49 protein-coding genes, 1 tRNA gene, 2 rRNA genes and 2 pseudogenes are annotated in these 50,661 nt (G+C 61.1%); 23 read left to right on the top strand and 31 right to left on the bottom strand.

Going from position 1 to position 50,661, the window contains the following annotated elements; genetic code table 11:
* The first annotated feature begins 44 nt into the window (after positions 1-44).
* The 5 genes from AC01FP_RS05005 (at position 45) to AC01FP_RS05025 (ending at position 5,198) form a co-directional block, all read left to right on the top strand.
* Positions 45-117: transfer RNA gene (locus AC01FP_RS05005), tRNA-Ala, on the top strand.
* A gap of 498 nt (positions 118-615) precedes the next feature.
* Positions 616-3,499, top strand: a 23S ribosomal RNA gene (locus tag AC01FP_RS05010).
* Positions 3,500-3,611: 112 nt separating this feature from the next.
* A 5S ribosomal RNA gene (gene rrf / locus AC01FP_RS05015) occupies positions 3,612-3,728 on the top strand.
* 114 nt (positions 3,729-3,842) lie between these two features.
* Entirely contained in the window at positions 3,843-4,841 is a 999-nt protein-coding gene (locus AC01FP_RS05020) for a YihY/virulence factor BrkB family protein (RefSeq protein WP_474478570.1), read from the top strand.
* A 9-nt stretch (positions 4,842-4,850) separates the two neighbouring features.
* The gene (locus AC01FP_RS05025; RefSeq protein WP_474478571.1) at positions 4,851-5,198 is read left to right on the top strand and encodes a zinc ribbon domain-containing protein; all 348 of its coding nucleotides are present in this window, start codon (positions 4,851-4,853) and stop codon (positions 5,196-5,198) included.
* Between the two features lie 40 nt (positions 5,199-5,238).
* Here the strand turns inward: AC01FP_RS05025 and AC01FP_RS05030 are convergent, their stop codons facing one another.
* The 7 genes from AC01FP_RS05030 to AC01FP_RS05060 all read right to left on the bottom strand — a co-directional run bounded on the left by AC01FP_RS05030 (position 5,239) and on the right by AC01FP_RS05060 (position 10,707).
* On the bottom strand, positions 5,239-5,625 hold the full coding sequence (locus tag AC01FP_RS05030) for a DUF2834 domain-containing protein (RefSeq protein WP_474478572.1): 387 nt from the start codon (positions 5,623-5,625) through the stop codon (positions 5,239-5,241).
* 13 nt (positions 5,626-5,638) lie between these two features.
* Positions 5,639-5,914 carry an exodeoxyribonuclease VII small subunit gene (locus AC01FP_RS05035; protein WP_474478574.1) on the bottom strand — a complete coding sequence of 92 codons (276 nt, stop codon included), beginning with the start codon at positions 5,912-5,914 and terminating at the stop codon, positions 5,639-5,641.
* 3 nt (positions 5,915-5,917) lie between these two features.
* Positions 5,918-7,093 (bottom strand): exodeoxyribonuclease VII large subunit, encoded by a 1,176-nt coding sequence (gene xseA / locus AC01FP_RS05040; protein ID WP_474478576.1) that lies wholly within the window; start codon positions 7,091-7,093, stop codon positions 5,918-5,920.
* Entirely contained in the window at positions 7,090-7,308 is a 219-nt protein-coding gene (locus tag AC01FP_RS05045) for a hypothetical protein (RefSeq protein ID WP_474478579.1), read from the bottom strand. Before AC01FP_RS05045 ends, xseA begins: the two co-directional genes overlap by 4 nt.
* 18 nt (positions 7,309-7,326) lie before the next feature.
* Positions 7,327-9,915, bottom strand: a complete 2,589-nt coding sequence (hrpB, locus tag AC01FP_RS05050; protein ID WP_474478647.1) for an ATP-dependent helicase HrpB — start codon at positions 9,913-9,915, stop codon at positions 7,327-7,329.
* Between the two features lie 61 nt (positions 9,916-9,976).
* Entirely contained in the window at positions 9,977-10,360 is a 384-nt protein-coding gene (locus tag AC01FP_RS05055) for a hypothetical protein (protein ID WP_474478580.1), read from the bottom strand.
* 41 nt (positions 10,361-10,401) lie between these two features.
* A complete protein-coding gene (locus AC01FP_RS05060) occupies positions 10,402-10,707 on the bottom strand; it encodes a DUF2973 domain-containing protein (protein ID WP_474478581.1) in 306 nt (101 codons plus the stop codon).
* 310 nt (positions 10,708-11,017) lie between these two features.
* Here AC01FP_RS05060 and AC01FP_RS05065 point away from each other — a divergent pair, with 310 nt between their 5' ends.
* Positions 11,018-12,154: a trypsin-like peptidase domain-containing protein gene (locus AC01FP_RS05065; RefSeq protein WP_474478582.1), complete on the top strand. Its 1,137-nt coding sequence runs from the start codon at positions 11,018-11,020 to the stop codon at positions 12,152-12,154.
* Here AC01FP_RS05065 and AC01FP_RS05070 read toward each other — a convergent pair.
* On the bottom strand, positions 12,151-12,381 hold the full coding sequence (locus tag AC01FP_RS05070; RefSeq protein ID WP_474478583.1) for a hypothetical protein: 231 nt from the start codon (positions 12,379-12,381) through the stop codon (positions 12,151-12,153). The genes AC01FP_RS05065 and AC01FP_RS05070 overlap by 4 nt on opposite strands.
* Here AC01FP_RS05070 and AC01FP_RS05075 point away from each other — a divergent pair.
* A pseudogene (locus AC01FP_RS05075) lies at positions 12,369-12,503 on the top strand (hypothetical protein); the annotation flags it as partial. The gene AC01FP_RS05070 and the pseudogene AC01FP_RS05075 overlap by 13 nt on opposite strands.
* Before the next feature lie 12 nt (positions 12,504-12,515).
* On the opposite strand, the gene AC01FP_RS05080 reads toward AC01FP_RS05075, so the two are convergent.
* The 4 genes from AC01FP_RS05080 to AC01FP_RS05095 all read right to left on the bottom strand — a co-directional run bounded on the left by AC01FP_RS05080 (position 12,516) and on the right by AC01FP_RS05095 (position 15,389).
* A complete protein-coding gene (locus AC01FP_RS05080; RefSeq protein WP_474478584.1) occupies positions 12,516-12,695 on the bottom strand; it encodes a hypothetical protein in 180 nt (59 codons plus the stop codon).
* Positions 12,696-12,828: 133 nt separating this feature from the next.
* Positions 12,829-14,550: an ABC-F family ATP-binding cassette domain-containing protein gene (locus tag AC01FP_RS05085; RefSeq protein WP_474478650.1), complete on the bottom strand. Its 1,722-nt coding sequence runs from the start codon at positions 14,548-14,550 to the stop codon at positions 12,829-12,831.
* 234 nt (positions 14,551-14,784) lie between these two features.
* The gene (locus tag AC01FP_RS05090) at positions 14,785-15,018 is read right to left on the bottom strand and encodes a hypothetical protein (protein WP_474478586.1); all 234 of its coding nucleotides are present in this window, start codon (positions 15,016-15,018) and stop codon (positions 14,785-14,787) included.
* A gap of 38 nt (positions 15,019-15,056) precedes the next feature.
* A complete protein-coding gene (locus tag AC01FP_RS05095) occupies positions 15,057-15,389 on the bottom strand; it encodes a hypothetical protein (RefSeq protein WP_474478588.1) in 333 nt (110 codons plus the stop codon).
* A 101-nt stretch (positions 15,390-15,490) separates the two neighbouring features.
* On the opposite strand from AC01FP_RS05095, the gene AC01FP_RS05100 reads away from it, so the two are divergent.
* Positions 15,491-15,778, top strand: coding sequence for a ribbon-helix-helix domain-containing protein (locus AC01FP_RS05100; RefSeq protein WP_474478591.1), 288 nt, complete (start codon positions 15,491-15,493; stop codon positions 15,776-15,778).
* Here AC01FP_RS05100 and AC01FP_RS05105 read toward each other — a convergent pair.
* The 4 genes from AC01FP_RS05105 to AC01FP_RS05120 form a co-directional block, all read right to left on the bottom strand.
* A complete protein-coding gene (locus AC01FP_RS05105) occupies positions 15,712-16,896 on the bottom strand; it encodes an anhydro-N-acetylmuramic acid kinase (RefSeq protein ID WP_474478593.1) in 1,185 nt (394 codons plus the stop codon). The two genes, AC01FP_RS05100 and AC01FP_RS05105, sit on opposite strands and share 67 nt — an antisense overlap.
* Before the next feature lie 10 nt (positions 16,897-16,906).
* Complete coding sequence (locus tag AC01FP_RS05110) at positions 16,907-17,542, bottom strand: peroxiredoxin (RefSeq protein ID WP_474478595.1); 636 nt, start codon at positions 17,540-17,542, stop codon at positions 16,907-16,909.
* Positions 17,543-17,589: 47 nt separating this feature from the next.
* Positions 17,590-19,248: a GTPase HflX gene (gene hflX, locus AC01FP_RS05115; RefSeq protein WP_474478598.1), complete on the bottom strand. Its 1,659-nt coding sequence runs from the start codon at positions 19,246-19,248 to the stop codon at positions 17,590-17,592.
* A gap of 72 nt (positions 19,249-19,320) precedes the next feature.
* Positions 19,321-20,454, bottom strand: coding sequence for an NAD(P)/FAD-dependent oxidoreductase (locus AC01FP_RS05120; protein WP_474478600.1), 1,134 nt, complete (start codon positions 20,452-20,454; stop codon positions 19,321-19,323).
* 132 nt (positions 20,455-20,586) lie between these two features.
* Here AC01FP_RS05120 and AC01FP_RS05125 point away from each other — a divergent pair, with 132 nt between their 5' ends.
* Together AC01FP_RS05125 and AC01FP_RS05130 are read left to right on the top strand one after the other, a co-directional pair.
* Positions 20,587-21,354: a phosphoadenylyl-sulfate reductase gene (locus AC01FP_RS05125; RefSeq protein WP_474478603.1), complete on the top strand. Its 768-nt coding sequence runs from the start codon at positions 20,587-20,589 to the stop codon at positions 21,352-21,354.
* Positions 21,355-21,446: 92 nt separating this feature from the next.
* Positions 21,447-22,043: a type III pantothenate kinase gene (locus AC01FP_RS05130; RefSeq protein WP_474478605.1), complete on the top strand. Its 597-nt coding sequence runs from the start codon at positions 21,447-21,449 to the stop codon at positions 22,041-22,043.
* Here AC01FP_RS05130 and bcp read toward each other — a convergent pair.
* A complete protein-coding gene (gene bcp / locus AC01FP_RS05135) occupies positions 22,021-22,488 on the bottom strand; it encodes a thioredoxin-dependent thiol peroxidase (RefSeq protein ID WP_474478607.1) in 468 nt (155 codons plus the stop codon). The genes AC01FP_RS05130 and bcp overlap by 23 nt on opposite strands.
* Positions 22,489-22,511: 23 nt before the next feature.
* Between bcp and AC01FP_RS05140 the strand changes: the two genes are divergently transcribed.
* Both AC01FP_RS05140 and AC01FP_RS05145 read left to right on the top strand, forming a co-directional pair.
* Positions 22,512-23,168 (top strand): 4'-phosphopantetheinyl transferase family protein, encoded by a 657-nt coding sequence (locus tag AC01FP_RS05140; protein WP_474478609.1) that lies wholly within the window; start codon positions 22,512-22,514, stop codon positions 23,166-23,168.
* A gap of 186 nt (positions 23,169-23,354) precedes the next feature.
* Positions 23,355-24,029, top strand: coding sequence for an alpha/beta hydrolase (locus AC01FP_RS05145; RefSeq protein WP_474478612.1), 675 nt, complete (start codon positions 23,355-23,357; stop codon positions 24,027-24,029).
* A 55-nt stretch (positions 24,030-24,084) separates the two neighbouring features.
* Here AC01FP_RS05145 and AC01FP_RS05150 read toward each other — a convergent pair whose 3' ends face one another.
* Complete coding sequence (locus AC01FP_RS05150; RefSeq protein WP_474478615.1) at positions 24,085-26,352, bottom strand: AAA family ATPase; 2,268 nt, start codon at positions 26,350-26,352, stop codon at positions 24,085-24,087.
* Between the two features lie 56 nt (positions 26,353-26,408).
* Here AC01FP_RS05150 and AC01FP_RS05155 point away from each other — a divergent pair, with 56 nt between their 5' ends.
* The 3 genes from AC01FP_RS05155 to AC01FP_RS05165 all read left to right on the top strand — a co-directional run bounded on the left by AC01FP_RS05155 (position 26,409) and on the right by AC01FP_RS05165 (position 31,959).
* Complete coding sequence (locus tag AC01FP_RS05155) at positions 26,409-27,530, top strand: efflux RND transporter periplasmic adaptor subunit (protein ID WP_474478617.1); 1,122 nt, start codon at positions 26,409-26,411, stop codon at positions 27,528-27,530.
* 108 nt (positions 27,531-27,638) lie between these two features.
* Positions 27,639-28,682, top strand: coding sequence for an efflux RND transporter periplasmic adaptor subunit (locus tag AC01FP_RS05160; protein WP_474478619.1), 1,044 nt, complete (start codon positions 27,639-27,641; stop codon positions 28,680-28,682).
* Between the two features lie 7 nt (positions 28,683-28,689).
* Positions 28,690-31,959, top strand: coding sequence for an efflux RND transporter permease subunit (locus tag AC01FP_RS05165; protein WP_474478621.1), 3,270 nt, complete (start codon positions 28,690-28,692; stop codon positions 31,957-31,959).
* Here AC01FP_RS05165 and AC01FP_RS05170 read toward each other — a convergent pair.
* Entirely contained in the window at positions 31,956-33,611 is a 1,656-nt protein-coding gene (locus tag AC01FP_RS05170) for an alpha-D-glucose phosphate-specific phosphoglucomutase (protein WP_474478622.1), read from the bottom strand. The genes AC01FP_RS05165 and AC01FP_RS05170 overlap by 4 nt on opposite strands.
* Before the next feature lie 162 nt (positions 33,612-33,773).
* On the opposite strand from AC01FP_RS05170, the gene AC01FP_RS05175 reads away from it, so the two are divergent.
* The gene (locus tag AC01FP_RS05175) at positions 33,774-34,124 is read left to right on the top strand and encodes a hypothetical protein (protein WP_474478624.1); all 351 of its coding nucleotides are present in this window, start codon (positions 33,774-33,776) and stop codon (positions 34,122-34,124) included.
* Here the strand turns inward: AC01FP_RS05175 and AC01FP_RS05180 are convergent.
* The 10 genes from AC01FP_RS05180 to sufR form a co-directional block, all read right to left on the bottom strand.
* Positions 34,107-34,532 carry a hypothetical protein gene (locus AC01FP_RS05180; protein WP_474478625.1) on the bottom strand — a complete coding sequence of 142 codons (426 nt, stop codon included), beginning with the start codon at positions 34,530-34,532 and terminating at the stop codon, positions 34,107-34,109. The genes AC01FP_RS05175 and AC01FP_RS05180 overlap by 18 nt on opposite strands.
* A 22-nt stretch (positions 34,533-34,554) precedes the next feature.
* A complete protein-coding gene (locus tag AC01FP_RS05185; RefSeq protein WP_474478626.1) occupies positions 34,555-35,769 on the bottom strand; it encodes an FAD-dependent monooxygenase in 1,215 nt (404 codons plus the stop codon).
* A gap of 8 nt (positions 35,770-35,777) precedes the next feature.
* Positions 35,778-36,020 carry a hypothetical protein gene (locus tag AC01FP_RS05190; protein WP_322764846.1) on the bottom strand — a complete coding sequence of 81 codons (243 nt, stop codon included), beginning with the start codon at positions 36,018-36,020 and terminating at the stop codon, positions 35,778-35,780.
* A 46-nt stretch (positions 36,021-36,066) separates the two neighbouring features.
* Positions 36,067-36,435 (bottom strand): hypothetical protein, encoded by a 369-nt coding sequence (locus AC01FP_RS05195; protein ID WP_474478628.1) that lies wholly within the window; start codon positions 36,433-36,435, stop codon positions 36,067-36,069.
* A 141-nt stretch (positions 36,436-36,576) separates the two neighbouring features.
* Positions 36,577-37,905: a phospholipase D-like domain-containing protein gene (locus AC01FP_RS05200; RefSeq protein ID WP_474478629.1), complete on the bottom strand. Its 1,329-nt coding sequence runs from the start codon at positions 37,903-37,905 to the stop codon at positions 36,577-36,579.
* Positions 37,906-38,007: 102 nt separating this feature from the next.
* Positions 38,008-38,184, bottom strand: coding sequence for a hypothetical protein (locus AC01FP_RS05205; protein ID WP_474478631.1), 177 nt, complete (start codon positions 38,182-38,184; stop codon positions 38,008-38,010).
* Between the two features lie 14 nt (positions 38,185-38,198).
* Positions 38,199-39,269, bottom strand: coding sequence for a DUF4912 domain-containing protein (locus tag AC01FP_RS05210; RefSeq protein ID WP_474478633.1), 1,071 nt, complete (start codon positions 39,267-39,269; stop codon positions 38,199-38,201).
* A gap of 154 nt (positions 39,270-39,423) precedes the next feature.
* On the bottom strand, positions 39,424-40,185 hold the full coding sequence (locus AC01FP_RS05215) for a phycobilisome rod-core linker polypeptide (RefSeq protein WP_474478634.1): 762 nt from the start codon (positions 40,183-40,185) through the stop codon (positions 39,424-39,426).
* A 91-nt stretch (positions 40,186-40,276) separates the two neighbouring features.
* Positions 40,277-40,894 carry a phycobiliprotein lyase gene (locus AC01FP_RS05220; RefSeq protein WP_474478652.1) on the bottom strand — a complete coding sequence of 206 codons (618 nt, stop codon included), beginning with the start codon at positions 40,892-40,894 and terminating at the stop codon, positions 40,277-40,279.
* A gap of 367 nt (positions 40,895-41,261) precedes the next feature.
* Positions 41,262-41,924: an iron-sulfur cluster biosynthesis transcriptional regulator SufR gene (sufR, locus tag AC01FP_RS05225; RefSeq protein ID WP_474478653.1), complete on the bottom strand. Its 663-nt coding sequence runs from the start codon at positions 41,922-41,924 to the stop codon at positions 41,262-41,264.
* Positions 41,925-42,141: 217 nt separating this feature from the next.
* Here sufR and AC01FP_RS05230 point away from each other — a divergent pair, with 217 nt between their 5' ends.
* Genes AC01FP_RS05230 through AC01FP_RS05250 form a run of 5 tightly spaced genes read left to right on the top strand, consistent with a single transcriptional unit; the run spans position 42,142 to position 47,304 of the window.
* Positions 42,142-42,531, top strand: coding sequence for a ferredoxin-thioredoxin reductase catalytic domain-containing protein (locus AC01FP_RS05230; RefSeq protein ID WP_474478635.1), 390 nt, complete (start codon positions 42,142-42,144; stop codon positions 42,529-42,531).
* A gap of 14 nt (positions 42,532-42,545) precedes the next feature.
* On the top strand, positions 42,546-43,985 hold the full coding sequence (gene sufB, locus AC01FP_RS05235; protein WP_474478654.1) for a Fe-S cluster assembly protein SufB: 1,440 nt from the start codon (positions 42,546-42,548) through the stop codon (positions 43,983-43,985).
* Between the two features lie 57 nt (positions 43,986-44,042).
* Positions 44,043-44,846, top strand: a complete 804-nt coding sequence (gene sufC / locus AC01FP_RS05240; protein ID WP_474478638.1) for a Fe-S cluster assembly ATPase SufC — start codon at positions 44,043-44,045, stop codon at positions 44,844-44,846.
* A 14-nt stretch (positions 44,847-44,860) separates the two neighbouring features.
* Entirely contained in the window at positions 44,861-45,958 is a 1,098-nt protein-coding gene (locus tag AC01FP_RS05245) for a SufD family Fe-S cluster assembly protein (protein WP_474478639.1), read from the top strand.
* Positions 45,955-47,304, top strand: a complete 1,350-nt coding sequence (locus tag AC01FP_RS05250; protein WP_474478641.1) for a SufS family cysteine desulfurase — start codon at positions 45,955-45,957, stop codon at positions 47,302-47,304. Before AC01FP_RS05245 ends, AC01FP_RS05250 begins: the two co-directional genes overlap by 4 nt.
* Here the strand turns inward: AC01FP_RS05250 and AC01FP_RS05255 are convergent.
* Positions 47,301-48,686, bottom strand: a complete 1,386-nt coding sequence (locus tag AC01FP_RS05255) for a flavin monoamine oxidase family protein (RefSeq protein WP_474478643.1) — start codon at positions 48,684-48,686, stop codon at positions 47,301-47,303. The two genes, AC01FP_RS05250 and AC01FP_RS05255, sit on opposite strands and share 4 nt — an antisense overlap.
* 114 nt (positions 48,687-48,800) lie before the next feature.
* Here AC01FP_RS05255 and AC01FP_RS05260 point away from each other — a divergent pair, with 114 nt between their 5' ends.
* Together AC01FP_RS05260 and mtnA are read left to right on the top strand one after the other, a co-directional pair.
* Positions 48,801-49,250, top strand: coding sequence for a DUF1543 domain-containing protein (locus tag AC01FP_RS05260; RefSeq protein ID WP_474478645.1), 450 nt, complete (start codon positions 48,801-48,803; stop codon positions 49,248-49,250).
* A gap of 50 nt (positions 49,251-49,300) precedes the next feature.
* Positions 49,301-50,398 carry an S-methyl-5-thioribose-1-phosphate isomerase gene (mtnA, locus tag AC01FP_RS05265; protein WP_474478646.1) on the top strand — a complete coding sequence of 366 codons (1,098 nt, stop codon included), beginning with the start codon at positions 49,301-49,303 and terminating at the stop codon, positions 50,396-50,398.
* Here mtnA and AC01FP_RS05270 read toward each other — a convergent pair.
* A pseudogene (locus AC01FP_RS05270) lies at positions 50,386-50,661 on the bottom strand (hypothetical protein); the annotation flags it as partial. The gene mtnA and the pseudogene AC01FP_RS05270 sit on opposite strands and share 13 nt — an antisense overlap.

Genomic DNA, 50,661 nt, shown 5'->3' on the forward strand with positions numbered 1-50,661 from the left:
GGGTGAGGTCCCTGGTTCAAGTCCAGGATGGCCCATTCGTGTTTGGGGGTTTAGCTCAGTTGGTAGAGCGCCTGCTTTGCAAGCAGGATGTCAGCGGTTCGAGTCCGCTAACCTCCATCCAATGATGTTGCTCTGCCCTCAACTTATACCTGCATATTATTGCGGTAAGGAGTTTTGCTGTGAATGTGATCTTGACTGTTGTTCGCTGAAGATTTCAGCTTCTTTTCATTCTTCATGAGTTAGCCAACATATTGGCAAACATATTTGTTTGAAAGGACGCTGGACTCAACGATGCCCTGGAGACAGGGCTGTTTGAATGTCAGCAGAACCTTGACAACTGCATAGGTAAAGTCTGGAAATAAAGCATCTCATGGATGCTTGATTCTAGCTTGAGTTTCATCCAGCAATGGATAGGCCTTAAAGCTGGCATCAAGAAAATTCTATTGAGTTTTTAGAGCCGAGAGCTTCCAGTTTTCTTCTAAACCCGCCGAGGGTTAGGGAGTTTGATCCTGGTATTCAAACCGCAGGAGGCACTCAAAGAGATTTGAGTATTAAGTGTAGGTGAATCTAGAGAGAATAGGCCTCAACAGCCTGAAGAACTGGGAGTTAAAAATTGGTCAAACTACAAAGGGCTCACGGTGGATACCTTGGCACACAGAGGCGATGAAGGACGTAGTTACCTGCGATAAGTCTCGGGGAGCTGGAAACACGCTTTGATCCGGGAATTTCCGAATGGGGCAACCCTTAGAACGGCCGCCTGAATCCATAGGGCGGCACGAGCCAACCCAGCGAACTGAAACATCTTAGTAGCTGGAGGAAAGGAAAGTAAAAACGACTCCCTGAGTAGCGGCGAGCGAACGGGGAAGAGCCTAAACCGATGGTTTCGACCATCGGGGTTGTGGGACAGCAATGTGGACCAACGGAGTTAGAAGAAGCGTTTGAATGGCGCGCCACAGAGGGTGAAAGCCCCGTATTCGAAAACAAAGTTGGCCTAGCTGTATCCCGAGTAGCACGGAGCACGTGAAATTCCGTGTGAATCTGCGAGGACCACCTCGTAAGGCTAAGTACTCCTGTGTGACCGATAGCGAAACAGTACCGCGAGGGAAAGGTGAAAAGAACCCCGGGAGGGGAGTGAAATAGAACATGAAACCGTGAGCTTACAAGCAATGGGAGCCCGACTAATCGGGTGACCGTGTGCCTGTTGAAGAATGAGCCGGCGACTTATAGGCACTGGCAGGTTAAACCGGGAATGGTGGAGCCATAGCGAAAGCGAGTCTGAATAGGGCGATCGTCAGTGTTTATAGACCCGAACCCGGGTGATCTAACCATGGCCAGGATGAAGCTTGGGTGATACCAAGTGGAGGTCCGAACCGACTGATGTTGAAAAATCAGCGGATGAGCTGTGGTTAGGGGTGAAATGCCAATCGAACCCGGAGCTAGCTGGTTCTCCCCGAAATACGTTGAGGCGTAGCGTCTAGTGCTCCAGCAGGGGGGTAAAGCCACCGTTTCGGTACGGGCTGCGAGAGCGGTACCAAATCGATACGAACTCTGAATACCCTGTGTGTAACTAGGCAGTCAGACTGTGGGGGATAAGCTCCATGGTCGAAAGGGAAACAGCCCAGACCGCCAGCTAAGGTCCCCAAATCAATGCTGAGTGATAAAGGAGGTGGGATTGCCCAGACAACCAGGAGGTTTGCCTAGAAGCAGCCATCCTCAAAGGAGTGCGTAATAGCTCACTGGTCGAGCGATCCTGCGCCGAAAATGAACGGGGCTAAGCATTGTACCGAAGCTGCGGATTTGAGTCTTAATTGATTCCGATGGTAGGGGAGCGTTCCATGCGGTGTGAAGCGTTAGCGTAAGCGGGCGTGGACTACATGGAAGTGAGAATGTCGGCTTGAGTAGCGAAAACATGGGTGAGAATCCCATGCCCCGAAACCCTAAGGGTTCCTCCGGCAGGCTCGTCCGCGGAGGGTTAGTCAGGACCTAAGGCGAGGCCGAAAGGCGTAGTCGATGGACAACAGGTCAACATTCCTGTACCTGTGATGTTTTGGGAAGGGGGACGGAGAAGGCTAGCCAAGCCAGATGTTGGTTACTGGTCCAAGCGTTCGAGGCGTTGAGAACCGGCGAAAACGGTTTGAGCTGAGGCGTGAGTGCGAGCTGCTACGGCAGCGAAGTTGGTGATGTCATGCTTCCAAGAAAAGCCCTATACCCGTTAAGGCATCATGGCCTGTACCCGAAACCGACACAGGTGGGGTGGTAGAGAATACCGAGGGGCGCGAGGTAACTCTCTCTAAGGAACTCGGCAAAATGACCCCGTAACTTCGGGAGAAGGGGTGCCACCGCAAGGTGGTCGCAGTGAAGAGGCCCAGGCGACTGTTTACCAAAAACACAGGTCTCCGCTAAGTCGCAAGACGATGTATGGGGGCTGACGCCTGCCCAGTGCCGGAAGGTTAAGGAAGCTGGTCAGCGTAAGCGAAGCTAGCGACTGAAGCCCCGGTGAACGGCGGCCGTAACTATAACGGTCCTAAGGTAGCGAAATTCCTTGTCGGGTAAGTTCCGACCCGCACGAAAGGCGTAACGATCTGGGCGCTGTCTCGGAGAGAGGCTCGGCGAAATAGAATTGTCTGTGAAGATGCGGACTACGTGCACCCGGACAGAAAGACCCTATGAAGCTTTACTGTAGCTTGGTATTGTGCCCGGGCTCTGAATGCGCAGGATAGGTGGGAGGCTTTGATCATCGGCTTGTGGGTCGTTGTGAGCCAACGGTGAGATACCACTCTTTCAGAGCTAGGGTTCTAACAGTCACCCGTTATCCGGGGACTGGACAGTATCTGGTGGGCAGTTTGACTGGGGCGGTCGCCTCCTAAAAGGTAACGGAGGCGCGCAAAGGTTTGCTCAGGCTGGTTGGAAATCAGCCGACGAGTGTAAAAGCAGAAGCAAGCTTGACTGTGAGACCTACAAGTCGAACAGGGAGGAAACTCGGCTTTAGTGATCCGACGGTTCTGCGTGGAAGGGCCGTCGCTCAACGGATAAAAGTTACTCTAGGGATAACAGGCTGATCTCCCCCAAGAGTTCACATCGACGGGGAGGTTTGGCACCTCGATGTCGGCTCATCGCAACCTGGGGCTGAAGTCGGTCCCAAGGGTTGGGCTGTTCGCCCATTAAAGCGGTACGCGAGCTGGGTTCAGAACGTCGTGAGACAGTTCGGTCCATATCCGGTGCATGCGCAGGAATATTGAGAGGATTTCTCCCTAGTACGAGAGGACCGGGAGGAACGCACCTCTGGTGTACCAGTTATCGTGCCAACGGTAAACGCTGGGTAGCCATGTGCGGAGTGGATAACCGCTGAAAGCATCTAAGTGGGAAGCCCACCTCAAGATGAGTATTCCCATGGCGTTAGCCAGTAAGGTCACGGGAAGAACACCCGTTGATAGGCTCTATGTGGAAGCGCAGTAATGCGTGAAGCAGAGGAGTACTAATAGACCGAGGGCTTGACCAAAACTCAGGCTCTAAATAAAAGCTTGTTTCCAGTTCACAATCACTTGACTGAAAGGTTTAGTGTTTGTCTTACCTATGTAGTTCTCAGGGTTCAACCTGAGGATGAATACTATCCTGGTGTCCATGGCGCAGTGGACCCACTCCGATCCATCTCGAACTCGGCTGTGAAACGCTGCAGCGGCAACGATATTTGGGGGGCAGCCCCCTGAGAAAATAGCTCGATGCCAGGTAAAATATTCATCCCAACCATCTACGGTTGCTCTTTGTTTAGTAATATAGTAGTTGACTTAAAAGCCACCCTTGCGGGTGGCTTTTTTGTTGGTTAATTTGCGTCTAATGCTTGGATGGCCCTAAAGCGTGGCGCTACTGTCAGGCTAGATCTAATAGGTGGCAGGGTGGAGCGAGCAAGGGGTGTCGTGTTTTATCGAAAATGGGAATTCGGACAGAAGAAAAGATTGTTGCCATTTTGGTTGGCGTATAAGCTTTGGCTAAGGCTTGATTGCGTCGATTTAAGTGCTGCTTTTGCGTACCACAGTCTCCAGTCTTTATTCCCTGTTTTGTTAATTGCTCTCTCAATTGCCGCGAGATTGCTCGGCCGTGATGAGGGCTTGGTCGAACGGTTGTTGGTTGTTGTTTCGGATATCTTGCCCGATTCAGCGATTCCTATTTTTGCTACGACTTTGTCTGCTTTTTTAAGGCAGGGATTCGGGGCTGGAATCCTTGGTGCTGTCTTTTTGATTTTAACGGCCAGCAATGCTTACCTCACCCTGCAGCGTGGCGCTGATCGTCTCTGGTGGAACCGACCGACTGGTTTTGAGGCATTGCCGTGGAATCTTTTAGTGGTGCGTTATGTGCGTTTGCGTGTTAAGGCATTTGGGCTGGTTTCATTATTTGGGCTTCTTCTCGTGATAGATCAGGCTTTTACCAATATGCGCCTTTTGGGTTTGGCTGGTTTGTGGATTCGGGCCCTAGAGATTTGGCCTACCGCAAAGGCATTGCAGCGACCGGTATCTACACTGCTCGACCTGCTGATTTCGTTGTTAATTGCTATCGCGCTATCCATGCTGTTGTTATGGATGCTGCCCTCGCGACGTGTTGCGTGGCAAATACTATTTCCTGGAGCACTATTAATTGGTTCATCGATCACAATCCTCAATTTGGTGCTTGGCCGAATTCTGCTGACGCTGGGCCTCCGCTTTCAGGCCTATGGATTGGTGGGCGGCGTGCTGCTCTTGAGCCTTTGGGTCTGGTTGGTTGGTGTCATCCTGTACTACGGTCAATGCCTATGCGTCGTCCTTGATCGGCGCCAGCGCCTCAGGGTGGAAGCATCCTGCACTATTTGAATTCAGCTGATGCCGCGTTCGCGCACTTGGATTTGGTTGCTATTAGCGAGCTTGCTGCTGCTGGCTCCCGGGCCGGTAGGGCGCTTTGTGCTCGATCTGCTTGGAGGTATCACCCTGCTCCTGGTGCTGTTGCCCTTGTTCTTGGGTGCGGCGGGCTTTGTGGCATGGCAGGTTGTTCAACGGCGGCTGCGTACCTGCGAATCCTGCGGTTTCACCTCTATGCAGCAGGAATTTTGCCCGGCTTGTGGCAGCCCCTACGCTACTTCACCCATAGGTAATGAAGCAAGCGAACAGTTCGACGTTAGTAACGTCACAATTGACGTACAAGTTGTTGACGGTAAAGACCCTTCCTCGTGATTGGTGGTCGCTGATTCTCAGGGTTTAAGCAAAGCCCGGCTTAGCTTCGTGCTAGCTCCTCAAGACGTCGTTCCCGCAGATACAAAAAGAATGGAGCTCCAAAAGCGAAGGCCAGTGTCACGCAGCTAAGCAATACCCACGGTAGCCCGCGCATTTGTAGCCGCCTGCTTTCTTGTACGATCCAAATTACTACCGCAGTCGCTCCTATTGCTAGATCTCTGGATAGTGAAATGGCGGCTGGGTTTGCGTTTGCTAGGCGCACAAATAAGCCTAGGTCGAAACTTGCTCCGTATTCCTGAATGAATTCAATGTTTGCCAGCCAGGGGAGCACTGCTCCGCTGATCGCTAAGGCCAGATAGAGCCACTTCAGCGTCGAAGCTGCCTTGATGGCGGGTGTAGTTGAACTGTTGTTGGATTCAGGCGCCATGGTTTGAATTTGGTTATGGGAGATCGGTAAACGGATGTAAGTCTGTTTCGCCTTCTTGCCACAGCATTACTTCCTGTTCAACGTTATCGAGAACGGTTTCGCAGCGCTCCATGTAGGCGCGAGCTTGCCGATAGAGCCCGGTCATCGCCTCAACATCCAAGTCAGTGGCCTGCAGGGCTGCCAAGGTCAGCTGCAGGGCGGTGTGGGCTTCGTTGTACGAGAGATCGACACCAATATCCTTGTCGGTGGCGCCTCCGCTTGTTTTGCTTGTTGCTTTTGCCTTTGGCATGGTTTAAGGCGTAGCCGCACGGGCTTGGGGACTAATCTCGCGCACCATGGCGCTGACCTGGCCGTCGCTGAGCTGGGCGACCACGGCGAGGCCTTGTTCGACTTGCCGCACGGAACGCACTAAGACGCCATCGCCATTACGCAGCAGGCAGAAACCTCTTTCCAGTTGATGTGCTGGGGAAAGGGCTCGCAGCAGCTGCTGAGCGTGTACCAACTCCTGGCGACGACACTTCACCAGGCTGGTGGGATAGCAGGTTGCAAGTCGTTGCCGATCTCGGACTAATTGCTGACGTTCCCCCTGCAGCCTTAGATGTATGAGCTGCTGCAGATGCACCCCTTGCTGCTGCAGAGCCTGCAGCGCTATGCGGCGATCTGGCAGGAGGGCCACTAAGGCGGCGGTGGGGGTTGCGGCCCTGTAGTCGGCTACTAAATCAGCAACTGTGGTGTCGTCTTCATGGCCAATGCCGCTGACGACTGGCACAGGACAGGCGGCCAGACAGCGTGCCAGCTCTTCGTTGTCAAACACCGCCAGGTCTTCACGGCTTCCGCCGCCGCGGCCGATCACGATCGCATCGATTCCCAGCCGCTCCACCTGCTTGCTCACTTCCTCTAAGGCGCGGCAGATGGCTGCCTGTACAGGACCCTGCACTGGTATGGGCACTACGAGTACGGCCGCCGCGGGCCAGCGCTCGGCGCTGGTGCGCAGCATGTCGGCTAGGGCTGAACTCGGACAGCTCGTGAGTAGGGCGATACGACGTGGATAGGGGGGCAGGGGCCGCTTGCGGTGTGGATCCAGCAGCCCTTCGAGAGCCAGCCGGTCTCGTACCTGCTCGAATTGGCGCAGCACCGAACTTAAGCTCGGTCTGATGTCGAGTGCTTGAACGCAGAGGCTTGCCCGGTTGCTCCAGAAGTTGAGCTTGCCCACCACCACCACGCCATCCCCGTCTTCGGGAATGAAACTGAGCTTTGTCAGCTGAGAGGCCCAAACCACCGCGGAGATTGATGCCTGGTCGTCGACCAGAGTCATCCAGAGATGGCCCTTTTTGAGCTGGGGTCTGCTCACAGTGGCATCAAGCAAAAACCGGGGCGCAAAGCCCCGCTCCAGTAGCGATGCAACCGCCCCATTCAGTTCTGCCACGCCGTAGCGCGGTATCCCTGAAAATTCGCCCACTGCTGTCACGGCTTGATCTGCCGGTAGCAGAACCACCAGTAGATGCTCACTAGGCCAGCTAACAGAGCTACCGATCGCCCAATGGGATGGTCGACGCGCATCAGTCCTGCAGCGAAAATCACCAGAGCGCTGCTTAGCAGCCTTGAGCCATCACGGCGGTTATTGACGTAAAAGCGAGCCAAGGGCGCTTTGCCAGAAAAATCCAGTTTGGAGCAGACAGTCACAGGAAGGATCGATTTCTCTCAATCACGGCGAAGGCCCTGTTTCAGTCGCGCTTTGGTAAGTGCGGTTGCTTGGGCCTGTCGCGGTTCTTCCGGCCAGGGGTGACGGGGATAGCGACCGCGCAGCTCCTTGCGCACCGCCGCATAGCTGCTCTCCCAGAAGCCAACCAAATCCTGGGTGATTGCTGCCGGTCGCCCGGCCGGCGTGAGTAGGTGTACTGTCACGGCCAGCTGGCCAGCCATAACCGTCGGGTTGGTGCGGGTGCCGAATAGCTCCTGCAGCTTCACCGCCAGCACGGGCTGGCCGCTGCTGTAATCGAGGCTTACTTGGCGGCCAGAGGGCACTGGCAGAGCCACTGGCAGCAAGCGATCGAGTTTGGGACGCAGATCCCAGGGGGCTTCCCCCCAGAGGGCTTCGCTTAGGGGAAGGCCCTGCAGGTCGTCGCGGCTGCGTAGGCCGCTGAGGTGGGGACCAAGCCAATCATCCAGCTGCTCTAGCAACTGCTCGGGGCTACAGTTGGGCCAAGGCTCTCCTAAGTGCTGGTAAGCCAGGCTGAGGCGTTGCTGGAGTTGGCGGCTAGCTCGATCCCATGGCAGGGACTCCAGACCGAGCTGCCGCAAGCCATCTAGCAGGGCTCTGCGTATCAAGACTGGTTCGGCGTCGCTCCAGCTGCGTCGCTCCAGCACAAGTGCACCCAGCCGCAGCGAGCGTTCGCAGCGCACCCGCTGACTTTCCCCATCCCAGCGCGCTTCCACCGTGGCAAATCCCTGCCCGCCGGGCTGCTCCGCCAGCTGCCGCAGTTGCCCAATATCAATGGGCACAGCTAACTGGATGCGGGCGTCTTGGCCTTGTCCATCTAGCTGGGCAACGGCCAGCGCAGAGCAGGCCACCAGAGGGTCGTCTGCATGAAGCATTGCGCCACGGCCGCCACTGAGTAAAAAACGGCCAGGTCGGCCTGGTCTGACCAGGGCCAGACGCTCGGGATAGGCGGCGGCCACTAAGGCGGCTGCGGCCTCCGCCAGATTTGCTGATCGGCTAATCGGCATTGCGGCCGTAGGACTGGAGCTCTGACCGCCCAGCTGCCTGACCTGCCGGTGCAGCTGGGCCTGCAGCTGCTTCAGCCGGCGCTGCGGGCCGTCGCCAGGGCGGTTTTGTCCTAGCCAGTCAAGGCGCCGTAGTAGGTCACTCCCGGCCTCCTTACGGTCCAGGGGATCGCGCTCGCTCAATAGCACCGCCAGAGCGCAGGCCAGATCCAGCTGGCCTAGCTGCTCGCCCAGCAGCAGCAGCTGGGCGAGTCGCGGATGCACCCCCAGTTGGGCTAAGCGCTGCCCGTGGCCGTTCAGCCGCCCGCTGGCGGCTAGAGCCCCGAGTTGATCGAGGTGTTGACGGGCCTCCTGCAGGGGGGCTGGTGGCGGTGGGTCGATCCAATGGAGGTCGGCGCCAAGGGGATCGCCCCATTGGGCCAGTTGAAGAGCCAGCGGCAGGGGATCCACCTCCAGCAATTCCGGTGGATCGAAAGCGGGACGGCGCTGCTGTTCAGCGGGCGACCAGAGGCGCAGGCAGCGGCCTGGCTCTAGGCGACCAGCCCTGCCAGCCCGTTGCTCGGCACTGGCCTGGCTGGCGGGCACAGTGACCAGGCCGTCCAGTCCACTGCCTGGATCGAAGCGGTTGCGGCGGCTAAGACCGCTGTCGAGCACAAGGGTTACCCCGGCCAAAGTGAGAGAACTCTCAGCTATGGAAGTGGCCAACACCACCTTGCCGGCGGCGCCGCTGGCAGGGCCGATGGCGCGGCCTTGGGCCTCCAGGGGCAGGTTGCCGTGCAGGGGAACACACTCCACGCCCCCATGGCTGGGATCTCCCCAGCTCGTGGCGGCAATCATTCGGTGGCAGTCCTGTATCTCCCTCATTCCGGGCAGGAACACCAGCACAGTTTCACCGTCACCGCGCTGCTCTAGCCAGTGCTGCTCAAGGGCGCGCACCACCTGTTGCCCAAGCCGTTCGCTTGGCCGCGGTGGTTGGTGGCTGATTGTCACCGGATGGCAACGCCCTTCGCTGTTCAGCACGGTGGCCCCTGGCAGTTGCTCAGCCAATGGAGCCAGGTTCAGGGTGGCTGACATCACAACCAGGCGCAGCTCCGGCCGCAGCAGCTCTCGGGCTTGCCGCACCAGGGCCAGTGATAGATCCGTATCGGCGCCCCGTTCGTGGAATTCGTCGAAGATCAGGCAGTCCACTCCATCAAGGGAGGGGTTGGCCTGCAGGCGCCGCAAAAATAATCCGTCTGTCAGCACCTCCAGTTGTGTGGCTGCAGAGGTGCAGGACTCGAGCCGCACGCTGTATCCAACTTGCTGGCCGAGGGGCTCACCAAGATCAGCCGCCAGCCGTTGGGCTGCAGCTTTGGCGGCCAGGCGGCGCGGCTCAAGCATCCAGATCCGGCCGGTTTTAGTGCCGGCCCCGCCCGAGTTTGAATTAAGTCCAGCAAGCAGGGCCAGGGGCACCCGAGTGGTTTTGCCAGCTCCAGGAGGTGCCTGGAGCAGCACCGTGGCGCCAGGAGTGCATGCTTGCAACAGCGGCCCAAGCAGGCCGTCAATCGGCAGTGGGGGCTTGGGCAGGGGGCGTTAGCAGCGGGGCTCTAGCAGGGGTGCCATCGGCAGGTGGAAGGGCGTAGTGGGATCAACGCACGTGGCGAACGCCATCTACCGGGTGGTAGGCCTCGCCGGTGAGTTCCTCGTAGACGATTGCCGGCAGACCGGTTTCAAACATCGTCTGCAAGGCCTCTTTCAAATATGGATTCCAACCACCGGTGCTGACTTTGCCGTGGCGAACGGTCCAGTCCCAGGTGCCTTGCAAATCACGGGGGATGCGCCCCTCGCGATCACGGCGGGCGACCAGGTCCTGGGATTCCACTAGCCCCACCAGAATTGGATCTTTGCCGTAGGCGGGTGTGATGCTGAGCTCAAGCCGAATCGGATCGTCTTTGATCAGCTTGAGGCGAAAGCGAGGCGGCAGTTTCAGATTGGTCAGCACTGCTGCCACGATTCGGGTCCGTTGATCCACTGTTTGTCTCCGCTAAAACACGAGCTCAACGGAGAGCCTATTCAGCTGAGGTCTCCTGGGTAAACGGGTTGTTCGTTGTCACCGCTGAAACGGACGGTCAACAGGTCTTCTTGGGTGATCTGACCTTGAGAATCAAGTAACTCGGGGTGGATAGTAAGTCGCCCGGTCCGGTCGTTGTTTGGCCTCACCTGGGGGCCCTGGGGGACTGCGGTGCCCAATGCATCCCTATCACCAGGACGGGGAATGGCCCGGAAACCCTGGCCCATCACTTTGAAGGCTTGCCAGAGCAGGGCTACGAAGCAGGCGGCGTAAATCAGGGGGAAAAGCTGGGAAAGCAAGTTGTTCATGGCCGAATATCAGGCCTCAGATCGTGGAATATGTGAAGCAGATCCATCATTGCCTGATCCGAGCCGCCTGGGGATCGGAGCCTGTGGCCTCGCTGCTGTTAGCAACCATCCAGGCCCAAAGGGTGCTGAACGCGGCGCCGAAGGCGAGAAAGGCAATTAGGAGCCGCCCGGTGTCCATGGATTGAAAGATTTGTTAATCAATTTTAGGGCTGGTATTGGGTGCCTGTGGCAGGGGAAGCAGGAGGGAAATCACCCTATAGGCGTCTGGAGCCTGGCTGCCTACGGTTTTATTTAGTTGCTGGTTGTAGTAATGGCTGGATTGCGCGCCTTGCCCTGGCTGGGTTCTGGGCTAGTGGTGCTGGGTCTGATGACACCCCCGGCTCCCTGGTCAGCTGCTGCCGTCCGTGCCCAGAGCGCAGTTTCTGCCAGCTTGAATCGCCAGTCGTTTGTGGCTGCTGCTGTTCGCCGAGCTGGGCCCGCAGTGGTCACCATCGACACGGAACGGACAGTGGCTACATCAGGCGGTTCTTCGGGAGGCTTGCCCAGGGGCCTGCTCAACGACCCCATGTTTCGCCAATTTTTTGGCATGCCCCAGCTGCAGCAGCAGCCTTCTCAGCGCACGGAGCGTGGGCAGGGAAGCGGCTTCATTTTCCAAGTAGATGGCCTGATCCTTACCAATGCTCACGTAGTGGAGAAAACAGACCGGGTGACGGTTGGGCTGCAGGGAGGTCGTCGAGTTGAGGGCACGGTGGTCGGTCTCGATCGCCTCACGGATCTGGCGGTTGTGAGGTTGGCTGGAGGTGGCCCTTGGCCAGTAGCGCCCCTGGGCAACTCCGACAGCCTTCAGGTGGGCGAGTGGGCAATTGCCGTCGGCAATCCATACGGTTTGGACAACACCGTGACTATGGGCATCATCAGCAACCTCAACCGTAATGCCAGCAAGCTGGGCATTACGGACAAGCGCTTGGATCTGATCCAGACCGATGCAGCCATCAACCCAGGCAATTCAGGCGGTCCGCTGCTGAATGCGGATGGCGAGGTTATAGGTATAAACACATTAGTGAGAACTGGTCCTGGTGCTGGCTTGGGCTTTGCCATCCCCATTAACAGGGCTCGAGACATTGCACAACAACTAATCGCTACCGGTAGAGTCAGTCACCCGATGATTGGAGTAAGTCTTGATGGGGTGCGTCCTGGGGATGGAACCGGCCTGAGTCAAGGGGTTCGGGTGATGTCTGTGCAGACTTCAGGGCCATCGGCCCGCGCAGGCCTGCAAAAGGGGGATGTGATTGTTGCTGTGGGCGATCAGCCGATTTCAAGCCCCTCGCAGCTAGTAACAGCGGTTGAGCGGGCAGGGGTTGGGGGCAGCCTGCTGCTTCGGATTAGTCGCTCGGGAAACTTGATGCAGTTGACGGTTGTTCCAGTCCAAATGGCCCCACCCCGCTAGGCGGCCTCCTGCCCCCAAGGACCGCCCAGCTCAAGGGGGGATTTAACTGGAGCGCCGAGCTGCTGGCGCATCACCCATTGGGTAGCTGCTTTCTGGCTGTGCCAGGCCTGCAGCAATTGCTTGGCAATCCCTTGCAAGGTCTTGGGGTCGGCGGTGGCCTCGATGGCCCGGCTCATGCGTTCCAGCTCAAACTGCTGACCGAGACTTAGGGCAAGTGGTTCTGACATGGCAAACCCCGCAGTGGTCTGTTGGATGCGCCAACGCTACAAAGTGTTTCATTCACGTGCGTAGCGGTTGCAACAGGGCGACTTCCTTGTGCGGATTCGCTGTTCTGCGGGGAAGGCCTGGCCGAGGTGTGGGATCAGGGCTGCTCACGCAGCTGCTCCACGCAGCGCGTCACGCAGGCGCCGTCATCCAGGGAGCAAGTGGTGATGCATTCGAAGTACACCTCAAGAGGGTCGCTTGAGCCGATGCTTTCCTGGTGGCCTGCGTTTTGGTAGCTAGTGCCCTGGGTGTTGAGTCCCATGTGTGCGCTATTCATGATCTCCTGTAGTTGCGGCTACCTGTCAGCTTATGCACACCAAACCGAAGGGTCCAGGGAAATGAGTCTTCCTGCCTAAGCCGCGGTGAAGTTCTGTGTAGAAGCTGGGAAGCGCCGCAGGCGCTGGGTGGGGTCAGCTGGTTTTAGCTTGCGATTTACGTGCCGCTTGCTTGGCTTTATTAGCGGCCTGTTTTGTCGCCTTGCGCTCGGCTTCTTCAGCCTGGCTGGCCAGGCTGGCTTCCTCATCCTTCTTGGTGAGGTAGTAGGAATAATCGCCGCGGTAAAGCACCAACTGGCCATCGCGTATCTCCACGATCCGGTTGGCCACACGTGAAATGAAATAGCGGTCATGGCTCACCAGGAGGGCCGCACCCTCGTAGGCGATCAGCGCGTCTTCCAGCATCTGCTTGGCTGGAATGTCGAGGTGGTTGGTGGGCTCATCGAGCACTAGCAGATTGCAGGGACTTAGCAGCATCAGAGCCAGAGCTAGCCTGGCCTTCTCCCCTCCAGAGAGCTTTCCGGCCTCCTTGAATACGCTTTCGTTGCTGAAGCAGAAACTGCCCAGCAGGGAGCGCACCTGGGTTTGGGTCCAGTCGGGCACAACCTCGAAGATCGTGTCGATCACGGTTTTGGAGAGGTCTAGGGCTTCGGCTTGGTTCTGCTCGAAGTAGCCAGCCACCACGTTGTGCTCACCGAGGCGGGCGCAGCCATCCTCCGGCTGTTCGTTGCCCATGATCAGCCGCAACAGGGTCGACTTGCCGGCGCCGTTGGGCCCGACAAAGGCGATGCGGTCACCCCGCTCCACCTCCAGTTCAGCGCCCAAAAACAGGATCTGCTCGCCGTAGCTGTGGGTCAGGTTTTGAATATCTGCCACCAAGCGCCCAGAACGTGGTGCTTCTGGGAAGCGGAAGCGCGGCCCGCCAATGCCTTCGAGTGGAGCTTCGACCCGCTCAACCTTCTCCAGCAGTTTCTCCCGGCTTTTGGCCTGGGTGGAGCGGGTTGCGCTGGCCCGGAAGCGGTCGATGTAGGCCTGCTGGGCTCCCAGCTCCTTCTGTTGCCTGTCAAAGGCGGCCTGGGTGGCTTCGCGCTCCAGGGCTTTCTGCTCCAGGTGCTGGCTGTAGTTGCCCAGGTAGGTGCGCGATACCCCCCGTTCGGTCTCGACTATCTGGTTGCAGACCCGATCCAGGAAAGTGCGGTCGTGGCTGATCACCACTTGAGCTGCTGTCTGCTCGAGCAGGTAGCCCTCAAGCCACTGGATCGTTTCCACGTCTAGATGGTTGGTGGGCTCGTCGAGCAGCAACAGATCGGGTTCCTGGAGAAGGATTTTGCCGAGGGCGATGCGCATCTGCCAGCCGCCGGAGTAGTCCCCCACTAGCTGTTCGGCGCCTTCGGGGCTGAAGCCAATATTGGGCAGCAGTTTGTCGATGCGGGCGTCGAGCTCGTAGCCGTGCAACGCCTCAAAGCGACTATGCAGCCTGCCCAGCTCATGAATTAGCTCGTCGAGATGCTTCGGGTCGCTGGCGGCCTGCTCGCTGGCCATCTCGTGCTCAACCTGGTGCTGGCGTATCAGCACCTCGGCGGCTTCGCCGAAGGCCTGGAACAGTTCCTCGCGCACCGTTCGGGCTGGATCGACGTCGAATTCCTGTTGTAGATAGGCAATTCGGGGCTCGCCCTGTTTCACCACAAGACCACTGCTGGGCTCTTCCAGCCCGGCAATAATCTTCATCTGGGTTGACTTACCGGCCCCGTTGACGCCCACTAGGCCAATGCGGTCTCCAGGTTTCACCTCCCAGGTGACATCGCGCAGCACCTCGCCGGTGGGATAGATCTTGCCGATGCGTTCGAGGCGGAGCACGTAGAAGGGTCTCGGGACCAGCTCCATCATCCCTGGCGGCCTATCTGCCTGGGGGCCGGCGGAGCATTCACGTGGTGCAGACTCGAATGATCTGCCTGTGTAGTGGCCATGATCAAACGCCTTGAGCAGGTGGCGGCCCTGGTGGTCGCGGCTGGTCTGGCGATCGTGAGTTACTGGCTGTTTTTCAGCTGGGCGGGTGGGGACCGCGATCAGCGTCAACAGCGCCGCACCAACTCAGAGCCCTCCCCGGGCCTTCACCAGCCACTGCTTGCTGACGCTGTCATCAAGGCTGGCAACGTAGGAGCGGATCTCTTGGGAGGTAACCGGCAAATTGAACTGCTGGCCCAACTCCATAATTCGGCCAATGGCTCCGTTGGGGTCCTGAAGGGCTTGGCGGAATAGCGCCTGAGTTAGGGAGTGGTCGGCGCTGATTCGGCCGTAGAGCTCGGCGACATTGCTGGCGGTCATTGCAGTCAGCTACTGGCTAACCACTAAAATAATGCGTGTCAGGCGGCTTGCAGGCTTTCACCTTGCTCGGGTGTGCCACAGGCGGATGCATCTTCCATGCTGCGGGCGTCTAAGCAGAGCACCTTGCGCAGCTCGGCGTAGTTTGCCGCCAAGGCGCCACGGCCCTCCTGCTGGGCTCCGTATTCGGCCCTTTGCAGCACGTGATGCAGGTGAGTGAGCAGATAGGTGCTGATCACAGCGGAGACAAGTACGTCACTGCGTTCTGCGGTCCGGCGTTTGCGGCCTTGGGCTGCTGAGGGGGTGGTTGAGGCGCGAGGGGTGGAGGAACGGGGCACGGTGTGCACCTCCGATGGGATGGTTGCCTTCAGCATAGTCTTGGATACTACCCTTGTGCATCTCTGTACACTGGTTGCTACCTGAGGGGTGTGATCCAAGCCGCTCCAGCTTCAGTTCACTTTTGCTTCAGAACTCAGTGGCCACCCGGCAGACCTCATCCAGTGGCAAGGCGAAGTCACCTCGTATTCAGGTGGTATTGCCCGAAGAGCTCTGCCAGCGGCTGGCTGATCTCGCTGACGTCGAGTCCCGCACGGTGAGCAACATGGCCAAGGTGCTGATTCAGCAGGGCGTGGAACGGCTTGAGCAGGCCCAGGGGGGCTTTCAGGCTGAGCTTTTCCGCCAGGGACTGGAGGCCAGTCAGGGCCAGAAGCCCCAACGCCTGCGCGGAGCTCCCCGCAGGGTTCGCTTGCATCGACCGGACTGAGGATGGGCGCTTAGGCCCAGCACGGCGCCGCCGCTCGCTCCGGTGACCGAAGGCAAATTGCCCTGATGCTCAAGAACGTGCCACCAGGCCAGCAGGGCGAAGGCCAAGGCTTCTCGCTCCGCCTCGCCGATGCCGAATTCCGCCAGTTGCCTCACGATCAGACCTCGGCAGCGGCGTTGCAATTGTTCAACCAGCAGGCTGTTGCGGCAGCCCCCGCCAGCTAACAGCAGCTCTATCGGCTTAGGGCCATGCTCTAGCTCCTGGGCCACTACCGCCGCACTGAAGCCGCTCAAGGTGGCCAGGGCATCCGCGGGGTTTCTTCCCCCTATTTCGGCCAGTCGGCGCTCCAGGTCTGCTTGGCCAAACAGTTCACGACCGGTGGATTTCGGCGGCGGGCTCTGGAAATAGGGCTCGGCCAGCCAGCGCTGAATCAGAGCTTCATCGATCTGGCCCCGGCGGGCCCAGGCCCCATCGGCGTCATAGGCCTGCTTACCGCCACTGAAGTGCAGGGTTGCCAGATCCAGCAAAGTATTAGCTGGGCCGCAGTCCCAGCCCCGCACCGGCAGGGAGCTATCTGGCCCTTGAGCGGGTGGAATCAAGGTGAGGTTGGCGATGCCCCCCAGATTCAGCACGGCCCGCCAGCCGCCGCAGCGACCTAGCAGGGCCTGGTCCGCGGGGGGGACAAGGGGCGCCCCTTGGCCGCCGAGGGCAAGATCGGCGCTGCGAAAATCGAATATCACCGGCTTGGCAAGCAGTTCCGCTAGCAGCTGCCCCTGCAGTATTTGCCAGCTGGCTCCTCGCTTGCCCTGCTGGGGTGGTCGATGCCAGAGGGTCTGGCCATGGCAGCCAACTAACTGGGCATGGTCTTGGGGGTCGCATGCCCGAGCTGCCAGAGCTTGCTGCTCGGTTACGGCTTCCGCCAACTCGAGCAGGGTTGCGCTGTTGACCAGCTGACCTTGGCCGATGCCGACCAGCTGGCGCTGGAGCTTGGCCGGGTAGGGGTTGAAGTGGTGGCTTTCAATCCGCCAACGCGGATGTTGGGGTGGCCCACTGAAGTTGGCCAAAACGGCATCCACGCCATCGGCGCTAGTGCCACTCATCAACCCCAACACCCGCATCAACCCAGGCTCACTTGTTGGGCTGGGGGGTCATGCGCAGGTAGGGCTTGATTTCCGTGACGCCCTTGGCAAACTTGGCTCGGGCATCTTCGGTGGAGATCGATGGCACCACCACGCAATCGTCGCCGTCTTTCCAGTTCACCGGGGTAGCCACGGAGTGGTTGTCGGTGAGCTGAAGCGAATCGATCACCCGCAGGATTTCGTCGAAGTTGCGGCCGGTGCTGGCGGGGTAGGTGATCTGTAGGCGCAGTTTTTTGTTGGGATCGATGATGAACACCGAACGCACGGTCAGATTGTTGAGTGAATTGGGATGGATCATCCCGTAAAGGTCGCTCACCTTTTTGTCCGCATCCGCCAGGATCGGATAATCAACTGTTGTGTTCTGGGTTTCGTTGATATCGCAGATCCAGCCGTTGTGGCTTTCGGCGGAATCCACGCTCAGGGCGATGGTTTTGACATTGCGCTTCTGCCATTCGGCGCGCAGCCTGGATACCTCACCTAATTCGGTGGTGCAGACCGGGGTGTAATCGGCCGGGTGAGAGAACAGCACAACCCAGCTATTAGCGCCGAAGTCGTAAAGGTTGATCGGGCCCAGCTGGGAATCCTGGGTGAAATCGGGAACGGTATCGCCGAGTTGGAGTGCCATGGGAGGCTTTAGGGCAAGGGGAATGCTCTGATTGATCGTGCCACAACTCAGAGCGGGCATGTGGTGTTTTCGTGCTCAGGCGCTGACTCGGGCCAGCTGCGCAGCTCCTGGCGCAGGTGCTGCAGGCCCAGGCAAGCCGTGGCGGAAATGAACAGGGCCGTTGGTGCTAGCACCCGGGCTCGCTCCACCTCCCCAGCGGGACAGCGGTCGATCTGATTAGCGATCAGTCGCCTTGGGGCCGTCGCACCAAGGGAATCGAGAATGGTGTTCACGGTGTGCCACTGCTCGGGCCAGGCCGGGTCGGCTAGATCAACCACGACCAACAGCCCCTCAGCTTCAAGGGTTTCCTCCAGGGTTGAGCGGAAGGCTTCCAGCAGGGGCGGCGGCAAATCGCGGATGAAGCCCACCGTGTCTGTGAGCAGCAGTGGCTCCGGCAGCTCCAGGCGCCGGGTGGTGGGATCGAGGGTGGCAAACAATGCGTTTTCGGCCAGTACGGCGCGGGCCTCGCTTGCCCTAGTAAGCGCGTTGAGCAGGGAGCTTTTGCCAGCGTTTGTGTAGCCGACTAGGGCCAGACGCCGCAGCCCCTGGCGGCTGTGGCGCAACCTGGCCCGGTGTTCGCCCAGTTGGCTCACCTCTCGCTGCAACCGCTCGATACGGCGGGCGATGGCGCGGCGGTCTTTTTCCAGTTGGGTTTCTCCTGGCCCCCGGGTGCCGATACCTCCCCCCTGCCGCGACAAGCTGCGGCCGCGGCCCGTGAGCCGGGGCAGCCTGTAGCGCAGTTGGGCCAGTTCCACCTGCAGGCGTCCGGCGGCGCTGGCGGCCCGTTGGGCAAAGATGTCGAGGATCAGTTCGCTGCGATCGCTCACCGGCAGGTCCAGTAGCCGCTCCAGGTTGCGGGCCTGCACCGGTGTGAGCTCCCGGTCGGTCACCACCAAAGTGGCGCCGAGCCGCCTGGCCTCCAGGGCCGCTTCTCCTACTTTTCCCTCACCCCAGAGGGTTTGGGCTGCTACCTGGCTGCGGCGCTGCTCCACCACCCCCACCGGCACGGCGCCGGCGCTGTGCACCAGGCCCTCCAGTTCGGCGATTAGGCGTTGGGCCCTGCCGCGGTCACCGGGGGTGAGGGCCAGCAGCAGCACCCGTTCGGGACCGTCTTGGTTGGTGCCAACGGCGCTAATCCTGGGCTCGTTTGGTGGCGTAAGGCTGAGGGGATCGCGGCTGCACAGCTGGGCCAGATCTTCAGCGGCTTCGCTTGTCCAGGGTTCGGCGGCGTCGGGATGGGCGACCAGCAGTTGGGCTGGCCATTGGCCCCCGGACTCAGCCCTGTCGCCGAAGCGCAGCCAGAGTATGGGGGCTAAATCCAGCCCCACAATTCCTTCCTGGCGGCCGGCTTCGAGCTGTTTGGTTCGGCCGCAGCAGGTGATCAGGCGCAGCTCAGAACCCTGACGGCGCTCCGATCCGGGTAGGCGCTCCAGCAGCCGGCCCGATTGCTCCAGTGGACCTACCCACAGCAGCCGGCACAGGCCCCGGCTATCTACTACCAGGCTGAGCGGCAGCTCCAGCTCGCGACTTTCACTAGCAAGCCGCTGCAGGCAGAGCAGCTCTGCCACCTGGTCGTCGGGATGGCGCCGGTGGCATAGGCGTTCCAGGCGTCTTTTCTGGGCGGGTCGCAAGCCGGCCGTGCGCCCCGCCAGGCCGGCTTGTTTCACCACAGATGGACAGCAATTGCTGATTTGATCATGGGCGTTTTACCCGTATCAAATTTTGACTCCCCAGCAGCGTCAACGGGGCCAGTCCGCCAGCCAGCCGGCGGCCACCTTGAACTGGTGCGATTTGCCAGGTAATCGAGCTAGGTATGCCAGTCTGCGGATCTGAAATGCCGCTGCTCCAGCCAAGGTGAATCCCCCGCCAACGAGGCTGGCCTCCCCCCGGCCCAAGCTCATCATTTCGCCAAGGTCGTTGTAATGGAAGGGCTCCAGCGGTTCTCCGGCGAGAGAACGGAGCAGGTTTCCTGCCAGGCACTCCGCCTGCTGGAAGGCCACCTGGGCGGTGGCTGGCAGCCGGCACTCCTGCTGGGCAATATCGCCTAAGGCAAACAGATAGGGGTGGTCGACCAGCTGCAGGCTGGGCTCACAACTCAGTCGCCCCAGCTGATCAACGGGAATTGCCGGCTGGCATTCCGGCGCCTGAAAGCGCAGGCCGGCAGTCCAGATCACCCCATCAACATTGAGCTGCTCAGTCCCTGTGGGCCCTAGCAGGGTCAGTCCACCGGCCTGAACTGCCTCGACGCGGGTTTTGGTTCTTAACCTCACATCCCGGCGCTGTAGGGCTTGCTCGGCCTGCTCTCGATTGAAGGCTTTGGCCTGGGGCAGCAGTCCGGGGCCCTGCTCGATCAGGTCCACGATCGTGCTGCCTTGCAATTGGTCGGCCAACTTGCAGGCCAATTCCACCCCGCTGGCTCCCGCTCCCACTACGGCTAGACGCTGCAGGGGCCTGGACCGCTCCTTCAAGGTCTGGATCAACTTCTGCAGGCGTTCCACATCTGCCAAGGTCCGAAAGCCCAGGCTGTATTCAGCGACGCCGGGGATGCCGAAGTCGTTGGTCTGGGCCCCAGTGGCTAGCACCAGGCGACTGAAGGGCAGGCACCGGCCGCTGGATGTGTAGACATGAGACGAACGGGTGTCGATTCGCACTACTCGGTCTTGTAGCCAGGCCACTCCTTTGCCCGCCAGCACGCTGTCGTAGCGGGGGGCGATTTCCCAGCTGCGGAGTTCGCCACTAAGCAGCTCGTAAAGCAGGGGCAAGAACAAGAAGCGATCGTTGGGTTCGATCAGCAGAATTGGAGGGTGTTGACGACGCGCTGCTAGGGCGAGTGCGGTGTAAAGGCCACCAAAGCCTCCGCCTACGATCACCACAGGCGCTGTAAGCGGGGTCTCCGCAGCCTCCGATCGCCCAGCCTCAGGGTTCAGCATTGCTTTGGTGGTCTAACGCCGGCACCTGCATTTGAACCCTAACCAGCGACTCACTCAAAGGGCGATGATGGCTCCATGCAGACGGTTTCAGCCCCAGCCCTTCCCCCCGATGGCGCCGGTCGGCCGATCGATCTGGCCGCTGCCCGGGTGCTGCTGGCTCCCCTGACGGCCCAGGAGCGCCTGCGCTGGGCCCTGGACACCTTCGAGGCAGGGTTTGCACTCACGACCAGTTTTGGTATCCAGGCGGCAGTGCTGCTGCACATGGTGAGCGAGCTCACCGGCAAGTCAGGTAGGCAGGTGGCCGTGATTTGGGTTGATACGGGCTATCTGCCCCAGGAGACTTACCAATACGCCGAGCGACTGGTTGAGCAGCTCCAGCTCCAACTAGTTGTGGCCCAGTCAGCCATGAGCCCTGCCCGGATGGAAGCTCTGCACGGCCGCCTCTGGGAGACAGACCAAGGTGGAGATCTTGAGCTCTACCACCGCATCCGCAAGGTGGAGCCTCTCGATCAAGTTCTCACCGATCTGAAGGTGACCTGTTGGGCCAGTGGCGTGCGCGGCAGCCAGACCGACCATCGCAGGGCGATGGAACCCCTTGATGCGGTTCGTCAGCGCTGGTCGCTGCGGCCGCTGCTCTCCTGGAGCAAACGGGATGTGTATTACTACATGGAAGAGCACAAGCTGCCCCAGCATCCGCTGTTTGAGCAGGGTTATTCCACGGTGGGCGACTGGCACTCCAGTGCTCCTGATTTGGGAGATGTCACTGGCCGGGCGACCCGTTTTGGTGGGCTTCAACAGGAATGTGGCATTCACCTGCCGGGACTGATGGGCGAGGGCATCTGAACGAGGGCCGTTGGCTGCTGATCGGCAACAGCCGATGGCACTGGGCAGCGGGTGAGCCGGGCGCTTTGTGCACTTGGAGTGCCCAGGCGGGTGTGGGCGAACTCAAGGGGCTGGTGGCTTGGGCTGCGGTCGGCCCTGTGCCGGCGGCTGCCCCCCTGCCGCCGGAGCGGCGGCTGCTTTTGAAAGATGTGCCCTTGTTGGAGCAGCCTGACTGGCTGGGGGTGGATCGTGCCTTAGGGGGGTGGCGAGCTTGGTGCCTTGCTGGTGCTCCCGTATTGGTGGCGGACAGCGGCACAGCCTTGAGCCTCACTCTGATTACCGCCGAGGGTCGATTTGCGGGCGGCCGGTTGCTGGCGGGGGCGGCCTTGCAGTTGCGGGCCCTAGGCGCTGAAACCGCAAACCTGCCAGCCATGGAGCCGCCTCCAGCCCTGCCCTCGAAGCTTTGGCCCCACTTCACAACAGACGCTATGGCTGCTGGAGTTTTGCGGGGGCTGGCGGCAGCTGTAGCTGAGGCTGGGCGCGAAGCCCAAATCAGCTGCCCAGGCTGCAGCCTGTGGCTCACGGGAGGGGATGGATCACTGCTGGCGCCGTTGTTACTGCAGCTGCTAGCCAGCGACATGCAGGTGCAGCTGGCTCCGAACCTGGTCCTTGAGGCCCTAGCTGAACTCAGGCCAGGCCCAGATCGCTGAGGATGTCATCGGCCATGGTTTCAGCCTTCACTTTCGTGTAGCTCTTTTCGATTTTTCCCTCAGCGTCCACCACAAAGGTGTGACGCATCATTCCCATATATTCCTTGCCCATGAATTTCTTGAGTCCGTAGCTTTCATAGGCCGCGGCCACTGGGCAGGGTTCGGCGTCGCTAAGCAAGGTGAAGGGGAGGTCGTATTTGGCGATGAATTTGGCGTGGCTGCTGGCCCCGTCTTTGCTGATGCCGAGCACGGTGATGCCTTGCTTTTCGAATGCCGCCCACTGGTCGCGAAAATTGCAAGCCTCTTTGGTACATCCAGGGGTGTCGTCCTTGGGATAGAAGTAAATGACCACCCGTTGGCCCTTGAACTGGGACAGCTTCACCGCCGTTCCCGTCTGGTCTGGCAGGGTGAAATCGGGGGCGGGATCGCCGATCTGCAGTGCCATTGGACATCAAACCACTTACTGGCATGAGCCTAAGCAGCAGCTGGGAGATGCCGCAGCGTCAGGCTCCCCAGCTTTGGTTGCGCTCCTTAGATGGTGGTGACCTCGGTTGCCTATCCAGCAGGGAACGGAGTTGGGGCGCCGCTCTGCCGGAGCCGCAGCGACATCGCTACTTCCACAGCCGGGCGCAGCTCCGGCAGCAGCTGGCGGAGGTGTTGGGCTGTGCTGACGCCGATGTGCCCCTCCATAGTCCGCCGGGCCAGCCACCCCAGCTGACAGATGGCAGGGGTTGGGTCAGCCTCAGCCATAGCGGCGCTGTTTTGCTGATCGGTTATTCCAGGTATCCCATCGGAGTCGACCTCGAATCCACGGCTCGACCGCTGCAGCCAGCGGGGTTGATGAGACGGTTTTATCCAAATGCTGAACAAGCCCAGTTGCAGGATTTGATTGGGGAGGAGCTGCGGCGAGCGGTGCTCACCAGCTGGGTGCTGAAGGAAGCGGCGATTAAGTGGCGCCATCGCACCCTGGCGGCGGAACTGGCTCTGTGGTTTTACGACCATGGCAGCGGCAGATTGCGGCATATCGGGGATGGGGCCCAGCCGGATTGCAGCAGCGCGGTGCAGCGGGGTTGGCGATGGGGCGCTGTTGGTGAGGATTGTGCGGGGTTGGTGCTGCAGGCGTAAGAACTGCCTAATTAGGCGAAGGTGCAGGAAGAAGCGTGCAGGATTTGCCAAAAAACGCAAATTTGCTGCTGCAATCCGTTGCGGCTCTTCAGTTATTTATGTGTCGATGTGCTCTGCTGACTTGCTTCTTTTGTGAAATGCGGCAGTGCGTGGCTACTTTCGAAGAGAACTGATTCCACGTCTCTTGTGATCAAGCGTTTGCTGGCCGGCCTTTTTGTGGGTACGGCCCTCTCGGCGGTGGCCCTGCCAGCGTCCGCCGCAGTCGACAACAATCTCCCCGTTCGTTGGAACACCGGCGGTGCTGTGTGGTCCACCAACCAGGATGCCTTCAATACATTTCTGCAGTCTGGTGAAGTCACCGATCGGGGGCTTGAAGGCGGCCTGAAGCGCTCCGGCTGGACCGCTGCCGAGGTTCGTGAGGGTATGAACAAGGCCTACAACGTGGACTTCGTTGGCGTCTCCCGCTTCCTTTACTCGGATGCCGGTGTGAAGTTCCTCAAGAACCAAACCACCAGCTACTTCCCCTACTGGAGCATGAACACCTTCGCGGTGCAGGCTCTGCGCTCGGCGATCGTGGCCGATGCCCGTGACGGCCAGATCTCCTCGGCCGGCATCATGCAGGCCCTGCCTACAGACATGCGCCTAGCCGATTTCTGCAACACCTACACCGGCGCTCAGAACGTCTGCGCAGAAGGTCGTTGCCAAGGTGAAGCCCAGTGCACATCTCTGCTCTCCTGGTACGTGTTCCTGCCGGCTTGCATCCAGGCCAACCAAATGGCCGATCCCGTGGCTCAAGTGCGCATGCTTGTCCCTGCCCCGGTTCAGCAGGCCCAACCTGAAGCCATCCGCGGCCTCTGGTGATCATTGGTTTGGTGTTCGGCTCGCATTAGGCGGTTCACCACCCCAGCTGCCCCGGCTAGCGCCGGGGCTTTATCAAGGTGTGCTCAAGGGCCTGGGGCAGGGGCTGTCCTTGCAGGCGGCTAAATGCTTCTCGCAGGCTTTGCACTGTCTCAATGGCTAGGGGCTTGCCCCGGAGCGCGGCCATCGCTTCGAGATAGGGGCTGGCCGGGGCCAGCCAGCGTTCGATCAGCTCGGCCGTCAGCTCGAGTTGGAGCGACTCCCGCCACTGCTCCTGCTGCACTTGCCACCCCGCAGCGATCAAGCTGCGTTGGCTGATCAGGGCGGTGCTCTGGGCCTGGATCAGCCGCTGCCCCTCCAGGTGAGTTAGCTCCTCCAGCAAGGTTTGCAGGGAGGGTTCTGCCGTGCCGATCAGGGCCTGCAGCCCTGCTGCTGGTCCGAGTTGGGGAGTGCTGAACAGCAGGCGCCATTGGCCGGTGTCGCCCAGCAGCGCCCCTGCCTGGCCGATCCAGGCCTCGATTTGTTCGGCGCTGAGGCCCTGCCAGGGTTGCCGCGCTATCACCCAGTCGAAGCGGGCCCCGGAGTCAAGTGCGAGTTGTGGTTCGAGCTGGGAGCTAAGGGCGGCAGGGGTTTGGGGAGGCACCAGCAGCAGCTGGGGCTGGCGCAGGCTGTCGAGCACCTTCAGCTGGGCCTGCAGCCGCTCCCGGTCGGAGGCCTGGGCCACCGTGATCACTACCCCGCCCTCGGGCGTAGCGGCCAAGGGATCTAGGGCCCATAGCAACGACCTCGCCTCCAGCACCAGCACCCGGTCGTGGCGCCGCCAGACCACCCCATCCCAGAACCGACGTCTCAGGGTGTCGAGTCGTTCTCCCTCGGCGGCGGCTTGCCGCTGCAGCCAGCGCTCCAGCTGGGGATCCTCCGGACTGCTGCTAAGCACGTCGCCCTGATCCGCCGCCATCTCAGCGGCAGCCGCCAGCTGGGCGGCCCGCCGCTGTTGCAGGCGCTCGCGCCTCTGGCCCTCCCAGCCCAGGCTGCCCGGTTGCCAGAAGATCTCACCTTGAAGTGCGCCAGGTAAGTACTGCTGGGCTACCCAGTGCTCCGCGTAGGCATGGGGGTAGCGGTAGCCCACTCCATCGCCAAAAGCCTGGCCATCACGGTTGGCGTCGCGCAGGTGGGCTGGCACCTGCTGACGGTTGGCGCTGCGCACGCTTTTGAGGGCATCGAAGAAACCCAGCACGCTGTTGCTCTTCTCCGCTCCCGCCAAATAAAGAGCTGCCTGGGCCAGTGGGTAGAGCCCCTCCGGTAAGCCCACTCGCTCGAAGCTGGCCGCGCAGGCTTCCACCACCACCACGGCCTGGGGATCGGCTAGGCCGATGTCTTCGCCAGCGGCGATCAACATGCGGCGGAAGATAAAGCGCGGATTTTCGCCCGCCTCCACCATGCGGGCCAACCAGAAAAGGGCCGCATCGGGATCGGAACCGCGCAACGATTTAATGAAGGCGCTGATCGTGTCGAAATGGGCATCCCCCTGCTTGTCGTAGAGCACCGCCCGCTGCTGAATCGACTCCTCGGCGATGGTCAGATCGATCCTGATGCAGCCATCAGCTCCAGGAGGAGTGGTCTCCACAGCCAGCTCCAGGGCATTCAGCAGGCTGCGGGCATCGCCGCCGGCCACATCAACCAGGTGGTCGGCGGCCTCGAGGGTCACGAGGATGGAGCGTTCGCCGTAGCCCACCTCGGGGTCTCGCAGGGCCCGCTCCAGCAGCTGGCGCAGGTGTGCTGGCTCAAGCGGTTGCAGGCGAAACAACCGCGAACGGCTTACCAGGGCTTTGTTGACTTCGAAATAGGGGTTTTCGGTGGTGGCTCCGATCAGATTCACCGTGCCGTTTTCCACCCAGGGCAGCAGGGCGTCCTGTTGGGCGCTGTTGAAACGGTGCACCTCATCGATGAACAGGGTGGTGCGCAGGCCATGGTGCGCCAGGCGTTGCTGGGCCGCGTCCACCTCGGCCCGCAGATCCTTGACGCCGGCAAGTACGGCGTTGAGGCTGCTGAAGTGGGCCCTGGTGCTGCCAGCAATGATCCGGGCCAGGGTGGTTTTGCCTACCCCAGGCGGGCCGTGCAGGATCAGGTTGCCGACTCGATCGGCAGCGATGGCGCGGCGTAGCAGGCGTCCTACGCCGAGGATCGACTCCTGACCCACGAAGTCATCAAGGTTGCGGGGGCGCAGCCGGTCGGCGAGGGGCGCTACCCGGGCCAGGGTGATGTCGCGTTGATGGCTGAACAGGTCGCTCACGAGGTCGCCGCAGCGCCGTTCTGAGGCCATCATCGGCCCGCCGGCGATACGCTCCGGCCACGCGGCGCGCCCGATCCACCATCACAGCCATGCACCGCCCTGTTATTTCCCCTCTTGTGATTCTCGCGGCGATGGCCTCTGCCCTGGTTGTGGGCTGTCATCAGGAGCGCCAGCCAGCCCCCCGGATACCTGTGGTGCAGAGCCAGCGCCTGGAAACCGCCGAATTTCAAGCCAGTTTTGACACCGTTAGCACCCTGGAGGCAGAGGAGGAGGTGGATCTGGCGGCCCAGGCGGGGGGCCGTATTCAGCGGTTGTTGGTGCGTCAGGGAGATCGGGTGCGTCAGGGCCAGCTGCTGCTGGTGCTCGACCAGGCCCAGCTAAGGGCTGAGGTGGCCAGCCTGCGCGCTCAGATGCAGACCAACCGACTCAACTACCAGCGCTATCAGGATCTGGCCCGTCAAGGTGCTGCCAGTGCCCTGCAGCGGGATGAATTTCGCCAGGCCTACATCGCTGCCCGCGAAGCCCTGGTGGCTAAGGAGGCCGACCTCGCCTTCAAGGATCTGCGGGCGCCGATCAGCGGCACGGTGGCCGATTTGCGCGTCAAGCAGGGCGATGTGATTGCCGCGGGCGTGCCGATTACCCGCTTGATCCGTAACGACAATCTCCTGGCCCGCATCGATGTGCCAGCCATCTACGCCGATCGTGTTCGGCCGGGCCAGCGGGTGCTGCTGCTGGCCGCCTCCAGCTCCCAGCCCCTGGCGGAGGGCCCGGTGATCTCGGTGGATCCGGGGGTGAGCGCCCCAAGCCAGACGCTGCTGGTGAAGGCGTCGTTTGCTAACCCAAGGGGCAGCCTGCGTAACGGCCAGCGCAGTCGCACGCGGCTGCTGCTGGATCGGCGCCAGGAGTTGGCCGTTCCCTTCACCGCGGTGACCCGGTTGGCGGGCCAGTCATTTGTCTTTTTAGTAGGCAGCTTGGCTGAGCTGGAGCGGCAGCCAGGCAAGGCCCCCATCGCCGAGCTGCGCCGGTTGCCGAGCGGCACCCTGTTTGCCTTGCAAACTCCGGTGCAGCTGGGTGATCTGCAGGGAACCTTCTATCCACTGCAGCGCGGCGCGCAGGGAGGCGATCGACTAATTACCGCTGGCTTGCTCAATCTGCGCCACGGCGCCCCGGTGCAACTGGCGCGGCAGGCTAAAAAGGGAGTGGTCCGGTAACTTGCGTTTCGGTGCTCAGTGGATGTGAACAGAGCGGTTGCGGTTTCCTCCCTTCTAGGCCTGCTGTGCGCAGGGGGGTGTGCCACTAAGCAGGCCTCCCGGCCACCGTTGGTAGTGCAGGTCGAGGCAATCGGCGAGGCTGATTTCAGCCCCTCGATTGAGGTGATCAGCCAGCTCAGCTCCACAAGTGATGTGGCACTGCGCCCTGAGGTTGATGGGCGGGTGGTGAAGATCCTGGCGACCCAGGGCCAGCGGGTGAAGGCGGGCCAGCCGATTTTGGTGCTCGACAACGTGCAGCAATCGGCAAGCCTGGATGCCAGCAAGGCCGAGGCCCGTAAGAACCTGGTTAACGCGGAGCGTTATATCTTTTTGAACGAGCAGGGAGCGGTATCCACCAAAGATCGCGACTTTTACGTCACCCAGGCGATTCAAAGCCGCGATCAGGTGCGCGCCAATGCAGCCACCTTGGGCTACAAATTCGTGACGGCACCGATCAGCGGCGAGATCGGCGATCTCGATACTGTGAAGTTGGGCGATTACGTGAACCAGGGACAGGCGATCACTGGCATTGTCGACAACACAAATCTTTGGACCTTGATGGATGTGCCCGCCACCCGTTCATCAAGGGTGGCGCTTGGCCAATCCGTGCAGCTGGTAACTCAGGGCAACCCTCCCCTGTCGGCGACGGGGAAGGTGGTGTTTATTTCCCCGTACTACGGAGTGAGTGGCAGTAGTTCTTCGCCAAACACGGTGCTGGTCAAGGCCTCCTTCCCTAACCCAACCGGCCAGCTCAAAACAGGTCAGTATGTGCGCAATCGGATTATTACCGGCAACACCCGCCAGCTTTCCGTGCCAGTGCAGGCAGTAATGATGCAGGTCCAACAGCCTTTTGTTTATCGGGTGCTGCAACTCAGTCAGGTGCTCGCCAAGATCCGCGCCTCCACCCAGATTCCCGAGGCACAGAAACAGAAGCTTGAAGCCCTGCCGCCTACAACTCCGATCGTGGTGCAAACCCCAGTGCAGCTGGGGGAGCTGGAGGGCAATCGCTATCCGCTGGTCTCCGGCCTGCAGAAAGGAGAAAAGGTTGTGGTTTCCAATACGGCGCTGTTGCGTACAGGCATGCCAGTGAAGCTCTCGAGCGGAAGCAACTGAGAAGGCTATGTCACTCTCCGATAATTTCATCAAGCGGCCTGTCCTTACGACCGTTTGCAGCATCCTGATCGTTCTGATGGGAATCATTGCGATTCCCAGCCTGCCAATTGAAAACCTACCGAATATTGCGCCACCGCTCATTCAGGTGACGTCCAATTACGGCGGTGCTAATTCCATAGTGACGGAACAGGCCGTTACCAATCCACTCGAGCAACAGATCAACGGCGTGCCGGGCGCTGCTTACATCTCGTCAACCACCTCAAACACTGGTCAGAGCATCATTCAGGTTTTCTTCAACGAAGACACCGATATCAATATCGACCAGGTAAACGTTCAAAACCGCGTTTCCCTGGCCATGCCTCAGTTGCCTCAGCAGGTGTCGGCCACTGGTGTGTCAGTGATGCAAAGCACCCCATCGATTTTGCTTGCCTATCAGGTCACGTCTAGCCAGGGGCAATATGACGCCTCCTATATCAATGGCTTGATTTTTGAGGAGCTTTACTACCAGCTTGAGCGGGTCCCTGGTGTTGCTCAGGTGAACTTGCTGGGAGGTAGTAATCCTGCCTTCTGGCTGTTTGTTGATCCAAGCAAGCTCAATGCCAACCAGCTAACTGCTGATCAGATCGTCAATGCTGTCAAGAGTCAAAACAGCATTGCCATCGGCGGTTTGGTCGGTGGGCCACCTGCGGGGGGTGATCAGCTGTTTGCCTACCCAATTTTGGTGGCTGACAACGGCAACTTGATGTCGGTAGATCAGCTCAATGACCTGATAGTTGGTAAGTCACCCCAGGGCAATTTGCTACGGCTCCGCGATGTGGGCCAGGCTACCTACGGGTTTAATACCTTTGCTCAGCAGGCGGTGAGTTTTGACGGGTTTCCGTCTATCACCGTTGCGGTGTTCCAAACTCCAGAGAGCAATGCTCTAGATGTATCGGAAGCTGTAGTGGCGGTGATGAATCAATTCACCCAGGCAGCTCCACCGGGAATCGTGGTCACTCAGATTTACAACATTGGTCAATTTATTGAGTCTGCAGTTGAAGGGGTAACGGATGCCCTTGGCCTGGCAATTGTGCTGGTGCTAGTGATTCTATTTCTGTTTCTGCAGAACTGGCGCGCAACTGTGGTGCCAAGTTTGGCGATCCCGATTTCACTTATCGGCACTTTCGCCTTCATCAAGGCTTTTGGTTTTTCCATAAACCAGCTGACATTGCTGGGCTTGGTGCTTGCTACTGGCCTGGTGGTAGATGACGCGATCGTTGTGATCGAGGCGGTCTCTAAAAATCTGGAGAGCGGCATGAGTCCGCGCAAGGCGGCCATGGCCTGTATGGGCGAGCTGATTGGTGCTCTGATCGCTACATCACTGGTGCTGATGGCGGTATTTGTGCCAGTGGCTTTTTACCCCGGCGGGATTGGCATCATCTATAAGCAATTTGCACTAACAATCGCCTTCTCCATAGCAATTTCCACCTTCAATGCCCTCACCTTCTCGCCCATGATGTCGGCGTTGATTCTCAGGTCTGAACAGCCCCCTAAACCGCAAGGTTGGGGCTGGACCGCTGGTGGTGTGCTGGTGGGACTTGCGTTCGGCAGATTCAGCGCCGCTTCCTTTGGAGTTGGTTCATACGTCTTTGGCATTCTGGTGTTCGGCTTGGCGGGCAGCAAGCTGGCCTCAATTTTTGAGCAATTCAATCGGTTTTTTGCCTGGTTGCAGAGCAGTTACGCCCGCTTGCTTGAGGTTTTGATTCGCAAGCGTAAATATGTTGTTGCTGGCCTCGCTGGCGGCATTGTGCTCACAGCTCTTGCTTTCTCGGCCCTGCCCTCCGCCTTTATTCCTGAAGAAGACCAAGGTTATGGTGTGGGAATCTTCCAGTTGCAGAACGGTGCTTCCCTCAGTTTGACCCAGAAGACTGGTCTTGAGGTGGCAAAAATTCTCAAGCAAGAGCCAGATGTAATTGCAGCTTCGGTGGTGAGCGGTTATGGCTTCAATGGTTCGAGCCCTGATCAAGGCGTTTTCTTCTTTGGCCTTAAGCCCCTTGAGGAGCGCAGTGGTGCCGATCACAAAGCTCCAGCAATCGTGGCGCGACTAAACGACAAACTATCCAAGCTCAGTAGTGGTCTAGCAGTGGCAGCCCAGCCGCCGGCGATTCCTGGCTTCTCGGCCCAGGGTGGTTTCTACTTCCAGTTCAATGATTTGAGTAATGGCGCATACAGTTTCAACCAGCTTGATGACCTAGCTCAGAAGCTTGTGGCCGCAGGAACAGCATCTGGTCAGTTTTCAACTCTTTATACCCAGTTCATTCCCAGCGCCCCAGCATTTGGACTGAAAATTGATCGCTCGATTATGGGCGCTCTGAACATCGATTTCCAGCAGGCGATGCAGACGATTGCCGTGCTCGCAGGTGGAAATTATTCAGGCTTGACCTATGAAAATGGCCAGGTGCGTAATATCTATGTGCAGTCAGAGGCTTCCGGTCGCAGCACCCTTGAAGATGTGCTCAGTTACTACGTGCGTAACCGCGATAACAAGCTGGTGCAAGTCAGTGAGTTTGCCTCATCCGAACTCACCAGTGCTCCTCCAGTGATTAGTCACTTCAACCTATATCGCACAATTTTGATACAGGGCGCTGAGGCTGTTGGCAAGAGTTCTGGCCAAGCCTTGGTGGCAATTCAGCAGATCTTTAGGCAACTTGATTTCAACAACATTGGCTACGCCTTCACCGGTCTCGCTGCCCTGCAGTTGTCGGCGGGAAGTGCAAGCGTGCTGGTGTTTGGTTTGGGCATCTTGATTGTCTACTTGGTGCTCTCTGCCCAGTACGAGAGCTACATAACCCCAGTCATTATTTTGATGACGGTGCCGTTAGCCATGCTCGGCGCCCTGGTGTTCTTGGCGCTCCGCTCCATCGATTTAAACATTTATGCCCAGGTGGGTCTTGTTACCTTGATCGGCTTGGCTGCCAAGAATGGTATTTTGATTGTTGAGGTTGCTGAGCAACACGTTGCCAATGGCATGAGCTTTACACAAGCGGCCATTTCTGCTGCCGAGTCTCGGATGAGGCCAATTCTGATGACCGCAATCGCCTCTCTGGCGGGCTTCCTGCCCCTTGTGGTGGCCACCACCGCTGGTGCAAATAGTCAGCAATCCCTGGGCACGGTGATATTTGGGGGGCTGCTTGTTGCCACAGTGCTTTCGCTTGGCGTTGTGCCCCCTTTCTATGTGTTGATCAAAAACTTGGAGGCTCGTTGGTTTCCTGAAGCCACACCTGAGCCAACCGCTTAGGTGATTACCGTTGGCCGCTCCATGCCGGTGCGGCCGCGTATCTCTGCCAGCTGATCGATAGCTGTGATCAACTCGCCTAGGGCCATTTGGGGATCCTGGCTGAGGTTTCCGCTGGGTGGCACATAGCTCTCGAGATACACCCGTAGGGTTGCCCCCTGGGTGCCAGTGCCCGATAGGCGCAACACCACTCGGCTGCCGTCATCGAGCAGCATTCGCAGTCCCTGGCCGGTGGTTAGGGAGCCATCCACCGGGTCGGTGTAGGCGAAGTCGTCTGCGGTGGCGACGCTGCGGCCAGCGAAGGCCTGGCCCACTAACTCGGGCTGCATGGTCTTGACCCGCGCGTAGAGGGTGTGGGCGGCTTCGGAGGGGATCGCCTCATAGTCGTGGCGTGAGTAGTAGTGCCGGCCGAAACGGCTCCAGTGCTCCGCCATGATCCGGCTCACCGGCTCCCGCCGCTGGGCCAGGATCTGCAGCCAGAAAAGCACCGCCCAGAGGCCGTCCTTCTCGCGGATGTGGTTGGAACCCGTGCCGAAGCTCTCCTCACCGCAAAGGGTGATGCGGCCAGCATCAAGCAGGTTGCCGAAGAATTTCCAGCCCGTCGGCGTTTCGTAGCAGGCCAGACCAAGCTCCTTTGCCACCACATCGGCGGCGGCGCTGGTAGGCATCGAGCGGGCTACGCCGGCTAGGCCATCGGCATAGCCTGGTGCCAGGGTGGCATTGGCGGTGAGCACCGCCAGGCTGTCGCTGGGATTCACGAAGCAGCGCGTCCCCAGCACCATGTTGCGGTCGCCGTCGCCATCGCAGGCGGCCCCGAACTTGTATGCATCGCTGCCCAGCAGCAGCTCGGCCAGGTCGTGGGCGTAGGTGAGGTTGGGATCGGGGTGGCCGCCGCCGAAATCTTCCAGGGGGATGCCGTTGCGCACCGTGCCCGCGGGTGCCCCCAGCATTTCTTCGAAGATGCGGCTGGCATAGGGGCCGGTCACCGCGTGCATGGCGTCGAAGGCCATCGGGAAGTCGCCCCGCAGCAGATCGCCGATCTGGTCGAAGTCGAACAGGCGCTGCATCAGCGCCACGTAGTCGTCGACGCCATCGATCACCTCAACCTGCAGCTCGCCGATGCTGCTGCGGCCAGGGACCGAGAGGTCGAGATCGCTGCCGCCTGCGCAGATCCGGTAGCCCTCCAGCTTCAGGGTGGCGGCGTAGATGGCGTCGGTGATCGATTCCGGCGTGGGGCCGCCGTTGGCGCCGTTGATCTTGACGCCGAAATCGCCATCGGGGCCGCCGGGGTTATGGCTGGCCGAGAGGATCACCCCGCCCACGGCGCCGTGTTGGCGGATCAGATGGGAGGCGGCCGGAGTGGAGAGGATGCCGCCGGTGGTGGTGATCAGCCGGGCCACGCCATGGGCTGCGGCCATGCGGGCGATCACGCTGATGGCTTCGCGGTTGCCATAGCGACCGTCACCTCCCACCACCAAGGTGCCGCCGGCTACGCCGGGCAGCACCTGCAGGCTCGCCTCGATGAAGCTCTCTAGGTAGTGGGGGGTCTGGAATTGGCGGCTGCTTTTGCGCAGACCGGAGGTGCCGGGCTTCTGGTCGCTGAAAGGCTGGGCCAGGGAAATCTGCCGAATGCTCACGGGATTACTGCTGGTCATCGGCCGAATCCACAGGGGCGCTGGGGCACCAAATTAGCCCTGGCTTGTCACCCTCCCAGAACTGACTAGCTTCCAAGGGAAGGCAGTTGCATGGGGAGAGGCTTAGTGCTGCAAAGCAGGTTTGTCAGCGGGCGCATTTGGAGAGTGGTTTGCTTGGCTGGTTTGGCACTATCGGCTAACTCCCTGGCGGCCACAGGAGCCGGCCGGGCGGCAGTGATGGGGGGAGCCCGCGCCCTCCCTTTGGGGGAGGCGGTACAGCGCAGTCGTTTGGCAGCTGAAGCCGTGATTCATCGCCGCGGCAAGGAAACCTGCCTGCTCGGCAAGCTCACTAATGCCTTGCTGGGCCTGTCTGCCAGCTGTGAAGTTGCCGGTCAGAAGGATGGTCTTTGTGCCCTGGCCGATCAGGCGGTGGTGCAGCTCGGCTGGTCGCTGCCGTTTATGGACAGCACTGCCCGCCAAGTGCTGTACCTGATCGAGAGCCAGCCGGGATCAGGATCAGGAACCCGGAATTAGGCCAAATCCACCCTTTTTCTCCTGGGGTTTGCTGTCGGTTTTGCTCGGGACGACCGAGCGTGTCTGCTGCTTACAGAAGGGGATCAGGTCTTGGCCGGCTCGGTTGAGAGTTTCGCGCCGCTCAAAAGTATTGGTGGCAGCTGGTTTGGCCCGTTCGCGGATCGTCCAGATGGCGTCCTTGCAGTTGGCGCCGAGACGGGGATGATCCAGCAGCGGATCGGCCATGGTGCTTGCCTTGCTGCAGGCTTCAACTGTGTTGTCTCGCCCGCAGGCGAAGGTAAGAAGCTGTAGCTCGCGGAACAGCTCCATAGAGGGATAGGGCGGATCCTTGGGGGCTGCCTGCAGGGGGGCAGCCAGCAGGGCGATCAGGCCAAGGGCAAGTGCGGTATCAATCCGAGGCGCGGCCATGGTTCCACCGGGGTCGCCTCCATCATGGCGGTCCTGGCAGCTGGGCCAGCCCCTGGCGCAGCGGTTGTTGCTGCTGGCTCCAGTGGGCAGCGATTGCCGGGCCCACCAGGGGGGCGGCGATCGCCAGAGCCCCCCGCAACCAACCCTGCTGCCGCAACTGCTCTCCCCGGGCGGCTTCAGCGGCCTGCAGGGTTTGCATATCGGTGATCTCGGGCCGCCGCTCCGCCTCAATTTGGGCCGCCACCCCATCAAGGGCAGCGCCTCTGCAGGCGCTGCTCAGCAACGGCAATAAGCGTGTGGCGGCGACCCAGCCATCACGCAGGGCCATGTTGATGCCCTGGGCGCGCACCGGTCCCATCGGGTGGGCCGCATCGCCAAGCAGCAGCAGGCCCGGTTGGCACCAGCGCTCCGCTAGCCCCACCTGCACCGTCAGCCGGCTGGGCGCCCCCAATCCGCCGCGCCACTGCCGTAGCCAGGCCGCCAGCTGCGGCGTACTTGAGGCTGCCATCCGCTCGATCCAGCCCTCTCGGCTGAGCTCGGGTGTGGCTTTTGACTTGCCCACAACCCAGCCCAGCTGCAAGCCGCCGCTGGCGCTTTCGAAAGCGCTGAAAACCCCCTCGGGACCCACCAGGGTGGTGAAGCAGCCAGCCAAGGGCGAGGCTGCGGGACTGGCCAGTTGGAACCAGAGCAGGTCGATGGGGCTGGGGCTGCTCCGCAGCGCTAGCCCTGCCTTCTGGCGCACCAGGGAGCCCCGGCCATCGCAGCCGACGACAAGGTCGGCAGGCAGCTGACGGCCATCGCGCAGTTGCACCCCCGCCAGCCGCTCCTGCTGCCAGAGCAGGTCGACCACCGGTTGCCCCCGCTCAATCGCAAAGGAGGGGTAGGTGCCGGCCAGTTTCAGCAGGGCCTCGAGCAGGGCCGGCTGGCTCACCAGGGTGCAGGGCCGGCTGGGATCGCCGCCGAGGGGCTCGGTGGCGGTGAATAGCTCCTGGCCATTCACCACGAAGCGCCATCCCTCCAGGGGACGGTGGGGCAGGTCTGGAAGCAGCTCCAGTAGCCCCATGGCCTCCAGGGCCTCTAGCCCTGAGGGCATCAGCGCCTCACCGCGGAATTGACGCTCCAGGCTGGTGCCGGCCTCCACCAGGGTTACGGCCACACCGCCACGGGCCAGCAGCAGGGCCAGGCTGGCGCCCGCCGGTCCGGCACCTACTACCACCACCTTGGAGCGGTGGCTCAAGGGGCCACTCAAACGAAGGAGTTGTAGTTGCGAGTGCCGCCGCTCACCGGGTCGACATGGCCCATCAACTGGCTTTTCTTGCTGAGCAGGTACTCCACCAGCTCCTGCTGCACGGCCAGCAGTTCGTTGGTGCAGCCGCGGAATGCGGCCCGGTGGCGAATTTCATCGTGCCGGGTGTGGAGGTCGCGCAGCATCAGCTGGATGGCATCCAAGGTGGCTGAGGTGTTGCGGGAGGCCGGCTGGGAATCCATGGCCGCGAGATAAGGGAGAGATTCAGCGTAGGGGCGTTCCCGAAGATCAGCAGTCGCCAAACAAGGTGCTGGACACCTGGTGGAAGGTTTCGAAGGTGTCTTGGTGGTCGAGCCCGCTAACCGCCAGCGAAACGGTCTGCTGCCGCGGATTGCATTCCACCGCCAGGCTCACCGCCCTGGCGCCGTGGTCGGCGTGGAAAGCTGCGCTTAGTCCGTCAATGGCGTAGAGGGTTTCCGGGGCGTGGGTAAAACCGAGCTGGTTGGCCAGCACGCTGATCCCTGCTATGGACTCGCTGAGGCTGCCCTCGCTGCGAATGGCCGTGGTGTAAACCACCGGCGCGGCTGGGGTTGTTTCCTCGGCGGGCAGGATTAAGGAGCCGGCTAGGGATTTAATTAAGCTTCCGGTTTTGGCCAAGCTGCCGGTTTTTGGCATGGTGCTGCTCGATTCCCCGGGGTGTTTGCTGTGAAAAGAGCGTAGGGGCTGATCACCAGATGTGGTGTTTGGTGCTTATGCCGGCACCAGTGGTGTGGCTGGCATCACTGTGTCCAGCTCTGTTTAGCTGCGCTGAACCCCACTGCCGCATCGATTCCGCTGCCGTTCCTGTTTGCGTTGCAGCCGGGGGGTGATGCCGAGCTCGGCGCCCTTCCAGAGCCGGTTGATTTCAGCGGTGAAGTGTTCGGCGAGCTGGGGAGAGTCGATCACCAGCAGGGTTTCGTCGTTTTGATGGGCGGCGCTGGGGCTCCAGTTGAAGGAGCCAGTGACCACGATGCGGTGATCGATCACGGCCAGTTTGTGGTGGAGCTTGTCGCCCCTGGCCAGCCGTGGTGTGCCGACACTCTCTAAGGGGCGCTGCCAGGGACGGTTCGCCGCCTCCAGGCCGCAGCGGTGGTCGGGGAGCTTGGTGCCGAGTAGATCGAGCACTTCGCTGAAGGATCGGTTGGCGAAACCGGGATCGGCCAGTAGCCGGATGCTGACGCCCCGCTGCTGCAGGTCCTCCATCGCATTTGCCAGGCCTTGATCCGAGAACACGAACAGGGCCATATCGAGTTGCTTGCGGGTGCCTGCGATTAGCTTCTCCAACACCAGCAGGCCCTGGTTGGGATCTCTGCGGCGGTGGGGGGAGAACAGCACCGTCACCGGCGTTTGCCCTACCAGCAGCTGCTGGGGAGCCCCGCCGCCCTTACCCAGCCCAAAGCGGCTGTCGGGCTGGCCACCGGGGCCGTCGCCCCACATCCGCTCAAACTCGGCCACAAAAGTGCTGGCTAGCTCACGGCTGCGCAGACGCAGCAAGTGGTTGACGTTGCCGCGGCCGCGGTCGGCGCCTGGATCGCCGTGGATGCAGGAGGGGGTGAAATTGGCTGATCCCGTTACCACCACGGCCCGGTCCACCACCATGAACTTGTGGTGCATCAGGCCACTGCCGGCGCTGCCATCGGCGGTGTCATCGATCATGGGCACGCCGGCCCGCTGCAGGATCGCTACCGCGTCGCCCCAGCCGAGCGCCTTGAGCTGCTCGTGGCGGGTGCGTTGGTGCGCTGCCAGGTCGGCCGGGTGCTCTTCGCTCCAGGGAGTGCTGTAGGTGTTTTCCAGCACCACCTTCACCGTCAGACCTTCGCGGTGCTTAGCCGCCAGCGCTTCAGCCAGCTTGGGCAGGGACAGCTCTTGCACTGCCACCAGGATTTCCCGCCGCGCCGACTGAATGCTGGCCAGCACAAAGGCTTCGAGGTCGTCGCCTTGCCGCCATTGGCCGTTGATCGGGCTGCGGTAACGGCTGGTTTCGGCGTGGTTGAAGGCCAGTTCGATCCCCTCGGGCAGGGGCTTGGGCCGGGCGGACTGGCCAAGTAGCTGGGCGTCTGCGCTGCAGCCAGCAATAGTCAAGGCCACAAGGCTTGCCCAGGCGAAGGGGTGGCGCGGCAAAGGGTTGGCTATGGCGACTCCGAGCGGTTGAGCTCAGAGTTCCCACGGCGCCTGTGAGCTAGGCAGGCCTCAGTGGTGGCCAGGCATCTCGGCGGTGCGCAGCATCACTACAAACCACGCAGTGCCAATCAAAACGGCGCTGAGCATGGCAGCTGGCAGGCCGAAGCGCATCAATACAACCGGCACGATCAGCGGAAAAGCCAGGGCTCCAGCCATCGGCGTCAGGGCCACGGCAGAGCGTTTCAATGCCAGGGCGCGATTTAGAACCATTCGCTCACGGCCATCTCGGCTGGGTTGCTGTTGTCCTCAGGGGTTGAACGGCTGAATTCCAGGGTGATGTTGCGCTTCTGCTCACTATCGGCGGCTACTGCTTCGATTGGATATTGCTGCTGACCATCGCGAAACGGCACTTGGACTCTGAAGGTGCCATCGGCAGAAAGTGGCACCTCTTCTCCGCCAATGGTCAGGCGGGCAGCCGGATCGGTGGCGCCGTACACAATCAGCTCAGCATCAGCAACCAGCCAGAAGGCGCGCTGACGGGAAGCGACCCCGCCGATGCCGGAGGAGTTGCGGCCACTGGCCCAGATGCCGACGCCGGATCCGTTTAATTCACTGGTGACCAAGCCGGCCGCCTCCAGCTCATGGAATGCCTCAGAGCCCCGACCAAGGCGGCGCCAGCGGGCTGTGGCGGTTTGGTACAGGCGCTCGTGTAGTCCAGCATCAGCTGGCTCCACCGGCGTCGGCAGAATTGCTGGTGCCGTGTCTAGCGAGAAGGGCACGAATTGATCGAGTATCTGCTCGCTTGGGTGTAGGGCAGGAACCCGTGCCACCGAAGAGAAGGCTAGGGAAATCCAACCGCTGCTGCCCTTGCGGTAGCCGAGTTCAACTCGGTAATCGCGATCGCAAAGGGGTACAGGGAGGTACCACTCTGTGGCATGGCTGTCAACTACCACCTCCTGCAGGGTGTGGGGGTGGGCAGAACCACCGGTAAGGCCTGTGACATCGGCGACGCGCAGGCAGAGCTGGGAGGCATTTGCTGCTAGAGCAGCGGCGCGATCTGTTTCGGAAATATCCCAAAAAACATAGGCCCATTGGGGATCCCGGGGCAGAAATACGACGCTGGTGTTGGCTGAACTGGGACGATAAGCCGGTGGCAGCTTGGCTTCTATTTCCTTGAGATTGGGTGGAATGTCCTCGTCCTTGTGATCGCTGATAGCGGTTAGGAGTTCATCCTTGGACTTGCGGCTGTAAAGGCTCACCCCAAGGTCGCTGGCGACTTGGCGCAGCTGACGCAGGGTCATGCGTGCCAAAGCGGTGAGTGCCTGAGTCACAATGACAGATTTCTTTTGGGATCAGTGTGGACGAGTTTCTCTTGGCCGGGGTAGCTCCATCCGGAGCCGTCAGTAGATGCTGACGGCCTCTGTGCTGATGGCCCATCAGAAAAGGCGGGCTTCGGGCCGCCTGGTATTTAGTTGGAGACTGGCTTCAGCGGGCGATGCTGCGATACGGAACCTTGGACAGATAGTCCATGCTGACGCTGCCAGATGCACCGCCTTGACTGCGCATTGCAGGCAGATTGCGCACCCAGGGTAGGTAGTCCTCGGGGAAGCCACCGCGGCGCTGCCGCGAGCGAGCGGGGATCGTTTTGGCAGTGCCGGTGTACACAACCTGGGGGAAGCCCAAGATGCCGCGGTAATAGGCCTCGTACCTCGGGGTGGTGAGGTTGAAGGGGGTTTCGCCCAGATCCCGTGAGCCCACTACGCGGTTGCGGTGATAGGGGACGGTGTCGTAGCCGAAGGCGTCCAGATATTCCTGGCCGTTAAGGATGTCGTCGACCATGCCGCGGACCCCACGGGTCATTAGCACAGCCGCCCAGGCAATCTCTTCAGACCTGCCGTGGGTGGGTCGACCAAGCAGTTTTTCCACCAGGTGGCGCACCACCCGATAGTTGCTGTTCAGGTTGTAGAAGCTGCGCGTGAAGGTGTCCGAGAGACAAAGGGAGCGAATGAAATCCCGCACACTCATTTGGCCGTTGCGCAGCTGGCTCTCCAATGTCAAGTTGCGGTCGACCTTGAAGGCATAAAAGAAAATCTGTCGATAACACGACTCAATGAGCAGATTTAGGTCTTTGGGATCCATAGCCCTGTCCATGGACATGGCTTTGGGGTCCTCATCCGAGCCCACCCGCAGCGGAGCCACCCGCGAGTTTTGGGTGGTGGGCGCGTATTTCAGGAGGGGCAGGGCCACACGACTTCATCATCAGTCGTTGCGGATCGTAGAAGTGCGGCTGCGGCAGGGTTCAGTTGACGGAGACAGGGCTCACAGTCCGTAACGTTCGTCACCATCCCAGGGGAGACAGGGGCTGCTCGGAAACGGGCTCTTGGGCTGGGGTTTTGGCCCCAGGCTGCGGGCTGTCTAGCAGCCGAGTTTCGACGCAGAATGAGGCGGTGTTGGAGAGGCCCTCCACCGTGCTGGTGCGCAGTCGCACATTGGGTCCGGCAAAGCTGAAGCGCTCGAGGCTGGCCATGGTTTCGTAGCCAGTGGTGAGCAGCAGCCCATCGCGGTCGTCCATGGCGAAATGTCCCGCCACGGGGGCAGTTTCGGCGTAGCCGCGGTCGCGTAGCAGTAGACCGGCTCTGCCGTGCTCATCGGTGGGGATCAGGCCAAAAACGCTCTCGCCTTCGTGGGCTTCTCCGGCCTTGTCCCAAGCCATCGAAGCGTTCCAGGTCACTCGGCAGCCCCCAACGAGGCCCGCAGGGTTCTGCCCATGGAGCTCGGCGATGGCGATCAGGCGCGGGTCGGCGGCGTCAATCTCCACCACCTCGATGAAGGAGCCTCCCGCCTCAGCTCGGCGGTGCAGCAGGTGATGGCTGCTGCGCTGGGAGCGCCAGCGGCCGCAGCTAAGACGGAAAAAGCTGAGGGCGTCGGCAATCGACTCGGGTTGTCTTTCGCTCACTGGCGTGCTGGGGCTGGGGCGATGATCGCAAGCCGCGATGAGGTCACCCAGCTCTAGGGCCAATGGTGACCGGCCCAGGGTGGTGGCCAGTTGCTGCAGCTGCCTGCCCGCCGCCTCTAATTGCTCCACCAGAACTGCCTGGAAACAGGGGTCTTCAGCCAGCGCGGGCTGCTGGCTAGCCCAGGTGCGCATAGCTTCATGGTCTGGGAGGGCCCCTGCTGGCTGGTGGGCTGCTACAGCCTGCAGGCTGCGCAGGCTATGGGCCAGAAGGCGCAGGTGGTGCCGCTCCAAGGCTGGCAGCGGTGTGGCCTCTAGCTCCGCTAGTTCCGCTGGGGTCAGCGGACTTTGGGCCTGGGGTGGCGGCGCTTCAGTCGTCACGGCTATGCAACAGGCGAAAGCCGCAAGAGTGACCCTTCTCCAGGCGCCACTGCACCCGATCAACCTGGCAGTCGGGAAAGGTGTGGCGAATTAGCTGCAGCTCTTGGTCGCAGACGCAAGGAAATTGCTCGGCGATGCGAATCACTGAGCAGTGAAATTCACTGAGCATCCAGGCCCGAGGGTTGCCTTCGTCTTGGGAACATTCCGCCAAGTAGCCCTCCTGGCGGCGCAGTTCCACAAGCTGTTCGAGTCGCTCCTCAAGCGTGCCAGTGCCGATACGGGTGCGGTAGGCATCCGCCTGCTGAGTGGCTTGTTGTTCCAGCAATAGATGCAGGGTTTCTGGCGGCAGGTTGCCAGCCAGAGATTGCAGCAGGCCGAGGGCGAAATGGTCGCTGCCATCGGGAAACTGGCCATGGCCCTTGGCAGTAAGGCGCCAGTGATTGCTGGGCCTGCCAGGGCCCTCAGCCGTCGGACTTGCCTCGACCAGGCCATCGTCTTCAAGGCTCCGCAGATGGCGGCGCACCACTTGAACGGACATTGACAGCTGAGCGGCCAGGGCGCCTGCTGTGGCCTCGCCGTGCCGAAGCAGCAGGTTGAGGACCGTATCCCGGGTGGATGCCGGATCGGCTTGCTGGCGAGTGATCTGGGGAATGGCTCTGACGGCGGGGGCCGGGTGTGGTCACCATGCCACGCCTGGACGATTGTTGGGGATAGAGCCCCGCCGCCGGTCCTGGTGTCTTAGGCTCAAGCAGTAACGAAACCTTGTAGTTTCGTAATGGCCGGCTGGCTAATCCGCGGTTGGCTTCCTTTGGCGGCGCATTCCACGGCGCTGTTAACTAACGCCTCCTGATCACTTTTTCTTTCGAGCCATGTCCGACACTCCGGCCAGTTCGACCGCTGAGAGCCCCGCAGCAGCTGCTGCGCCCGTTCACTCCGACAGCCTGGAGGTGATCAGAAAATTTGCAGAAACCTACGCGCAGCGCACCGGCACCTACTTTTGTAGCGATCCAGGTGTGACAGCCGTTGTGCTGGCAGGCTTGGCCAAGCACAAAGACGAACTGGGCGGGGCCCTATGTCCTTGCCGTCACTACGAAGACAAGCAGGCAGAGGTTTCCCAAGCTTTTTGGAATTGCCCCTGCGTGCCCATGCGGGAGCGTAAAGAGTGCCACTGCATGCTGTTTCTCACGGAAGACAATGCTTTCCGCTGTGATCAGCAGACGATTTCCCTAGACGAAGTTAAAGCCCTTACTGCCGGCTGAGTCGGTTGACCGCGATGAGCACTGCAACTGTTGGCGATCTTGTATCGCAGCCGTATAAACACGGTTTCGTTACTGATATTGAAACTGAAAAGATCGCCAAAGGTCTTAGTGAAGACGTTGTGCGTCTGATCTCCTCTAAAAAAAACGAGCCTGAGTTTTTATTGGCTTTTCGGTTGCGAGCCTATCGCCAATGGCTGCAAATGCAGTCACCGGACTGGGCGACCCTGGGATACCCGCCGATTGACTACCAAAATATTATTTACTACGCAGCTCCTAAGCAGCAGGAGAAAAAGGCAAGCCTTGACGAAGTTGATCCGAAGCTTCTGGAAACATTTGAAAAGCTTGGTATTCCCTTAAGCGAGCAAAAGCGCCTATCCAATGTGGCGGTTGACGCAGTTTTTGACAGCGTCTCTATCGCCACCACCTATCGGGAAAAGCTGGCGGAACATGGAGTGGTTTTCTGCTCTATCAGTGAGGCGGTTAAGGAGTATCCAGGCTTGGTGGAAAAATATCTTGGTACGGTAGTGCCCAGTAACGATAACTATTTTGCTGCCCTGAATTCGGCGGTTTTCAGTGATGGTTCTTTTGTTTTCATTCCCAAGGGCGTAACTTGCCCAATGGAGTTGTCAACATACTTCCGGATCAATTCTGCCGACACGGGTCAATTTGAGCGCACTTTGATCATTGCTGAAGAGGGCGCTTCTGTTAGTTATTTAGAGGGGTGCACGGCCCCGATGTTTGATACCAATCAGCTCCATGCAGCAGTTGTGGAGTTGGTGGTGCTCGATGATGCTTCTATTAAATACTCCACGGTTCAGAACTGGTATGCCGGGGACGAGCATGGCGTAGGTGGTATTTATAACTTCGTCACCAAGCGTGGTCAATGCCGAGGCGACCGCAGCCGGATCAGCTGGACTCAGGTGGAAACTGGATCGGCAATTACCTGGAAGTATCCCAGTTGTGTGTTGCAGGGTGCTGATTCGGTGGGGGAGTTTTATTCGGTCGCCCTCACTAATAACTACCAGCAGGCTGATACTGGTACCAAGATGATTCACGTTGGTCCTAGGACCCGTTCAACCATTGTGAGCAAGGGCATCAGCGCCGGCCATTCATCTAATAGCTATCGCGGTCTTGTGCAGATTGGCCCTAAAGCTGTAGGAGCTAAGAATTACAGCCAATGTGATTCGATGTTGATTGGTGATCAAGCAGGCGCCAATACCTATCCCTATATCCGCTCTCAGCAACCGGATGCTGCGGTGGAGCATGAGGCAAGTACTTGCCGCATCTCCGCAGATCAACTCTTTTACCTGCAAAGCCGAGGCATTGGTTTTGAAGAGGCTGTTTCGATGATGGTCAGCGGTTTTTGCCGCGACGTATTTAATCAGTTGCCTATGGAGTTTGCTGCTGAGGCAGACAAATTGCTTGCCCTCAAGCTCGAGGGATCCGTGGGCTAAGCCGCGCCGATCTGTTCAATCTGTCCGATCCCCCTTCCCCGCCTTTCCTTACCTGCTGTGATTCGCCCAGACGCCCCGGTATTGCTCGAAATTTGTGATCTGCACGCGCGGGTTGAGGAGCAGCCAATCCTTAAGGGGGTCAACCTCACGATACGTGCTGGTGAAATCCATGCAGTGATGGGTCGTAATGGCAGCGGCAAAAGCACCCTTTCCAAAGTGCTGGCTGGCCATCCCGCCTATACGGTCACAGCCGGATCGGTTTCCTATATGGGCGCAGACCTACTTGAGCTAGCGCCAGAGCAGCGCTCTCGCCTGGGCTTGTTTCTGGGATTTCAATATCCGGTGGAGATCCCGGGGGTTAGCAACCTTGAATTCCTACGGGTTTCCACTAACGCCCGCCGCGCTCAAAGGGGTGAGGAGGAGCTGGACACCTTTGCCTTCGAAGACCTCGTGCGCGAGCGCCTCAAGGTGGTGCAGATGGATCCGGCCTTCTTAGATCGCAGTGTCAACGAAGGCTTCTCCGGCGGCGAAAAAAAGCGCAACGAGATCTTGCAGATGGCGCTACTTGAGCCACTAGTGGCAATCCTCGATGAAACCGATTCTGGTCTTGATATCGACGCCCTACGCATCGTGGCTGATGGGGTCAATCAACTCGCTGGCTCGGACAATGCCACCTTGCTGATCACCCACTACCAGCGCTTGCTGGATCTGATCACCCCCGATTACGTCCATGTGATGGCGGCTGGCCAGATCCTGCGCACCGGAGGCAAGGAGCTGGCCTTGGAGCTTGAGCGCACTGGTTACGAATGGGTCGATCAGGAGCTGGCCAGCCTGAGCCGGGAACCTGCGGAGGTGCTGTGATGCCAGCTGCGGTTATGCCAAATACTGTTGATTGGCTCACCCAGCTTGCTGGCGTGCCCCTGCCGGGCCGAAGTCAGGAGGAGTGGCGATTCACAGGCCTGGCTGCCCTAGAGGCCTTGGCGCCCGAGCTCTGGAGTGGTGTCGATCCATTCGCCCAACTCAGCTTGCCCGCTGGCATTAGCCGCATCGGAGCTGATCAGGTGCAGGGGTTGCAGCAGCAGGTGCTCAAAGCCACAGGCGGCAGCGATGCTTGGTCGGTGCGGCTAAATCAAGGCGCTTCGCCCCGCTGTCTGGCTTTGCGGGTGGCTGGAGCGACTGGTCCGCTGCAATTGAATTGTGACGCCGGTGCGGCGCCGGGGTTGCTGGCATTGCAGCTGGTGCTCGTGCTTGAGGAGGGCGCCAGCTTGGAGCTGCTGATCCAGCACGGCTCCAGTGGCCCCAATGCCACCAGCTTGCTAGCGGTGGCCCAGCTTGGCCGCGGCGCCCAGCTCAATCTGGGGTTGCTGGCGCCTGGCGATGCCCGCGCCAGCCTGCTCAGCCACTTGTCGATCAGCCAGGCCCCCGCCAGCTCCCTCCAGCTCACCACCGCGGTTGGGGGTTGGGCCCTCAGCCGGCTCGAGCCTTGCATCAGCCAGCTGGAGGGAGCGGCCCAGACCCGGCTGCGGGCCCTGCAGCTGGTGGATGGCCAAGAGTTGGCCGACACCCACAGCCAAGTGCGTTTTGAAGGCCCCGATGGGCAGCTCGACCAGCTCCACAAGGTTGTAGCTGATGGGGCCGGACGCAGCGTGTTCAACGGGGCCGTGCGGGTGCCGCGCAGCGCCCAGCAAACCAACGCCGCCCAGCTCAGCCGCAGCCTGCTGCTCTCCGATCGGGCCCGAGTGGATACCAAACCAGAGCTCGAAATCGTCGCGGACGATGTCAAGTGCGCCCACGGCGCCACCATTAGTCGGCTGCAGCAGAACGAGCTTTTTTATCTACAGAGCCGGGGTATTGGCGCTGAACAAGCCTCACGGTTGCTGTTGCGGGGCTACTGCGAGGAGGTGTTGCGCGAGCTCCCCGCGGCGGCCGCTGCCCTGAATCCGCTAAAGCTGCTGCTGCGGGAGCATCCATGACAACCACCACCACCACCACCACCACCACAACCACCGCAGCAACTACTGCAGCAACCACCTCAGCAAACACCCCCGCAACCCCGCCCAGCCCCAAGGTGGTCGCGCCGAATCTTGCCGCTCTCACCCGGCCCGATTTCCCCCTGCTGACCCAAACGGCCTGCCTTGGCCAGCCGCTTATCTACCTGGATTACGCCGCCACTAGCCAGAAGCCGCGCCAGGTGCTGGCGGCCCTGCAGCACTATTACGGCCACGACAATGCCAACGTGCATCGCGGCGCCCACCAGCTCAGTGCTCGCGCCACCGAGGGCTTTGAGGCCGCTCGCAGCAAAACGGCCACTTTTATAGGTGCGGCAAATGCGAGGGAGATCGTGTTTACTCGCAATGCCAGCGAGGCGATCAACTTGGTGGCCCGCAGCTGGGGTGAGGCCAACTTGGGCCCCGGTGATGAGGTGTTGCTCACGGTGATGGAGCACCACTCCAACCTGGTGCCCTGGCAGCTGCTGGCCCAGCGCACCGGCTGCGTGCTGCGCCATGCCGGCCTCACTAAGAGCGGTGAGCTGGATCTGGAGGATCTGCGCGGCCAGATCAATGAGCGCACCAAGCTCGTGAGCCTGGTGCAGGTAAGCAACACCCTCGGCTGCCTCAATCCGATCGAGCAGGTGGCGGCTCTGGCCCACGCCGCCGGCGCTTTGGTGCTGGTGGACGCCTGCCAAAGCCTGCCCCACCTGCCGCTGAATGTGGCGACCCTCGGCGCCGACTTCCTGGTGGGCAGTTCCCACAAGCTCTGCGGCCCCACCGGCATGGGCTTCCTCTGGGCCCGCGAGGCCCTGCTGGAGGCCATGCCCCCCTTCCTGGGTGGCGGCGAGATGATTCAGGACGTTTATCTCGATCACAGCAGCTGGGCCGAGTTGCCGCACAAATTTGAGGCGGGCACCCCGGCCATCGGTGAGGCGATCGGTATGGGCGCTGCTCTCGACTACCTCAGTGCCATTGGGCTCGAGCGCATCCACGCCTGGGAGCAGCAGCTCACCCGCCAGCTGTTTGCGCGTCTCCAGGCGATCGAGGGGGTACGCATCTTGGGTCCTACGCCAGAGCAGCAACCCGATCGCGGTGCCCTGGCGGCCTTCACGGTGGATGGCCTGCACGCCAACGACATCGCCGCCCTGCTGGATTCGGCCGGCATCTGCATTCGCAGCGGCCACCACTGCACCCAGCCCCTGCACCGCCTCTACGGCCTCACCGGCTCAGCCAGAGCCAGCCTGGGCTTCACAACCACCCCGGAAGAGATCGACCGCTTCGCTGAGGAACTGGAGGGCACGATCACCTTCCTGCGCGAGCACAGTTAGTTGGCTAGGGCAGTGGCGGCCGCCAGTTCACCGGCTTCGATTGCTCCCTCGAAATAGCCCGGCCATCTCGGGGAAACCTCGCTGCCCGCCCAGATCACCCGGCCGTGATTGGCAACTGCTAGCCGGGCCGCGCCCGTCCAGGTGCCGGGGATTAGGAAGCTGGTGAAGGCGCCGCCGCTCCAGGGCTCCTTGTTCCAGTTGTGCTCCACCAGCTCAAGGGGCTTGGCCGCTTCTGGCCCCCAGTAGGCCACTAGGTCGTCAATGACCAGCTGCCGCCGCTGCAGGGCTGGCATGGCGCCAAGCCTCAGGGCGCGCTCGCCAGCAATGAAGCCGGCCAATACGGCCGGCTGGCCTTCCGGAGGTCCGCTGTCGGCGGTGAGCTCCAGGAACGGCAGATCGCCGCTCCCCAGGCCGTTGAGCCCCTGCTCGCGCCAGAAGGGCCTGGCATAGATGGCCAGAATCTTGGTCATTGCTCCCATGGGTGAGCGCTGCAGCAGGGCGCTAAGGGCTGCGCTCAGGGCTGGCTCGAAGCGGATCGCTAGCCGCAGCGGTGGCGGGATGGCCACGATGGCGCTGGCGGCGTGATGCTGCTCCCCGCTGCTGTCCACCAGGCAAACGCCGTGGCTGTCTTGAACGATGGCCTGCACGGGCCGGTTCAGCCGCAGGCAGCCGGGCGCTTGGGCCTCCAGTGCTGAGGCGAGCCGCTGGGCTACGGCTCCGGCCCCGCCGCGCACCAGCCAGGCTTCCGGGCTCTCTGTCTGGGGTGCCACGGCCTGGGTCCAGGCCAGGTGCAGGATCGAAGTCTCCCAGGGTTCAAAGCCGCCGGAGCCGCCCACGCGGCAGAGCCACTCGAGGGGCAGGCGGGCCAGGGGGATGGGGGTGTGTCGCTCGGCCCACTGCGCCACCGTGAGGCGGTCGAGCTGCTCGGCATTGGGCGTGCGCCAGGGCTGGAGAGGATCCACCTGGGCCACCAGGGCCCTGAAGGCCCGCTGCAGGTCTTCAAAGGCTTCCAGCTCCGCTGCAGTCAAGCCGAGGCTCTCAGGTTTGAAAAAGAGATGGCTTGACGCAAAGTCTTTTGCCAGAGGCGCTTCCACCCTGCTGCCGCGCCAGTGGAAGACGCCGCGGTCGCCGTAGTGGCTGGCAAAGCGCTCAAGTGCCAGCTCATCCAGCAGGGCCGCGAAGCGGTGGTGGCTGGCGCCGCCCCACTGGCCGCCCAGGTCAATGACGCTGCCGTTGGCGCTGGTGCTGCTCAGCATGCGCCCGCCCACCCGGCTCCTGGCTTCCAGCACCCGCACAGCGCGGCCGGCGCTTTGCAGCCGGCGGGCAGCCACCAGGCCCGAGAGCCCGGCGCCCACGATCAGCACATCCACCTTTTTTGTCATGGCTTGATCGGCTGGGGGCGTTGCGCCCAGATTGGCAAGCTTTGGTAGCGAGGGCCGTTTGGGTTTCGATGATTTCTGAGAGCCCGGGCCGGCCCGAGTTGTTTCTGGCCCTTCGTGGCCGCCGCCACGATCGATGCGGCGCTTCCAGAGTTGCGGCGGCAGTGGTTCGGGAGGCGTGAGGGCCTGCACCTGGACAGCTACCTAGCGGTGCGGGCGGTGGATGGCTACGCGGTGAGCCTCGGGCGCGAGCCGGCCGCGCCCCGGCCCGAGCGGCTGTGGTTTGTGAACCTGGGCGCCTACCGCCCCGACTCCCTCGCGGAGCTGCACCACTTCGGCCTGGTGGTGGCCCGCTCACCCCAGGCGGCCAAGGCGGTGGCTAAGCGACAGTGGCTGCTCGGCGCCCTGCAGCAGCACAAGGATGATCTGGTGGCCGTAGACGACTGCCTGGCGATCGAGCAGCTGGAGCTGCTGGGCGGCGAGCGCTGGCATGTGCAGCTGGAGCCCCACCCCGAGGGCCTGCGCCAGAGCCAGGTGCCGGATTGGTTGGGCTATCGGTTGATTTGAGCTGCCCACCCCCAGTGATGATCAAGGGCCGATCTCGCGCTTCCCGCCCCATGAACATCGACGGCAAGCCCTGGCGCACGATCTGGCTGGAGCCGGACGGGGGCTCGGGCTCCTACGCGGTTGGCGTCATCGATCAGACCCTGCTGCCCCACCAGTTCACGACGCGCACATTGGCCAGCTGCGCTGAGGCGGCAGAGGCGATCCGCACCATGGTGGTGCGAGGGGCGCCGCTGATCGGCGTGACGGGCGCCTACGGGCTGATGCTGGCCCTGCAGGCCGATCCGGCCGACGCCTCCCTGGCGGCGGCCTTTGAGCAACTCAATGCCACCCGGCCCACGGCGATCAACCTGCGCTGGGCGCTGGAGCGGGTGCGGGCGCTGGTGGCACCGCTGCCTCCTGCCGAGCGCGCCGAGGCGGCCCGGCAGGAGGCCGCCGCCATCGCCGATGAGGACGTGGCCATGGGCGAGGCGATCGGCGAGCACGGCCTGGCGATCTTCCAGCAGCTGGCGGCCCGCAGGCCCGGCGCCACGTTCAATGTGCTCACCCACTGCAACGCCGGCTGGCTGGCCACGGTGGACTGGGGCACGGCCCTGGCGCCGATCTACAAGGCCCACCGCGCCGGGCTCAACATTCACGTGTGGGTGGATGAGACTCGGCCGCGCAACCAGGGCGCCTCGCTCACGGCCTATGAGCTGGGCCAGGAGGGCGTGCCCCACACCGTGATCGTGGACAACGCCGGCGGCCACCTGATGCAGCACGGCCAGGTGGATGCGGTGATCGTGGGCACCGATCGCACCACCCGCCGCGGCGATGTGTGCAACAAGATCGGCACCTACCTCAAGGCCCTGGCCGCCCACGACAACGGCGTGCCCTTTTATGTGGCCCTGCCCGCCTCCACGATCGACTGGACGATCGGCGATGGCGTGGCCGAGATCCCGATCGAGGCCCGCAGCGTTGAGGAGGTGACCCACATCCAGGGGCGGGCGCCGGATGGGGCGATCACCACGGTGCAGCTAACGCCAACGGGTAGCGCCGGCTTCAATCCGGCCTTCGATGTGACACCGGCGCGGCTGGTGACGGGCCTGATCACCGAGCGGGGCGTGGCCGCGGCCACGGAGGCTGGGCTGCAGGAGCTTTATGCGGGCTGAGCTTGGAGGGCGTGGGCCAGCTGCAATTCCCGCAGCATGGCCTGCTTCTTGGCCTGGTGGGCGTGCATCCGCCGCAGGATGTCGTCCAGCACCTGCACAGCGCTGACCATGTGCGGGCCCTTGTTGAGCATGACGCATTCAGCACGGTGGCTCATGGCGGCGTCGGTGATCTCGGCCCGCGAGGGCATTCCCTGCTTGGCCAGGGTTTCCAAAACCTGCGTTGCCCAGATCACGGGCACGTGGGCCGCCTCACAGATCCAGAG

The sequence above is a fragment of the Cyanobium sp. NIVA-CYA 375 genome (assembly GCF_056108345.1).

What these genes read in the sequence shown, in the direction of transcription:
- AC01FP_RS05020 (WP_474478570.1), top strand. Translation starts at nt 3,843, where the DNA reads ATGGCCCTAAAGCGTGGCGCTACTGTCAGGCTAGATCTAATAGGTGGC.
- AC01FP_RS05025 (WP_474478571.1), top strand. Translation starts at nt 4,851, where the DNA reads ATGCCGCGTTCGCGCACTTGGATTTGGTTGCTATTAGCGAGCTTGCTG.
- AC01FP_RS05030 (WP_474478572.1), bottom strand. Translation starts at nt 5,625, where the DNA reads ATGGCGCCTGAATCCAACAACAGTTCAACTACACCCGCCATCAAGGCA.
- AC01FP_RS05035 (WP_474478574.1), bottom strand. Translation starts at nt 5,914, where the DNA reads ATGCCAAAGGCAAAAGCAACAAGCAAAACAAGCGGAGGCGCCACCGAC.
- AC01FP_RS05060 (WP_474478581.1), bottom strand. Translation starts at nt 10,707, where the DNA reads ATGAACAACTTGCTTTCCCAGCTTTTCCCCCTGATTTACGCCGCCTGC.
- AC01FP_RS05065 (WP_474478582.1), top strand. Translation starts at nt 11,018, where the DNA reads ATGGCTGGATTGCGCGCCTTGCCCTGGCTGGGTTCTGGGCTAGTGGTG.
- AC01FP_RS05070 (WP_474478583.1), bottom strand. Translation starts at nt 12,381, where the DNA reads ATGTCAGAACCACTTGCCCTAAGTCTCGGTCAGCAGTTTGAGCTGGAA.
- AC01FP_RS05080 (WP_474478584.1), bottom strand. Translation starts at nt 12,695, where the DNA reads ATGAATAGCGCACACATGGGACTCAACACCCAGGGCACTAGCTACCAA.
- AC01FP_RS05090 (WP_474478586.1), bottom strand. Translation starts at nt 15,018, where the DNA reads ATGACCGCCAGCAATGTCGCCGAGCTCTACGGCCGAATCAGCGCCGAC.
- AC01FP_RS05095 (WP_474478588.1), bottom strand. Translation starts at nt 15,389, where the DNA reads ATGCTGAAGGCAACCATCCCATCGGAGGTGCACACCGTGCCCCGTTCC.
- AC01FP_RS05105 (WP_474478593.1), bottom strand. Translation starts at nt 16,896, where the DNA reads ATGCGGGTGTTGGGGTTGATGAGTGGCACTAGCGCCGATGGCGTGGAT.
- AC01FP_RS05110 (WP_474478595.1), bottom strand. Translation starts at nt 17,542, where the DNA reads ATGGCACTCCAACTCGGCGATACCGTTCCCGATTTCACCCAGGATTCC.
- AC01FP_RS05125 (WP_474478603.1), top strand. Translation starts at nt 20,587, where the DNA reads ATGCAGACGGTTTCAGCCCCAGCCCTTCCCCCCGATGGCGCCGGTCGG.
- bcp (WP_474478607.1), bottom strand. Translation starts at nt 22,488, where the DNA reads ATGGCACTGCAGATCGGCGATCCCGCCCCCGATTTCACCCTGCCAGAC.
- AC01FP_RS05140 (WP_474478609.1), top strand. Translation starts at nt 22,512, where the DNA reads ATGAGCCTAAGCAGCAGCTGGGAGATGCCGCAGCGTCAGGCTCCCCAG.
- AC01FP_RS05150 (WP_474478615.1), bottom strand. Translation starts at nt 26,352, where the DNA reads ATGATGGCCTCAGAACGGCGCTGCGGCGACCTCGTGAGCGACCTGTTC.
- AC01FP_RS05155 (WP_474478617.1), top strand. Translation starts at nt 26,409, where the DNA reads ATGCACCGCCCTGTTATTTCCCCTCTTGTGATTCTCGCGGCGATGGCC.
- AC01FP_RS05165 (WP_474478621.1), top strand. Translation starts at nt 28,690, where the DNA reads ATGTCACTCTCCGATAATTTCATCAAGCGGCCTGTCCTTACGACCGTT.
- AC01FP_RS05170 (WP_474478622.1), bottom strand. Translation starts at nt 33,611, where the DNA reads ATGACCAGCAGTAATCCCGTGAGCATTCGGCAGATTTCCCTGGCCCAG.
- AC01FP_RS05180 (WP_474478625.1), bottom strand. Translation starts at nt 34,532, where the DNA reads ATGGCCGCGCCTCGGATTGATACCGCACTTGCCCTTGGCCTGATCGCC.
- AC01FP_RS05190 (WP_322764846.1), bottom strand. Translation starts at nt 36,020, where the DNA reads ATGGATTCCCAGCCGGCCTCCCGCAACACCTCAGCCACCTTGGATGCC.
- AC01FP_RS05230 (WP_474478635.1), top strand. Translation starts at nt 42,142, where the DNA reads ATGTCCGACACTCCGGCCAGTTCGACCGCTGAGAGCCCCGCAGCAGCT.
- sufB (WP_474478654.1), top strand. Translation starts at nt 42,546, where the DNA reads ATGAGCACTGCAACTGTTGGCGATCTTGTATCGCAGCCGTATAAACAC.
- AC01FP_RS05245 (WP_474478639.1), top strand. Translation starts at nt 44,861, where the DNA reads ATGCCAAATACTGTTGATTGGCTCACCCAGCTTGCTGGCGTGCCCCTG.
- AC01FP_RS05250 (WP_474478641.1), top strand. Translation starts at nt 45,955, where the DNA reads ATGACAACCACCACCACCACCACCACCACCACAACCACCGCAGCAACT.
- AC01FP_RS05255 (WP_474478643.1), bottom strand. Translation starts at nt 48,686, where the DNA reads ATGACAAAAAAGGTGGATGTGCTGATCGTGGGCGCCGGGCTCTCGGGC.
- mtnA (WP_474478646.1), top strand. Translation starts at nt 49,301, where the DNA reads ATGAACATCGACGGCAAGCCCTGGCGCACGATCTGGCTGGAGCCGGAC.